49 protein-coding genes (1 of these 49 cut by a window edge) are annotated in these 57,671 nt (G+C 47.2%); 37 read left to right on the top strand and 12 right to left on the bottom strand.

All coding sequences use genetic code 11. The annotated features are described in order from the left end of the window. The 7 genes from FGB90_RS04245 to ablB form a co-directional block, all read left to right on the top strand. Positions 1-627, top strand: partial view of an aspartate aminotransferase family protein gene (locus tag FGB90_RS04245; protein ID WP_138809304.1) — the 3' end only. It extends 735 nt beyond the left edge of the window; only the last 627 of its 1,362 coding nucleotides appear in the window; its start codon lies off the left edge, out of view; the stop codon is at positions 625-627. Between the two features lie 104 nt (positions 628-731). Further along, the gene (locus FGB90_RS04240) at positions 732-1,439 is read left to right on the top strand and encodes a CoA transferase subunit A (protein ID WP_138809303.1); all 708 of its coding nucleotides are present in this window, start codon (positions 732-734) and stop codon (positions 1,437-1,439) included. After that, the gene (locus FGB90_RS04235; protein WP_138809302.1) at positions 1,418-2,092 is read left to right on the top strand and encodes a 3-oxoacid CoA-transferase subunit B; all 675 of its coding nucleotides are present in this window, start codon (positions 1,418-1,420) and stop codon (positions 2,090-2,092) included. Before FGB90_RS04240 ends, FGB90_RS04235 begins: the two co-directional genes overlap by 22 nt. Next, the gene (locus FGB90_RS04230) at positions 2,089-3,372 is read left to right on the top strand and encodes a peptidase (RefSeq protein ID WP_138809301.1); all 1,284 of its coding nucleotides are present in this window, start codon (positions 2,089-2,091) and stop codon (positions 3,370-3,372) included. The genes FGB90_RS04235 and FGB90_RS04230 overlap by 4 nt, the downstream gene beginning before the upstream one ends. After that, positions 3,369-4,721 (top strand): 4-aminobutyrate--2-oxoglutarate transaminase, encoded by a 1,353-nt coding sequence (gene gabT / locus FGB90_RS04225; RefSeq protein WP_138809300.1) that lies wholly within the window; start codon positions 3,369-3,371, stop codon positions 4,719-4,721. The genes FGB90_RS04230 and gabT overlap by 4 nt, the downstream gene beginning before the upstream one ends. 3 nt (positions 4,722-4,724) lie before the next feature. Beyond that, positions 4,725-6,155, top strand: a complete 1,431-nt coding sequence (locus FGB90_RS04220; protein WP_138809299.1) for an aldehyde dehydrogenase family protein — start codon at positions 4,725-4,727, stop codon at positions 6,153-6,155. Between the two features lie 145 nt (positions 6,156-6,300). After that, complete coding sequence (gene ablB, locus FGB90_RS04215) at positions 6,301-7,098, top strand: putative beta-lysine N-acetyltransferase (protein WP_171051694.1); 798 nt, start codon at positions 6,301-6,303, stop codon at positions 7,096-7,098. Between the two features lie 59 nt (positions 7,099-7,157). On the opposite strand, the gene FGB90_RS04210 is transcribed toward ablB, so the two are convergent. From FGB90_RS04210 to FGB90_RS04200, 3 genes are all read right to left on the bottom strand, one after another. Further along, positions 7,158-7,436 (bottom strand): YokU family protein, encoded by a 279-nt coding sequence (locus FGB90_RS04210; RefSeq protein WP_246056048.1) that lies wholly within the window; start codon positions 7,434-7,436, stop codon positions 7,158-7,160. A 16-nt stretch (positions 7,437-7,452) separates the two neighbouring features. Further along, entirely contained in the window at positions 7,453-8,859 is a 1,407-nt protein-coding gene (gene kamA / locus FGB90_RS04205) for a lysine 2,3-aminomutase (RefSeq protein ID WP_138809296.1), read from the bottom strand. 147 nt (positions 8,860-9,006) lie between these two features. Beyond that, the gene (locus FGB90_RS04200; protein WP_138809295.1) at positions 9,007-10,401 is read right to left on the bottom strand and encodes a sigma-54 interaction domain-containing protein; all 1,395 of its coding nucleotides are present in this window, start codon (positions 10,399-10,401) and stop codon (positions 9,007-9,009) included. A gap of 217 nt (positions 10,402-10,618) precedes the next feature. Here FGB90_RS04200 and FGB90_RS04195 point away from each other — a divergent pair, with 217 nt between their 5' ends. Then, on the top strand, positions 10,619-11,203 hold the full coding sequence (locus FGB90_RS04195) for a cell wall hydrolase (RefSeq protein WP_171051693.1): 585 nt from the start codon (positions 10,619-10,621) through the stop codon (positions 11,201-11,203). A gap of 122 nt (positions 11,204-11,325) precedes the next feature. On the opposite strand, the gene acsA is transcribed toward FGB90_RS04195, so the two are convergent. Continuing rightward, complete coding sequence (gene acsA / locus FGB90_RS04190; RefSeq protein WP_246056087.1) at positions 11,326-12,999, bottom strand: acetate--CoA ligase; 1,674 nt, start codon at positions 12,997-12,999, stop codon at positions 11,326-11,328. 247 nt (positions 13,000-13,246) lie between these two features. Here acsA and FGB90_RS19570 point away from each other — a divergent pair, with 247 nt between their 5' ends. The 7 genes from FGB90_RS19570 (at position 13,247) to msrB (ending at position 19,231) form a co-directional block, all read left to right on the top strand. Continuing rightward, positions 13,247-13,411, top strand: coding sequence for a hypothetical protein (locus FGB90_RS19570; RefSeq protein ID WP_171051692.1), 165 nt, complete (start codon positions 13,247-13,249; stop codon positions 13,409-13,411). Between the two features lie 148 nt (positions 13,412-13,559). Beyond that, positions 13,560-14,948 carry a class II fumarate hydratase gene (gene fumC, locus FGB90_RS04185; RefSeq protein ID WP_138809292.1) on the top strand — a complete coding sequence of 463 codons (1,389 nt, stop codon included), beginning with the start codon at positions 13,560-13,562 and terminating at the stop codon, positions 14,946-14,948. Between the two features lie 35 nt (positions 14,949-14,983). After that, entirely contained in the window at positions 14,984-15,910 is a 927-nt protein-coding gene (locus FGB90_RS04180; protein ID WP_438502672.1) for a dipeptidase, read from the top strand. 444 nt (positions 15,911-16,354) lie between these two features. Then, positions 16,355-17,224 carry a fructosamine kinase family protein gene (locus tag FGB90_RS04175; protein ID WP_138809291.1) on the top strand — a complete coding sequence of 290 codons (870 nt, stop codon included), beginning with the start codon at positions 16,355-16,357 and terminating at the stop codon, positions 17,222-17,224. Positions 17,225-17,241: 17 nt separating this feature from the next. Further along, positions 17,242-18,210: a YbgA family protein gene (locus FGB90_RS04170; protein ID WP_138809290.1), complete on the top strand. Its 969-nt coding sequence runs from the start codon at positions 17,242-17,244 to the stop codon at positions 18,208-18,210. 65 nt (positions 18,211-18,275) lie between these two features. After that, on the top strand, positions 18,276-18,803 hold the full coding sequence (gene msrA / locus FGB90_RS04165; RefSeq protein WP_138809289.1) for a peptide-methionine (S)-S-oxide reductase MsrA: 528 nt from the start codon (positions 18,276-18,278) through the stop codon (positions 18,801-18,803). Next, positions 18,800-19,231 carry a peptide-methionine (R)-S-oxide reductase MsrB gene (gene msrB / locus FGB90_RS04160; RefSeq protein ID WP_138809288.1) on the top strand — a complete coding sequence of 144 codons (432 nt, stop codon included), beginning with the start codon at positions 18,800-18,802 and terminating at the stop codon, positions 19,229-19,231. Before msrA ends, msrB begins: the two co-directional genes overlap by 4 nt. A gap of 99 nt (positions 19,232-19,330) precedes the next feature. Here the strand turns inward: msrB and FGB90_RS04155 are convergent, their stop codons facing one another. Continuing rightward, positions 19,331-21,013, bottom strand: a complete 1,683-nt coding sequence (locus tag FGB90_RS04155; protein WP_138809287.1) for an ABC-ATPase domain-containing protein — start codon at positions 21,011-21,013, stop codon at positions 19,331-19,333. Positions 21,014-21,352: 339 nt separating this feature from the next. Here FGB90_RS04155 and FGB90_RS04150 point away from each other — a divergent pair, with 339 nt between their 5' ends. After that, positions 21,353-22,039: a DUF4397 domain-containing protein gene (locus FGB90_RS04150; protein WP_138809286.1), complete on the top strand. Its 687-nt coding sequence runs from the start codon at positions 21,353-21,355 to the stop codon at positions 22,037-22,039. Between the two features lie 296 nt (positions 22,040-22,335). Further along, on the top strand, positions 22,336-23,457 hold the full coding sequence (locus FGB90_RS04145; protein WP_138809285.1) for a D-alanyl-D-alanine carboxypeptidase family protein: 1,122 nt from the start codon (positions 22,336-22,338) through the stop codon (positions 23,455-23,457). A 66-nt stretch (positions 23,458-23,523) separates the two neighbouring features. On the opposite strand, the gene FGB90_RS04140 is transcribed toward FGB90_RS04145, so the two are convergent. Then, the gene (locus FGB90_RS04140) at positions 23,524-23,748 is read right to left on the bottom strand and encodes a hypothetical protein (RefSeq protein ID WP_138809284.1); all 225 of its coding nucleotides are present in this window, start codon (positions 23,746-23,748) and stop codon (positions 23,524-23,526) included. Positions 23,749-23,923: 175 nt separating this feature from the next. On the opposite strand from FGB90_RS04140, the gene FGB90_RS04135 reads away from it, so the two are divergent. The 5 genes from FGB90_RS04135 to FGB90_RS04115 all read left to right on the top strand — a co-directional run bounded on the left by FGB90_RS04135 (position 23,924) and on the right by FGB90_RS04115 (position 28,903). Next, on the top strand, positions 23,924-25,102 hold the full coding sequence (locus FGB90_RS04135) for an alpha/beta hydrolase (RefSeq protein ID WP_138809283.1): 1,179 nt from the start codon (positions 23,924-23,926) through the stop codon (positions 25,100-25,102). Positions 25,103-25,184: 82 nt separating this feature from the next. Further along, positions 25,185-25,691 (top strand): hypothetical protein, encoded by a 507-nt coding sequence (locus FGB90_RS04130; RefSeq protein WP_138809282.1) that lies wholly within the window; start codon positions 25,185-25,187, stop codon positions 25,689-25,691. 465 nt (positions 25,692-26,156) lie between these two features. After that, on the top strand, positions 26,157-27,317 hold the full coding sequence (locus FGB90_RS04125) for an aminotransferase A (RefSeq protein ID WP_138809281.1): 1,161 nt from the start codon (positions 26,157-26,159) through the stop codon (positions 27,315-27,317). A 27-nt stretch (positions 27,318-27,344) separates the two neighbouring features. After that, positions 27,345-28,223 (top strand): gamma-glutamylcyclotransferase, encoded by an 879-nt coding sequence (locus tag FGB90_RS04120; protein WP_138809280.1) that lies wholly within the window; start codon positions 27,345-27,347, stop codon positions 28,221-28,223. 5 nt (positions 28,224-28,228) lie between these two features. Then, positions 28,229-28,903, top strand: a complete 675-nt coding sequence (locus tag FGB90_RS04115; RefSeq protein WP_138809279.1) for an SOS response-associated peptidase — start codon at positions 28,229-28,231, stop codon at positions 28,901-28,903. Here FGB90_RS04115 and ligD read toward each other — a convergent pair. Further along, on the bottom strand, positions 28,900-30,723 hold the full coding sequence (ligD, locus tag FGB90_RS04110; protein ID WP_138809278.1) for a DNA ligase D: 1,824 nt from the start codon (positions 30,721-30,723) through the stop codon (positions 28,900-28,902). The genes FGB90_RS04115 and ligD overlap by 4 nt on opposite strands. Positions 30,724-30,810: 87 nt before the next feature. Between ligD and ku the strand changes: the two genes are divergently transcribed. The 5 genes from ku to FGB90_RS04085 all read left to right on the top strand — a co-directional run bounded on the left by ku (position 30,811) and on the right by FGB90_RS04085 (position 38,572). Beyond that, on the top strand, positions 30,811-31,644 hold the full coding sequence (gene ku / locus FGB90_RS04105; RefSeq protein ID WP_138809277.1) for a non-homologous end joining protein Ku: 834 nt from the start codon (positions 30,811-30,813) through the stop codon (positions 31,642-31,644). Positions 31,645-32,054: 410 nt separating this feature from the next. Further along, the gene (locus FGB90_RS04100) at positions 32,055-34,883 is read left to right on the top strand and encodes a 2-oxoglutarate dehydrogenase E1 component (protein WP_138809276.1); all 2,829 of its coding nucleotides are present in this window, start codon (positions 32,055-32,057) and stop codon (positions 34,881-34,883) included. Continuing rightward, entirely contained in the window at positions 34,880-36,154 is a 1,275-nt protein-coding gene (gene odhB, locus FGB90_RS04095; RefSeq protein ID WP_138809275.1) for a 2-oxoglutarate dehydrogenase complex dihydrolipoyllysine-residue succinyltransferase, read from the top strand. Before FGB90_RS04100 ends, odhB begins: the two co-directional genes overlap by 4 nt. Before the next feature lie 163 nt (positions 36,155-36,317). Beyond that, on the top strand, positions 36,318-37,799 hold the full coding sequence (locus tag FGB90_RS04090) for an FAD-dependent oxidoreductase (RefSeq protein WP_138809274.1): 1,482 nt from the start codon (positions 36,318-36,320) through the stop codon (positions 37,797-37,799). Between the two features lie 86 nt (positions 37,800-37,885). Next, complete coding sequence (locus tag FGB90_RS04085) at positions 37,886-38,572, top strand: type 1 glutamine amidotransferase domain-containing protein (protein WP_171051691.1); 687 nt, start codon at positions 37,886-37,888, stop codon at positions 38,570-38,572. A 701-nt stretch (positions 38,573-39,273) separates the two neighbouring features. Here the strand turns inward: FGB90_RS04085 and FGB90_RS04080 are convergent. Next, positions 39,274-39,510, bottom strand: a complete 237-nt coding sequence (locus FGB90_RS04080; RefSeq protein ID WP_138809273.1) for a DNA alkylation repair protein — start codon at positions 39,508-39,510, stop codon at positions 39,274-39,276. 173 nt (positions 39,511-39,683) lie between these two features. On the opposite strand from FGB90_RS04080, the gene FGB90_RS04075 reads away from it, so the two are divergent. Then, on the top strand, positions 39,684-42,635 hold the full coding sequence (locus tag FGB90_RS04075) for a PD-(D/E)XK nuclease family protein (RefSeq protein WP_138809272.1): 2,952 nt from the start codon (positions 39,684-39,686) through the stop codon (positions 42,633-42,635). After that, complete coding sequence (locus FGB90_RS04070; RefSeq protein ID WP_138809271.1) at positions 42,628-45,801, top strand: UvrD-helicase domain-containing protein; 3,174 nt, start codon at positions 42,628-42,630, stop codon at positions 45,799-45,801. Before FGB90_RS04075 ends, FGB90_RS04070 begins: the two co-directional genes overlap by 8 nt. Before the next feature lie 52 nt (positions 45,802-45,853). Here FGB90_RS04070 and FGB90_RS04065 read toward each other — a convergent pair whose 3' ends face one another. Beyond that, positions 45,854-46,951, bottom strand: a complete 1,098-nt coding sequence (locus FGB90_RS04065) for an SDR family oxidoreductase (protein ID WP_138809270.1) — start codon at positions 46,949-46,951, stop codon at positions 45,854-45,856. Positions 46,952-47,190: 239 nt separating this feature from the next. Between FGB90_RS04065 and FGB90_RS04060 the strand changes: the two genes are divergently transcribed. From FGB90_RS04060 to FGB90_RS04045, 4 genes are all read left to right on the top strand, one after another. Continuing rightward, the gene (locus tag FGB90_RS04060) at positions 47,191-48,465 is read left to right on the top strand and encodes a helix-turn-helix transcriptional regulator (RefSeq protein ID WP_138809269.1); all 1,275 of its coding nucleotides are present in this window, start codon (positions 47,191-47,193) and stop codon (positions 48,463-48,465) included. A 15-nt stretch (positions 48,466-48,480) separates the two neighbouring features. Then, positions 48,481-48,960 carry a hypothetical protein gene (locus FGB90_RS04055; RefSeq protein ID WP_138809268.1) on the top strand — a complete coding sequence of 160 codons (480 nt, stop codon included), beginning with the start codon at positions 48,481-48,483 and terminating at the stop codon, positions 48,958-48,960. Between the two features lie 115 nt (positions 48,961-49,075). Then, complete coding sequence (locus FGB90_RS04050) at positions 49,076-49,804, top strand: ZIP family metal transporter (protein ID WP_138809267.1); 729 nt, start codon at positions 49,076-49,078, stop codon at positions 49,802-49,804. 124 nt (positions 49,805-49,928) lie between these two features. Then, positions 49,929-50,603: a TVP38/TMEM64 family protein gene (locus tag FGB90_RS04045; RefSeq protein ID WP_138809266.1), complete on the top strand. Its 675-nt coding sequence runs from the start codon at positions 49,929-49,931 to the stop codon at positions 50,601-50,603. 77 nt (positions 50,604-50,680) lie between these two features. On the opposite strand, the gene FGB90_RS04040 is transcribed toward FGB90_RS04045, so the two are convergent. After that, entirely contained in the window at positions 50,681-50,866 is a 186-nt protein-coding gene (locus FGB90_RS04040; RefSeq protein WP_138809265.1) for an H-type small acid-soluble spore protein, read from the bottom strand. A gap of 139 nt (positions 50,867-51,005) precedes the next feature. Between FGB90_RS04040 and FGB90_RS04035 the strand changes: the two genes are divergently transcribed. Beyond that, the gene (locus tag FGB90_RS04035) at positions 51,006-52,334 is read left to right on the top strand and encodes an FAD-dependent oxidoreductase (protein ID WP_138809264.1); all 1,329 of its coding nucleotides are present in this window, start codon (positions 51,006-51,008) and stop codon (positions 52,332-52,334) included. A 119-nt stretch (positions 52,335-52,453) separates the two neighbouring features. On the opposite strand, the gene FGB90_RS04030 is transcribed toward FGB90_RS04035, so the two are convergent. Further along, positions 52,454-52,774, bottom strand: a complete 321-nt coding sequence (locus FGB90_RS04030; protein ID WP_138809263.1) for a hypothetical protein — start codon at positions 52,772-52,774, stop codon at positions 52,454-52,456. Positions 52,775-52,987: 213 nt separating this feature from the next. Here FGB90_RS04030 and FGB90_RS04025 point away from each other — a divergent pair, with 213 nt between their 5' ends. After that, entirely contained in the window at positions 52,988-53,677 is a 690-nt protein-coding gene (locus FGB90_RS04025) for a hypothetical protein (protein WP_138809262.1), read from the top strand. After that, positions 53,674-54,546 (top strand): DUF3307 domain-containing protein, encoded by an 873-nt coding sequence (locus FGB90_RS04020; protein WP_171051690.1) that lies wholly within the window; start codon positions 53,674-53,676, stop codon positions 54,544-54,546. The genes FGB90_RS04025 and FGB90_RS04020 overlap by 4 nt, the downstream gene beginning before the upstream one ends. Before the next feature lie 296 nt (positions 54,547-54,842). Here the strand turns inward: FGB90_RS04020 and FGB90_RS04015 are convergent, their stop codons facing one another. Next, positions 54,843-56,441 (bottom strand): ABC-F family ATP-binding cassette domain-containing protein, encoded by a 1,599-nt coding sequence (locus tag FGB90_RS04015; protein ID WP_138809260.1) that lies wholly within the window; start codon positions 56,439-56,441, stop codon positions 54,843-54,845. A gap of 183 nt (positions 56,442-56,624) precedes the next feature. Here FGB90_RS04015 and coaA point away from each other — a divergent pair, with 183 nt between their 5' ends. Next, positions 56,625-57,581 (top strand): type I pantothenate kinase, encoded by a 957-nt coding sequence (coaA, locus tag FGB90_RS04010; RefSeq protein WP_138809259.1) that lies wholly within the window; start codon positions 56,625-56,627, stop codon positions 57,579-57,581. Positions 57,582-57,671 lie beyond the last annotated feature (90 nt).

Raw genomic sequence — 57,671 nt, 5'->3', positions numbered from 1 at the left:
GGGATCGGCAGGTGCGGTTCGAGGTTCGCCATTGAACACTGGGGTGTAACACCGGATATTATCGTTCTGGGAAAAGGCCTTGGTGCAGGTTATGCTCCGATAGCCGCAGCAATGATCAGCGACAGGGTAATGGAGCCGATCTTTAAAGGATCCGGACTTATTATGAGCGGGCACACATACAGTGCCAATCCGCAGTCTGCGGCGGTGGCACTCGAAGTTCTCGAGTACATGGAGGTGCATAAGCTCGTGGAGAAGGCAAAGGAGAATGGCGTGTACATGAAAGAGCGGCTCAGGGAACTTCAGCAGAAATATCCTATTATTGGAGATGTAAGAGGAAGGGGAATGCTTACCGGCGTCGAATTTGTTTCCAATATATTTAATAAACTGCCTTTTTCCAGAGAGGTTCATGTGTCCCGGACGATTATCGACAGAGCTATGAAAAACGGTCTGATCGTATACCCGGCTTCTGCAGGAGCGGACGGTCTTAACGGAGACGCCGTCATAATTGCTCCTCCTCTTGTCATAAAAAAAGAGGAGATTGATAAGCTTGCTGCAATTTTTGAAGCCACTGTAAAGGAAGTTCAGGATGAATTACAGCTTCTCGGTTTTTTCAGTTCAGTAGGGTGAATTCCAGTCACACTAAAGCATCACATCAGCTCTTTGGTTACGTGCGAAGGCCGGTTGAGGCTAATCGCCTCTGCGGCCTATTTTCAGGGCAGGAGGAGTATAACATGGCAAGCAGAGTTAAGCCTGTTGATAAACTGATGACCGTTGACGATGCACTCGATTTGATCGCGGATTGTAAATCAGTGATGTTTGGAGGGTTTGGAGGAGTCGGGAATCCTCCGACCCTCATTGACGGTATGCTGAAACGGGGTATTGCCGATCTGACACTTATCGGAAATGATGCAGGCTTTCCCGAAATCGGTGTAGGAAAGCTGATTACAGCCAGACGTGTTAAAAAGCTGATTGCCTCCCACATCGGTTCGAATCCGGAAGCCGGCCGTCAGATGACAAGCGGGGAGCTTGAAGTTGAATTTTCTCCACAGGGCACGCTTGCCGAAAGAATCAGAGCAGGGGGCGTCGGTCTCGGGGGAGTGCTGGTGGATACGGGACTTGATAACAGTGACGTTACAAAGGGTAAAAAGATAATTTCCTTAAAAGGGCAGTCCTATCTTCTGGAGACAGCACTTACTGCGGATGTTGCCATTGTGTATGCGAAAAAAGCCGATCAGTATGGGAACGCTGTCTACGATACAAGTGCAAGAAATACAAACCCCCTTGTTGCCATGGCAGGCACAATGACGATTATTGAGGCAGAGGAAATCGTGGAAACCGGCGCACTTAACCCTGAAGAAGTGGTTACACCGGGAGTTTTTGTCAATGGTGTTGTTCAAAGTGAAGGGGTGAACTGGAGATGGGTATGGGAAAGGAAATAAGATATCAGATGGCGAGAAGGGCAGCCCGGGAAATAACCCCTGGAATGGTTGTTAATCTGGGAATCGGGATCCCCACACTTGTAGCTGATTACGTACCGGAAACTGTTCCGGTTATGTTCCATGCCGAAAATGGTGTGCTTGGAACGGGGCCAAGCCCGGCAGCAGGAAAGGAAAATCCTCACCTCTGCAATGCCGGCGGTTTTCCCATTACTGTTGCCAGAGGTGCTTCCTATTTTGACAGCGCAACAGCTTTTGCTGTTATCCGCCGTGGAAAGCTTGATATGACAATTATGGGAGCCCTTCAGGTCAGTGAAAGCGGAGATTTGGCAAACTGGATTGTACCGGGCAAAAGAGTACCCGGGATGGGTGGCGCAATTGAGCTGGCCGAAAAGGCCGGGAAAGTTGTGATTCTCATGAACCACACCGACAAGGAGGGGAACCCGAAAATTCTCCGGAATTGTTCACTGCCTCTTACGGCAGCCGGCTGTGTAAATATGGTGATTACGGATATGGCTGTCATAGAAATCAGCCCCCGGGGGCTGATCTTAAAGGAGGTTTTTCCTCCCTTCACAATTGAGGATGTTAGAGAAAAAACGGAGCCCGATCTGATTACGGAATATACAGTCATTGCTCCACAGGAGGGGAAGCTGTGAAACAGAAAAACAAAGAGGTCTGCCGATGGATTGCCGGGGCAAGGGAGGATGCCGTTCGTTTTCTGCAGAGCATGATTCGTGAACCATCGACGCAGATGAATGAGGCAGGCATTCAGGCTATGGTTGCAGGAAAACTGGAGGAACTGGGCTTTGCGGTGGATGTGTGGGAACCGGGTGGAGAGAGCCTGCTTAACCATGCTGATTTTATCAGTCCACGGGCTTCTTTCAGGGGGAGCCCCAATGTTGCAGGAGTGAAAAAAGGAAGAGGAGGGGGGCGTTCTCTCGTTTTAAACGGTCATGTGGATGTTGTACCTGAAGGTGACTTAAAGGACTGGACGTGTGATCCTTACGGCGGTGAGTATAAGAACGGCAAGGTCTATGGCAGAGGAGCAACTGATATGAAAGGCGGCAGTTCGGCTCTGCTTCTCGCAGTCGAGGCTCTGAAGGAATGCGGTGTAGAACTGAAAGGTGATCTGATTTTTCACAGCGTGATTGAAGAAGAAAGTGGCGGAGCGGGCACACTTGCTGCCATCGTAAAAGGTTATACTGGTGATGCAGCGCTGATCCCGGAACCGACCGGAATGAAGATTTTCCCAAAGCAGCAGGGCTCTGTCTGGTTCCGCCTGCACGTAAAAGGAAGGTCAGCTCACGGAGGAACAAGGTACGAAGGAGTCAGTGCCATCGAAAAATCCAAACGAGTTCTGGATGTTCTCAGTCAACTTGAGAGAAAGCGGAATGAACGGATATCAGATCCCCTGTTTGACTCGATTCCGATCCCTGTCCCTATTAATGTAGGAGTAATCGAAGGAGGGGAATGGCCGTCTTCGGTGCCTGATCTCGTCAGGATTGAAGGTCGTTTCGGTATTGCTCCGGATGAAAATATAAATGAAGCAAAAAGAGAATTCGTGGAGGCAGTCGCAGCGCTTGGCATGGAGGACGGGTGGTTTGCAGCCCATCCTGTTGAAGTGGAATGGTTCGGGGCCCGCTGGCTTCCGGGCTCAGTGGACACAGAGCATCCTCTTCTTGGTATCCTTGAAAATCATTTTACGGAAGTTATGGGTGAACGGCCTGCTGTAGAAGCTTCTCCATGGGGGACGGACGGCGGTCTGCTGACAGCAGCCGGTCAGACACCGACTGTCGTTTTTGGTCCGGGTGTTACCAGTATGGCTCACTATGCAGATGAATACATTGAAGTTGATAAAGTGATTTCGTGCGCACAGATCATTGCTTTGACCATCATGGACTGGTGCGGCCGGTCCGAGGAGGAGGACAAAGAGTGAAGAGAAACTATCACCTGCAGACGAGTATACCGGGGCCTAAATCCAGGGAACTGATTGAACGGAGAAACAGGAATATTCCCAAGGGACCATTTAATACAGCCATGTCCTTTGCATCATCTGCTGAAGGGGCCGTCATTACAGACGTTGACGGCAACCGGTTTATTGACTTTGCCGGGGCAATCGGATCATTAAATGCCGGACACTGCCCGCCATCGGTTACAGAAGCCGTGAAAAATCAGCTGGACCGCTATATTCATCCGTGTTTTCACGTTATGATGTATGAGCCGTATGTGGCACTGGCAGAGAAACTGAACGACATTACACCGGGAGAACACCATAAAAAGACTTTTTTTCTGAACAGCGGGGCTGAAGCTGTGGAAAATGCGGTAAAACTTGCCCGGAAGTATACAGGAAGAAAAGCTGTCGTATCTTTTGAACGGGGATTTCACGGCCGGACTTATATGGCCATGAGCCTGACGAGCAAAGTAAAACCCTACAAATATGAATTTGGCCCGTTTGTGGGGGAAACGTATAAACTTCCTTTTCCCTATTATTACAGAAAACCTGACGGCATGACAGACAGGGAGCTGGATCACTGGTGTCTGAACCGCCTGGAGACGTTCTTTCTTTCAGAAGTATCGTGGGATGAAACCGCTGCTGTGATCATGGAGCCGATCCAGGGGGAGGGGGGCTTTGTAAATCCCGGCAGGGAATTTGTAAAAGGTGTGAAGGACATCTGCGAAAAGTATGGAATAGTGTTTATAGCAGACGAAGTCCAGACCGGTTTCGGCAGAACAGGGGAGATGTTTGCCTGTGATTATTTCGGCATCGTACCCGATGTAATGACGATGTCCAAATCAATTGCAGCAGGATTCCCGATCAGTGCCGTCACAGGCAGGGCGGAAATTATGGATTCTGCAGGAGCAGGGGAAATTGGCGGAACCTATGGAGGCAGCCCCCTCGGATGTACAGCGGCACTGGAAGTGATCAGGCTTATGGAAGAATCCCGCCTGCCACAGAGAGCGCGTCAGATCGGTGAAAAGGTAACGAAACGTTTTCTTGAGTGGCAGGATCGTTTTGAGGAAGTGGGAGACGTCCGTGGAATCGGAGCCATGACTGCGATCGAACTGGTCACAGACAGAAACTCCAAAACCCCGGATAAGCCTCTTACACAGCGGATTATCCAGGGATGTATTGAAAACGGTCTGCTAATCATGGGAGCCGGTCTCTACGGCAATGTACTGAGAATTCTTTCTCCTCTCGTAATCACGGACGACGAACTTGAAGAAGGTCTGACGATCATGGAAAATGTCATGACTCAGCACTGCACGTACCGAAAAAAGGAGTGAACTATGTTGCAGAAGAAACTATTTATTGGCGGGGAATGGCAGGAGCCTGAAAAAACTCAGGCTCTCCTGTCCCCTTATGATGGTGAAAAACTGGCTGATATACCACTTGCTACGGAGGAAGAAGCGGACAGGGCGATCGCTGCCGCCTACCATGCCAGGAAAGAAATGCGGAGACTCCCTGCACACCAGCGTGCGGAAATTCTATACAATGTCTCCCGTCTCATTGAAGAAAATCGGGAGGAAGCGGCGCGTCTTATAGCCATGGAAGCGGCTAAACCGCTTCAGACAGCCAGGACGGAAGTAGCAAGAAGCATTATGACGTATAAATTTGCAAGTGAAGAAGCGAGAAGGCTTCCGAGCGAGATGATTAATATGGACGCCGCCCCTGGAGGTGAAGGGCGTATTGCCTATGCGGTAAGGGAACCGGCTGGAGTGGCCGCAGCCATTACCCCGTTCAATTTTCCTATGAATCTTGTTGCACATAAACTCGGGCCGGCAGTGGCCAGCGGTAACCCGGTAGTACTGAAACCTGCCTCACAGACACCTTTAAGTGCATTTTTCGTCGCTGAACAGTTTGAGAAGGCAGGTCTTCCAAAAGGTGCCCTGAACGTAATTACCGGTAAGGGAAGTGTCATCGGGGACAAGCTCGTAACTGACGACCGGATCAGTGTAGTTACTTTCACAGGCAGTCCGGAAGTTGGGATCGGTCTGAAAAACAAAGCCGGCCTTAAGAAAATGACGCTGGAACTCGGTTCAAACAGTGCCGTGATAATTGATAAGGGAACTGATATTAACGCGATTGCAGACCGGCTTGTGCTTGGGGCCTTCGCCTATCAGGGACAGGTCTGTATCAGTCTCCAGCGGATTTACGCACACGAATCCATTAAGGATGAAGTGATTCGTGCCATGAAGGAAAAAGCAGGAAGCCTTGTGTACGGTCACCCTCTCGATGAGGCAACAGACGTATCTGCCCTCATCAGTGAAGATGACTGCGACAGGATCATGGAGTGGATCGGTGAAGCGGAAAGTAAAGGCGCCTCTATTCATCTTGGCGGTGAAAGGAAAGGGAACATTGTCACGCCTACAATCCTTTCCGACGTATCACACGATGCTTCGGTGTCGTGCAGGGAGGTATTCGGTCCGGTTGTACACGTAAACGGGTTCACTGACTGGCAGGAGGCAGTTGACCTCGTTAACGATTCGGATTTCGGACTGCAGGCAGGCGTTTTTACCAACGATATGAACAAGGCGTTTCATGCATCCGAGCAAATTGAGGCAGGCGGTGTTCTGATTAACGACATTCCTACGTTCCGAGTTGATCATATGCCCTATGGCGGAGTGAAAAACAGCGGGTACGGCCGGGAAGGAATTAAATACGCAATCAGTGAAATGACTGAGATGAAGCTCGTTTCCTTCCGAAAAGGAGAGTATTAGGCCTGAAGCGGAATAAAACAAAATTCGTTCCGCAGAGAATTTGAAGAATTCATGTCAACCATCAGGATGGACCGTCATAAAAAACATGCGAATATTCTGTTTTTAAACGATCGTTTAAAAAAGAGTCGGAGGAGGGGAAATGTCAATGAAGAAGAGCTGGGAAGAGGACCGGAAAAACGACCGGCTTGTAGCCTATCTTCCGGACCTTACAGATACGGATCTGAAAAAACTTGAAGATGATCTGAACAGCCATAACAGGGGGAAATGGATTATTTACACAATGAACGCAGACGAACCGGGTCTTTTAAATCTTGGATTCAGGCAGGAAGCGGTTTCGGCAGGTTTTTTTAATGGCAGGAAAGCGTTCATCTACACCATGTATGGTAAAAAGGAGCGTGGTCAGTCCGAAACATCTGATGAAAACAGTGCAGTTCTCAGGAGGGTGGCAGAGGACCGTAAAACCGTTCAGGCGGATCCTGTGCCGCCCTACCCTGTTACGATTGCAGAAACCAGCGACCTGGATTCACTTGCTGCACTGTACAGGAATGTTTTCCCCCGTTACCCCACTGACATTTTCAGCGCGGATGCACTGAAAAAAGCGATCAGCAGCAATTATACGTTTGCTGTAATGAAAAACAATAATGGAGTCGTTATTGGGGCTGCTTCTGCTATGGAGACCGGATATGGGAGTGCAGAAATCACTGACTGTGCGGTGGATCCGGCATACAGAGGGAAAATGCTTCTTCATTTCATTGTGAAGGTGCTGGAAAGAGAGTGTAAACAAAAGGGAATTACAACCGTTTTTTCAATAACAAGGGCAAAGAGCACCGGAATGAACATGACCGTAGGGCGGCTCGGCTATACATACGAGGGGACGCTGATCAATAACTGTATCATTTCGAGCGGGTTTGAGGACATGAACATCTGGACGAAGTCACTGTAAACGGCGAATAGTAAAATAAAGAGCCCTGTGAGTCTGTCTGACTCACGGGGCTCCTGTAGTTACCGGTCAAAATTAAAGTAGTTTCTTTTCAGAAATCGCGGCTGATCCATTAGAGTTTTATATGAAAATACCATACCCAGCTTATTTGTATCGATGAGCATAAACTGGTCCTCAATATCGTTGATTTTTTCTTCTTCAATGTAGATCATCCCACAGTCATGGCATTTGATTGAGGGAACCTGTGTAATTTCCACGGCTCGGCTGCCATCAGGCAGTTCCCAGTATGCTGATTCAAGACTGTTTACTGCTGCATCGGACTTACACCAGTTACATATCACAAGCTGCACCCCCTGATCATGCTTCCTCCTGTTTGCCTTTTTTATCTTCATACATTTTCTGTTCTTTTAAATATTTCCGCTCTTTCATCTGATCCCGCTTTTCCCGCTGATCTTTCAGCGTGCGGTGATCCCCTTTTTCTTCATAGGACTTCCGGCGGTTCAGCCTCTCAAGTCCTTCAGGAACGATCGCACTCTGATCGTCATTCATAAGAGCTGATACTCCGGTACGTTTCCCCGGTTTATTGTAGTGCTGGAAAAAGTATTCTTCGGCGGTGTCCGGCTTGTAGTTCTTCGGTTCCGGATAGGTGGTAATAACGCCCTCAAAGTTTCTCAGTACGACTTTGTCGTGGCTCTGGGAGATCATATAATTTGGCTGAAGGGTGATCTTTCCGCCTCCTCCGGGGGCATCAACTACAAAAGCAGGCACGGCATAACCGGAGGTATGGCCTCTTAGGCCTTCAATGATCTCCAGGCCTTTGGATACAGGAGCCCGGAAATGGCCGATTCCTTCACTCAGGTCACACTGATAAATGTAGTAAGGGCGTACACGGATTTTCACGAGATCGTGCATGAGTTTTTTCATAATACCTACGCTGTCATTGATTCCCGCAAGTATAACCGCCTGGTTACCGACCGGGACTCCTGCGTCTGCAAGCATTTCGCACGCTTTCTTTGACTCCTCTGTAATTTCAAGGCTGGTGTTAAAGTGTGTATTCAGCCATACTGGATGATATTTCTTAAGAATATTACAGAGGTTCTCGGTAATACGCTGCGGAAATACAACCGGTGCCCGTGTACCGATACGGATAATTTCCACATGGTCGATCTCCCGGAGGTTTTTCAGCACGTATTCAAGGATCTGATCATTAATGAGCAGTCCATCTCCGCCTGAAATTAGAACGTCCCTGACAGCAGGGTTTGAAGCAATGTAGGCAATTGCCCCGTCGAGCTGTTTTTTCGGCACTCCCATGCCGATCTGTCCTGAAAAGCGGCGACGTGTACAGTAGCGGCAGTACATGGAGCACTGGTTTGTAACAAGAAACAGAACGCGGTCCGGGTAACGATGGGTAAGACCGGGCACCGGGGAATCATCATCTTCCGACAGAGGATCTTCGAGATCATATTTTGTTTTCTCGATTTCCTTTGAAATCGGTACACTCTGCATTCGGATTGGACATCTCGGATCGTCCGGGTTCATCAGTGACGCATAGTATGGCGTAATGTTCAGGGGGATGGTTTTTGTGGATATTTTCACCCCGGCTTCTTCTTCAGGAGTCAGGTTAATAACTTTTTTCAAGTCATCGAGCGTCCGGATTGTGTTCGTCAGCTGCCAGATCCAGTCGTTCCACTTTTCCTCAGGCACATCTTTCCACAGTTCAATGTCCTGCCAGTGACGTGCCGGTTTGTAAAGGTCCATTTTCATCTCAAATTTCCTCCCGGTAAATAAATTCTCGTGTAATAGTTAATGCAAGGAGCATGCCAAATGTACAGATTTTCAGGAAACGCGCTATTTAAAGGAATAAGGTGGAATTTCAAGTGAGGAAATAAAAAAAGTGCCGGAAAGCCGGCACTACTGAAGGCGGTATTTTGTGATTTTGTACTGGAGGGTCTGACGGGGAACCTGTAGAAGGGCTGCTGCTTTTTTTACGTTATGGTCTGTTTCCCGCAGTGCTTTTTCAATCAGCACCTTTTCATGCTCCGACACTGCTTCCTTAAGGGAACGTGATTGAACGGAAGCAGCTCTCCCGTAGCCGTCCAGGAGGAAGGGAGGGAGGTCGCCGGCTTCAATCAGGTCACCTTCTGCGATGTTCATAGCCGACTCGATAGCATGCTTAAGCTCACGGATATTTCCCGGCCAGTTCCATTGCATTAATGCTTCTTCAGCCTCTTTTGAAGCACCTGTAACAAGTCTGTTGAACCTGTAGTTGAACATGGAGATAAAATGGCGGGCCAGAATAGGGATATCGTTTTTTCTTTCCCGCAGGGAAGGAAGGCGCATTGAGACCACATTAAGCCGGTAGTAAAGGTCGGGTCTGATTTTTTTATCTGCAAGAAGATCCTCGGGATTTTCGTTGGATGCCGTAATAATCCGGACATCGGTCATATAACTTCCGGATGAGCCGACCCTTCGTACGACGCCGTCTTCCAGTACTCTAAGCAGTTTTGCCTGCAGATCAAGGGGGAGAGTATGAATTTCATCCAGGAACAGTGTCCCCCCATGAGCCAGTTCAAAAAAACCTTCACGCTCCACAGCACCGGTAAAACTTCCCCTGGCAGTTCCGAAAAGGATACTTTCAAGGAGAGAAGAGGGGATGGCGGCACAGTTCTGTGAGATGAAAGGCTGATGTCTTCTCGGTGAAGCATTATGGATCGCCTGTACAAGCAGTTCTTTTCCGGTTCCGGTTTCTCCGTAAACAAATACGGGGGATGTCGTGTGTGATATTTTTTCGGCTTTTTGAATCAGATCTTTTACTGAAGCAGATGCCGTGATGATGTGATCAAATGTAAAAAGCCTTTCATTGCCACTGATTTTTCTGGCCTTGGCCGAACGGTCGTCCGCCTTTGCCTGCAGTTCGAGAAGTTTAAGGGAAAGGTCTTTAACACGGCTCAGATCTTTTGCAATTTCAAGTGATCCTATGATGGTATTATCTGCGTAGAGAGGGATTGTCGTGTTCACAGTATCAATGAGTTTACCTTTTACATTACGGTACGACTGGGGCTGGTTGTAAATAGGCTCGCCTTTTTCCATAACCTGAAGGAGTGTGCTCGTATGTGCAGAGAGGGAGGGGAAAACCTCCAGCAGGGGTTTTCCGAGCACCTCGGAAACTTCAAGACCATCGTGCTCTGCGGCAATCCGGTTGTAGTAAACGGTGATGCCTTCCCGGTCCACCGCGTGAATTCCTTCATCTATGCCTTCAAGTATGGCGTTGATCATGTCATCATTATCAAAATGATCCGCAAACATTTTGAAAACTCCTTTTAAGTGCCGAATATTATTGAAGATGCCGAAAATTCAGCATAATATAGTTTAAGTGTAATTGAAGCTTTCAATTAATACAATATCATTTCCATATTGTGTATCTCCTGCTATCATTCGGCTGTTGAAACCCGGCTGCTCCCGGGTTAACATAATGATTGTCCAACTCGGACAGGAATTTTGTTTATTTAAGGAGGAAGGCGTAATGAAAAAATGGATTGCAGCAGGCACATTTGCATTGGCGGCATTTCTTATGCCAAACGATGCCGATGCGTCTTCTCAATATACGGTACAGAGTGGGGACACGCTCTGGTTAATCAGTCAGCAGTATGGAATTACAGTTGACGAATTGAAAGCGAATAATGGTTTGACAGATACAATGATTTATCCTGGTGACGTTTTGAATACAGGTGAAGCTGTCCGTGACGATAAAGTAGACCTTCTTTCAAGGCTCGTTCATTCTGAAGCAAGAGGCGAATCCTACGAAGGTAAAGTAGCGGTAGCTGCAGTTGTGCTGAACCGTATCGAGAGCAGCGATTTTCCTGACACGATGACTGAAGTTATCTATGAGACTCACGGAAACAGCTATGCTTTTGAACCGGTTATGAACGGGACAATCTACAATGAGCCGGGTGCCGAGTCTGTTAAGGCTGCACGTGATGCGCTGAACGGAAATGATCCGTCCAATGGTGCTCTGTTCTTCTTCAACCCGGATACAGCAACGTCTGACTGGGTAGACCGTCTTACGATTGACAGCCGCATCGGTAACCACGTATTTGCATCGAACTAAAGTACAGGAAATACACGAAAAGAGGCATTCCCACTGAGGGATGCCTCTTTTCGTTTTGCCGGTTTATATTTGATGGGGCTTTTACACTGCAGGCGGACGTTTTTTGCGGATATCCTTCAGCTTTAGTCTTCCATAGTGGACAGGTCGCCTGTTGGTTCCCCAAGTTCCCATGCTTTAAGAACACGGCGCATAATTTTACCACTGCGTGTTTTAGGCAGCTTATCTTTAAATTCGATTTCACGCGGCATGGCGTGTGCGGACAGTTCTTTTTTGATAAACTGCTGAATTTCCTCTTTCAGCTCGTCATCCTCCGTGTAGCCATCTCTCAGGGATACAAAGGCCTTAATGATGTGTCCTCTGACGGGATCGGGTTTACCGATTACTCCAGCTTCAGCTACAGCACGGTGCTCAACCAGTTTACTTTCAATTTCAAACGGGCCGACACGTTCACCCGCAGTGTTTATCACGTCATCATTTCGTCCCTGGAACCAGAAATACCCATCTTCATCCCGGTAGGCAGTATCTCCGGAAACGTACCATCCTTCAATGGCGAAGTATTCATTGTATTTGGCTTCGTTATTCCACACTTTCCGCATCATGGACGGCCAGCCGGCCTTAACAGCCAGGTTTCCCATTTCATTTGGAGGGAGCTCTTCGCCTTGATCGTTCAGAATCGCTGCCTCAATACCCGGGAAAGGTTTTCCCATGGAACCGGGCTTGATCGGTTCAGTAGGGTAATTACAGATCACCATGGCTCCTGTTTCAGTCATCCACCAGGTATCGTGTATACGCAGGTCAAATACCTCATTACCCCACCTGACAACTTCAGGATTCAAAGGCTCGCCCACACTTAAAATGTGGCGGAGTGAGCTCAGGTTATACTGCTCCTTGATATTTGGATCTGCAGCCATAAGCATCCGGAACGCTGTAGGAGCACTGTACCAGACACTTACATTGTATTTTTCAATCGTTTCATACCAGTCAGCCGGAGAAAAACGGCCGCCGCGTACGACATTGGTAACGCCATTCAGCCAGGGGCCGAATATACCATAGGAAGTTCCTGTTACCCAGCCCGGGTCGGCTGTACACCAGTATACGTCGTCCTCTTTTAAATCCAGCACCCACCTGGCAGTCTGATAATGCTGAAGCATGGCATTATGAACGTGGTATACACCTTTTGGTTTACCTGTCGATCCTGAAGTGTAGTGAAGGATCATTCCGTCTTCAAGATCAACCCACTTAACAGCGGATTCCTTTGAAGCCGCTTTCATTTTATCGAAGTAAGATACAAATCTCTCTCCTGCCGGTACATCGTCTCCCACAATGACCACTTTTTCCAGGTTAGGCAGTTCATCCAGAGGTACACGGGGGAGAAGATCCGGTGTTGTAACCAGAAATTTGGCCTCACTGTCCTCAAGTCTTGCTTTAACAGCATCTTTCATAAATGCTTCAAAAAGAGGGCCGACAACAGCACCTGCTTTAATCGCACCCAGAAGTGAAAAATACAGTTCCGGTGAGCGGGGCATGAAAATAAATACTCTATCCCCTTTTTCCACGCCAAGATTAATGAACATATTTCCAGCCTGGTTGGAGAAGTCGCGAAGCTGGCGGAAAGTCAGTGTTTCGTCACGTTCTGCGTCTGAATAGAGCAGGGCAGGTTTGTTGCCCAGCCCGTTTTCCACATGGCGGTCCACTGCTTCATAAGCCAGATTTACCTTTCCTGTCTCGTTCCAGGAGAATGCTTCTTTTACCTGATCCCAGTTAAATGATTTTCTTGCTTCTTCATAGTTGTTCATCTGATGTGAATCTTTTGCCGGCTGAAGTACGTTCAAAATCAAGCACCTCCACGTTTTTTTGTTATAACTGCAAAATTCAGAATTTTGAGTATGACTTTACGTTACCGAAAAAAACCAGTGATTGTCAACAAATCTGTGAAAGACGCGGCTAATTTGGGAAAATTGTCATCTAACACCCTGTCTGTCGCACAGGAAGCAGACATCTGGTACGATAGAAAGGAAATGTTCCAAAAGGAGAGAGAGCACAATGGAATGGCTTGGGATTATTATTCTGGTGATTGCAGGAATCATCGTTCTTAGAGTAGTGGGGACAATCTTTAAAATTGTGATCAGTATCGGTCTGGTACTGATGTTCATTTATTTTCTTATGTACTTGATTAATGGTGCAACAGGCAGTGCTGCGTTCTTTTAGAACCGGCACTTTTTTGTATTCCCCTGCAAGGAATGGAAGTGGCGGCAGATTGTTGAAAAATGCCGCCAGGAAGGTTTTAACAGCACTCCGGTCAGGGTAACTTATCAGAAGGGATAAATGAAGTTTTGTAAATAAAGGAGGAATCGAGATGGATTATCGAATTGAAAAAGACACACTCGGAGAAATGAAGGTACCTTCGGACAAATGGTGGGGGGCACAGACCCAGAGAAGCCTCCAGAACTTTAAAATCGGTACGGAAAAAATGCCGGCCGAAGTAGTAAGCGCTTTTACCATTCTTAAAGAAGCATGTGCCAAAGCCAATCAGCGCCTTGGTAAATTGTCTTCCGGTAAGGCCGATGCTATTTCCGAGGTTTGCCGAAAGATCCGGGAAGAGGACCACAGTGACCAGTTTCCTCTTGTCGTCTGGCAGACAGGAAGCGGTACCCAGTCCAACATGAATATGAATGAAGTAGTGGCATTCAAGGCAAATGAAATTCTGAGCAGGAAAGGCTCCAGCGAGCGTATCCATCCGAACGATGATGTGAACCGCTCACAGAGTTCCAACGATACATTTCCGACAGCCATGCATATTGCTGCTGTCCAGGATATTCATAAACGGCTTCTCCCGGCAATTACACATATGAAGGAGACCCTTGAGCAGAAGGCTGCTGAATTCGACGATGTAATCAAAATCGGCCGGACCCACCTTCAGGATGCAACACCGCTGACACTTGGCCAGGAAATCAGCGGGTGGGTCCATATGCTTAAAAAGAGCGGGCAGATGGCAGAAGAAAGCACAGCCCATTTACATGCGCTGGCAATCGGAGGTACAGCAGTAGGAACGGGAATCAACGCCCATCCCGAGTTTGGAAACCTGGTGGCTGAGGAAATCAGCAGCATTACCGGACATAATTTTACGTCTTCGGAGAATAAATTCCATGCGCTTACCAGTCACGATGAGCTTGCCTATGCACATGGGGCCATCAAGGCACTGGCAGCGGATCTTATGAAAATCGCAAATGACGTGCGCTGGCTTGCGAGCGGTCCGAGGTCGGGCATTGGCGAAATTACAATTCCCGCAAATGAACCCGGCAGCTCAATTATGCCGGGGAAAGTAAATCCTACACAGAGTGAAGCACTGACCATGGTTACGTCACAGGTTTTCGGGAACGATGCAGCCATCGGTTTTGCTGCAAGTCAGGGGAATTTCGAACTGAACGTTTTTAAACCTGTGATTATCTATAACTTCCTGCAGTCGGTGCGGCTTCTTTCCGATTCAATGAATTCATTTACGGATAAATGTCTGTCGGGGATCGAGGCAAATAAAGATGTTATTGATAACCATGTGAAAAACTCGCTGATGCTCGTAACGGCCCTTAATCCCCACATTGGTTACGAAAAAGCAGCAGCAATTGCCAAAAAGGCATTTGATGATGGTAAAACGCTGAAAGAGACAGCTGTTGAACTTGAATACTTAACCGAAGAGGAGTTCGAAAACGCTGTCAATCCTGAGAAGATGACAGGACCTTCGGAATAATCACCGGTTCCGGAAATAGAAAAAAGGGGGAGTTTATGATGAAACTGATTGATTTGCACTGCGATGCACTTCTCAGGCTGTGGGAAAATCCCGGGAGAGACTATGAAAATTCCGAGGAAGTAGAAACCAGCCTTGCACGACTGAAAGAGGGGGGAGTGAGTGTCCAGCTTTTTGCAGTTTTTGTGGAACCGGAACTTCCGTCTGATTATAAATTTCAGGCTGCCATGGAACAGATCGATCTTTTTTATACCAGGGTTCTGGCCTCACCGGGCATGGTACACATAAAGCAGTGGTCTGATATTAAAAACCTTAAACCGGATGAAACAGGGGCAGTCCTTACCCTTGAAGGGGCTGATGCATTCGGTAACGACCTTATGAAGCTGAGAACTTTTTACAGACTTGGGGTTAAATCGATCGGTCTGACATGGAATAACGCAAACCTCTGTGCCGATGGTGTCGGCGAACCACGTAATGGCGGACTTACCGAGTTTGGTTTTGAAGTGGTCAGACTGAATAACCAGCACGGCGTCTGGACGGATGTGTCCCACCTTGCAGAACCGGGTTTCTGGGATGTGATAAATACGGCTGACCTCCCTGTGGCTACCCATTCAAATTCAAAAACACTATGCGGTCACCGGAGAAACCTCACAGATGATCAGGCACAGGCACTGTTTAAAAAGGGCGGTATGCTGGGAGTTGTCTTCAATCCGCCGTTTATCGGTGACGGTAAAGAAGAGAGTGAAATTACGGACCTGATCCGCCACATAGATCATTTCTGTTCACTTGGCGGCAAAAGGAACCTGGCTTTTGGATCCGATTTTGATGGAATTGCCTGGTATGTAAAGGAACTTGAGCATGCAGGTAAATATCAGAACCTTATAAACGAACTGCTGAAGCATTACAGCGAAGAGGATGTCCGGGGTTTTGCCTCCGGGAACGTGCTTCGGTTTGCAGCCGGATAAACAGATGAAAAAGGTGCCCTTTAGTCAGCATTGTGACTTAAGGGCACCTTTTGTATGTGATACTGACATATATACCGGTAAAGGGCAGCCAGCCTTCGCTATGCTGCGGAAAGTCTCCGCCTGCAGGGGATTAAAACAATAATCTTAACGAGAACAGCTTCTCATAAAAGGGAGGTGGCTTAACAGATGCCTGCGCTCTAAAATGGTCTTCAGGGACAATAAAGCTTGATCCGTTGACTGTAATTCTGTTCCACTCGGTACCGGGAAGAAAAAAGGATGATTGCCTGAGGCAGGAATCAGGGTATATTTCTAATAGAAGAGACAAATTAGCAGGTGCCGGTCTGACTTCGTCAGGAAACTCAGTTCTCTGCAGCAGGAATCCATAGTGATCACCTCGTAAAGACGTCTATCGTAAATATAATCACGGAAAAAGGCGGGAATCATATGTCTCGGAACTCGGAATTAATACAGCTGGCACAGAAAGTGGGAGTGGGTTCGGCTGACCTCAGCTTTACCCCTGTATCAGGAGGAGATATTAACGAAGCGTACTGTCTCGAGGGGGGAAGCGGTACCTGGTTTATGAAGATAAACCGCCAAATCCCGCCTGATTTTTTTGAACTGGAAGCAGAGTCTCTCAGAAAGCTTGAAGAGGCCGGCGGAAACGTTCCATCCATAAAAGGGACCGCTTATCATAACGGGGTGGGGACGATCGTACTTCACTGGATTAATACTTCTTCCAGCGAAAGGGGAGGGGAAAAACTCGGTGAAATGCTCGCACGTGTACATAAACCTGCAGAGTCGGCTTTTTACGGTTACGAAGGGAAAACATACATAGGTACTTTGGCAATGGAAAACGGCTGGTGGCCTTCCTGGACAGATTTCTACAGGGAAAAGCGTCTCATCCATCAGCTGGAAATTGGAAAGAGGAAAGGAACCATTACCGGAAGAAGGCTGAGCCGGCTCGAAAATCTTATCGAGAGGCTGGATACCTGGATTCCCCCTGAGCCGGGAGTTTCTCTGCTTCATGGTGACTTATGGGGAGGCAACTGGATTTCGGGTAAGGGAGGCGAAGCGTGGCTGATCGATCCTTCTGTTTTTTACGGACACAGAGAGATGGATCTGGCTTTCACCAGGCTTTTTGGCGGTTTTCCCGCTTCATTTTATGAATCCTACGAATACTATTATCCACTGGACAGGGACTTTTCGGAAAGGGAGAGGCTGTATCAGCTGTTTTATCTGCTCGTCCACCTGAATTTCTTTGGAGAAGCCTACGGTACATCGGTGGACAGAATTTTTGACTATTACCTTTCCTGAGATAAAGGAGTGTTTAAATGAGAGATTTTCACCGCCCTCAAATTGTCGTAAGCAAATGCCTGGAGTTTGAAGCCTGCCGGTACGACGGTGCAAAAATGAGAAGTACAGCAGTTGAGAAACTCCGGGAAACAGCTGATCTCATCCCGGTCTGTCCGGAGGTGGAAATCGGTCTTCCTGTTCCGAGGGATACACTTCGCCTCGTGGATAAAGGCGAGGGCGAACGGCTTGTCATGCCCTCCCGGGAAAAGGACTATACTGGTGAAATGATTGCTTTTTCAGATAAATACCTTCGGAATCTCAAAAAGGCAGACGGTTTCATCCTTAAGGGACGTTCTCCCAGCTGCGGGATTTTTGATGCTAAAGTGTATGCAGGCAGTGGAAAATCCCCTGTCAAAGGCAGAACTGCCGGCATGTTTGCAAGGAAGGTAAAGGAGCATTTTCCCCATTCTCTACTTGAGGATGATGGACGGCTCAGGAATTTTGCCATAAGGGAACAGTTCCTGACAGGTGTCTTTACAATGGCTTCATTCAGGCACACCAGGAAGGAAGGGACAGCAGGCGCGCTGTCACGCTTTCATGCTGATAATAAATTTCTGCTTATGTCCTACAGTCCCCGTCTGATGCAGGAGGCAGGCAGAATTGCAGCCAATCCGGGAGGCATGAACAAAAAGGAACTTTTTGCCGCCTACGAGCAGGTACTGAAGATAATTCTGACTAACCGGCAGAAAGATACGGGAAATATCAGTGTATGTGAACATCTCCTGGGCTTCTTTAAAAACAGTCTCTCATCCCGGGAAAAAGAGCATTTCCTGACCCTGCTGGGCCAGTACAGGCAGAAGAGGGTCCCATTAAGCAGTCTTCTCAGCCTGATCCGTTCATGGGTATACCGCTTTGAACAGAAATATCTGACCAGCCAGACTTACTTTGAGCCTTATCCTTCCGAGCTGGTGGAGATTTCGGATTCCGGTAAAGGCCGTGATTATTAAAGCAGAAGGTTGGACGCTGTGAATCCATCCTGCTATACTACAAGGAAAAAAGTGGAGGGATCACGATGAAAAAGGCAACATTTGCAGGGGGGTGCTTCTGGTGCATGGTTTCTCCTTTCGATGAACAGCCCGGTATCGAGGGTGTTGTTTCAGGCTACACTGGAGGAAGCAAAGACAATCCCACCTATGAAGATGTATGCACAAACCGTACAGGACATCTTGAAGCAGTCCAGATCACATACGATCCTGAACTTTTTTCCTATGAAAAACTTCTGGACATTTACTGGGCTCAGATTGATCCGACAGACCCCGGCGGCCAGTTCCATGACCGCGGGGAATCATATACGACCGCTATTTTTTATCACGATGAGGAACAGAAGGACCTTGCTGAAAAATCAAAGAAAGAGCTGGAAGACAGTGGCCGGTTCAAAAAACCGGTCGTCACGGAGATCAGACCTGCTTCCGTTTTTTTCGAAGCCGAGGCATTTCATCAGGATTACTACAGGAAAAATGCGTTTCATTACAGCCTGTACCGAAAAGGCAGCGGAAGGGAAGACTTTCTGAATGCACACTGGGGGGAAAGAAAATCATGAAGAAGCGGACTGGAGTAAAAAAAGAGGAACTGAATGACATTCAGTATAAAGTAACACAGGAAAACGGGACTGAACCTCCCTTCAGAAATGAGTTCTGGGACCATTTTGAGGACGGGATTTATGTGGATATTGTGTCCGGGGAACCTCTATTCAGTTCAAGGGATAAGTACGATGCAGGGTGCGGCTGGCCGAGCTTTACAAAACCGATAGATAAAAAGCAGGTAACCGAGCACTCGGATTTTTCCCACGGTATGAGGAGAACAGAGGTACGAAGCGATGAAGGAGACAGTCATCTGGGTCATGTTTTCACGGATGGTCCTTCTCCCGGCGGACTCAGGTACTGTATTAATTCTTCAGCTCTCCGCTTTATTCCGTTTTCAGCTCTTGAAAAGGAAGGGTACAGCGAATATAAAAAGCTTTTTAATTAAGATTACTGCACAAAGACCCGCGGGCGTGATGCCTGCGGGTCTTTGTGCGGATTGAGTAGAGGGAGACCGGTTCGCCGGGCTTAAGATGTAAAGTACCTGTCAGCTCTCCGACCGCCTGAATCTGTTGAGTGCTGCGGTGAGTTCCTCCCTTCGCGGAAGGGCCAGATCACCGGGGTGCTGGTCTTTAAACGGACTGAGGACATCAAGTCCATCCTGTTCTATTTTTTTGTACAGTTTTTCTGTAAGGTCATTTACAGTTCCGTTTTCTTTTTCGTTCTTTACGAGTATGCTGATCATTCGTGCTATTGCCCGCGTCTGGCTTAAATCAACGAGCTGCTCAAGACTGGAAAGATCTATGGCATTCCTGCCAAAAAGAATTAAGTGAAGTCCTTTCGCATCAACTTTCTGTTTGTGGTCCCACTGTTGTTTGAAACTGCTGCGGTCGAAATGTCTTGCTTCAGGGATATGAAGTGGTGAGCCGGCTAGTTCCCTGCGTCCGGTTATCAGCTCTGCAGCAATTTGTTTTGCTTCATCCGTCCGGTCATAGGGATGGTATTCTTTCATCGTAATGACCTGATCTGCATGTTCGAAATAATCCCCTGAACCGCCCACAGCGAGGATGACAGACACCCCGAGGTCTTTTGTAAGAGCCGCTGCGTGATCAACAAACGGGGTAATTGGTTCGTTTTCCACAAGTCGCTGCATCCGTGCATCCCGAATCATGAAATTGGTTGCAGTCGTGTCTTCGTCCATTAGGAGCAACCGGCTTCCCGCTTCAAGAGCTTCCATTACCGCAGCTGCCTGGGAAGTACTTCCGCTGGCATCGGGGGTTGAAAAGGATTCGGTATTCTTTTTAAACGGAAGGTCGGAAATGAAGGGCGTTATATTTACATTATGGACGCCACGTCCGTCCTCTGCCCGTATTTTAACAGCAGAATCATTGGTGATGGTCAATTCCCGGCCATCGCCTTTTACATGGTTGTATATACCACGTTCAATGGCGTGAAGCAGGGTGCTCTTACCGTGATAGCCGCCACCGGCAATTAGTGTGAGGCCTGCTGGCAGAGCCATTCCGGTTACTGACTTACCGTTCGTAAGAGGAATTGTCTGCTCGAATGCTTCAGGAGACTGAAACGGTACGGCATTTTTCATCGGTCTGCTGCTGACCCCGCTTTCTCTCGGAAGAACAGCTCCATTGGAAACAAAGCTCACATAGTCATGATCGCTTAAATACCGGCGGATAACCTGCTGGTCGTCAGCCAGTTCCAGGTGGTCACTCAGGTCCTGGGGAGAGAGCTCGTCAACTGCGTTTTGGGCCATGCGGGGAATAATTTCTCCTGCGAGCCGCGCAGCGTCATTTCCTCTGATCCTTCTTCCGTTTGCAGGCAGCCCTGCACTGAAACGGATATCAATGTAAGTGCTGCTGAGCTTTACAGCAGTTCTCTGCAATACTTCCTGCCCCGGTGCATCAATATAAACGAGTCCGCCTTTTCCGGTTCCCATTTTTTCAGACTTCCGTTTACGAATCTGTTTCTGAACCTGACGGGCAATGAAGTCTTCTGCAGCAATCTTTCTGTGGCTTGTCTCGAGAATGCTCTCATCCGTTTTAAGACGGCTGAAAGGGATAAGAACTCTCAGTCTGGAAGGGGAGGCAAAGGGGTCCCCCTGCACATAGTCAATTTTAAGTGTGAATCCGTTTCCTCTGTAGGTTCCCTGGATCTGCTTCAATGCTTTATAGCTTTTTCCGTCCAGTGACCGCAGTGTCTGCATTAACTTATCCATAGTCGGGACATCCTTTCACAATGGCAGTCAAAATAATAGGCTGCGTTCGTATAGTTTGTTGCTGTTGACCAAATTACATATGGAAGCGTAAGGCGGCGACTCCAGCGGGAATAGCATCCGCCAGAAGCGTCATAAAACAGCAATCTCTTCGAAAACAGCTAAATAACATTTCCCTTTCACTGATGTTATCAAAACAGTCTGTGTAACGTTTCAGTTCGGTACACCTGCTATTACTATAGCAGGAAGGTCGGATGACATGAAATCCACTCCGAATAAAAGAACAGAAAGCGGGGACATTAGAGTTGTAAAAAAAGGATAATTGGAAAGGGGTAAAACGGAATGAAAAAGTGGATTTTAATCTGCACTCTGATTGCCATTACTGCTGTATGTATGGCAGCAGGGCCGGTATCTGCAGCAGCAGGTGATGGCAGCGATGCCTTTGTAAGAGCGGTTCACGCTTCTCCGGATGCACCGGCTGTTGATATTTATCTCGATAAGGAAAGAGTGCTGGAAAACGTTAATTTCAAGGATATAAGCAGTTATCTGCCACTTAAGGCAGGCAGCTATTCTCTCCGGATATTTGCTGCGGGTGCAAATCCGAAAAAAGAGGACCCGGTAATTGAGAAAAATGTGGAGGTGGCAGCCGGAAGTGCCTACACCCTTGCTGCGGTCGGCCCCTTAAACCAGATTGATCTTGTGGCTGTATCCGACCAGCTGGAGCCTTCAGAAGGAAAAGCAAAACTAAGAGCCGCTCATTTTTCTCCGGATGCACCGGCCGTTGATATTGCGGCAGCACCGGACACGATCCTTTTTGAAAATGTCAGCTTCCCTCAGGTGAGCGATTATCTGGAAGTGGACGGGGAAAGTTATAATATTGAGATTCGCCCGACCGGTTCCCAGGAAGCTGTATTCCAGGTTCCAAACGTAGCTCTCGAGGAAGGCGCAGTATACTCGGCTTTTGCAGTCGGTCTGCTTGAAGGAGAACCGGGATTCGACCTCATACTTGTTAAAGATGAGCTGGAGTAATAGATCAGGACTGATTCACGGGAGCGCCCGAGGATCAGTCTTTTTTTTAGGCTCTCTTCGTAAAGATTGTTGTTTTATTATGCTGCAGGCGGACGCTTTCCGGTGGTATCGCCGCGTTCCGCTCCATCATTTATAACGCAAAAGCAGCAATCTGCCGGAAAACAGTTTTTTAACACCCTTAAACAGTGCGAAGGTGTCATTCGTGTAAAATCGACAAATTGTGATTTTTATTATTGCAATCACCAGGAATTTAAGGTACATATAAAAGTGTTAACTTACACGTTTGGGTGATCAGAATGAAAGTAATTATTGCAGTGATTTTTATATGTGTTTTTGTAATACCTCCCGTTTCAGTGGAAGCAGGGGACAGACCGGGTCAGCTTCACAGTGAAGCGGTGGTTATGGTCGATACTTCCACCGGGGAAGTGCTGTTTGATAAAAATATGCATCGGGAAATGTATCCTGCCAGTATTACCAAGATTGTCACAACTATTATTGCCCTTGAAGAAGCAGGGCAGAGCGAGAAAGTGGAAGTGAGTTCCGAGGCAGTCAGTGTAATAGGTTCGAGTGTTTACCTTCTTGAAGAAGAAATCCTTCCGCTCGGGCAGCTTTTAAGAGGGATCATGGTGAGTTCCGGTAACGATGCTTCCATTGCAGTGGCGGAGCATATTGATGGCAGTACCGAAGCGTTTGCCGGGAGGATGAACGAGTTTGCATCCTCACTCGGGGCTGAAAACACCAACTTTACAAACCCTCATGGACTCTTTCACGATGACCATGTGACAACCGCGTATGATATGGCTCTGCTCAGCTCTTATGCAATGGCAAATAGGGATTTCAGGGATATTGCAGGGACAGAGAGACTGGATTGGAGTGCTGAAGGATGGGAAACGACACTTTTTAACCATCATGATCTTATGAGGCAGAATGAAGAAGTGACAGGAGTAAAAAACGGTTTTGTCAGAAAAGCAGGCTATACCCTCGTTACTTCAGCGGAAAGAGAAGGTACTGAAGTGATTACGGTAACCCTGGGCGCACCATCCAAGGAACATGCCTATGAGGACACAAAGCTTCTGATTGACTACGGGCTGAACAATTACCGAACAGAAACTCTTGATTTTTCAAGTGAGGAACTACTGGCGGATCATATAATCCCCGAATTATTCGCTGTTACTGTGCCAAAGGAAGAAGGCGGGGGCGTGGAATACAGCATATCTGAAGATGGTGTTTTGACCGTAAAAGGGGAGACGGGGGACCTTCTGCACAGCTCAGAGCTTGAGGAACGCTACTTTACAGGTCTCCCCGGGTATATTATTCCTTCAAAAAGTAATGAAATAATAGAGAGAGCTGATTTGAAGCCCCATACCGGGATCCTGTCATGGCTCATCTTTACGGGTTTTCACACTCTGTACGAGTAAAAAGACTTTTTCAGGCAGTTGTTTTTATGATTAATGACCCTGAGCGGGGGGTTCCCCGCTTAAGGGTCATTCTCTGTTTTCCTCAAGCTGAATAAGCATGGTAGTGTATACATCAGGATCGGTAAACATGTCACCGGACCAGTTCTGTTCCAGCCAGCTTTTCAGTTCGTCTGCAGAATTAAAGACTTCTCCGGAAGTGTCGGCTTTGCGGACTGTAAATCTTCCATTATCCTGATCACAGGTTACCTCGCACGGAAAAGCGCATTCGGATGTCTGGAGCTGAAAATCCATTGTATTACTCCTTTCAGTTTTGATAAGTATAGGATCACCTGCTCGTTCCGGAATGCCTCCATGCACTTTTTTCCATCTTGGAACCTTGAAATCAGCATGGAAATAAAAGTGCAGAGGACTTATAATTATAAGGAAAGAAGTCGTATTTTTCCGAATAATCGAAGGAGCTGTTTGTATGAAGTGGGTCAGACAAATATTTCAGAACCTCATTCTTCTCGGCTCTCTTACTTTTGCAGTCGTACTGATTTCGGTTGCTGTTGCGCTGTACCTCTGGCAGTCCACTGATGAAGGCCGGCTTCCGGCGAAAACGGCTGTAGTGCTTCATGCAATAAATAATAACCTGGTTACGCTCGATATAGACATCACTCCGCCGAGAATTGTAACGGGCGGTGGAGGAGGCGGGGGAAATCCACTTCTCCGTGAAGATATGTATGTTTCTGTTATGGGGGATGTTCAGGTGCCGGTGAGGATTTACCGCCCACGGGGAGACGGGCCTTTCCCGATTGTTATGTATTATCATGGAGGAGCGTTTATGGAAGGGTACGGCAATATCGATACCCATGATAATATCGTCCGCTCTCTTGCATCGAGAACAAACAGCGTTGTTATATCAGTAGGGTACCGGGTTGCACCCGAACATATCTTCCCGGCTGCTGTAGAAGACAGTTACGCAGCATTGCTCTGGGCTGAAGAAAACGCCTCTGATTTTAACGGAGACCCCGAAACAATCAGCGTGGCGGGAGACAGCGCCGGCGGAAATATAGCAACCGTCATGACACTTATGAGCAGGGATCGGCAGGGGCCGGATCTGACCAGTCAGGTCCTTTTCTATCCCCTGACCACTTTTCAGGATATTGAGCTGCGTTCGCGGGATCTTTATGACAGTGGTTATTATCTTCTCTCACGGCAGGTAATGTACAGGGCGCGGGATTTATATACACCCGAGGAAAGAATGTGGTCCAATCCGTATACGTCGCCTCTGCATGCCGATGACCTTACAGAACTCCCACCGGCACTCATTATAACTGCGGAATTCGATCCGCTGCGTGATGAGGGGGAGGCGTACGCCCAGAAGCTTTCAGAAGCGGGAAACACCGTCAGAGCAACAAGGTACAGGGGTGTGATGCACGGGTTTGTTTCTTTTTACGAAGTGATGCAGAGCGGCCGGTACGGTCTTCAGGAAGCATCCAGCTTTCTCCGCCAGGCTCACGGCGGGGTGCTGCAGGAAAGTCCCTATCAGCTTCAGGTCCGTCAGCCTCCTCAGGGGATGGACAGGGTCAGGGAACAGGCTGAAGCTTTTGCTATAGCTGCTTATCTCCTTGGCCGTACCGGAGTAGACCTTATTAATCCTTAGTAATACGGTTTTTACGCAGCCGGATAAACTTTTCACAGGAAAATTTGACTGCGTGGGATCAGTCAGGAACGGGGGAAGAGAAATGAAAATATCCACCGGTGCCCGGCTCCTTGGAGCAGGCCAAATAGTCTTTACAGCAATCTACTTCGGCTACCTGCTTTATGTGGGATTCAGCTGGGGGTTTACCCCAAGGCTGATGCAGCTTTTCATTACTGACAGTATTTTTCTGTTTTTCCTTATCAGCTCGGCAGGTTTGTTTATGCTGAAACCATGGGGGTGGTGGGTTACGGCAATTCTCTGGGGCAAACTGCTACTCAGCAGAGTGATCGGAACGGGGACTGAATGGTTTATGATCAGCTCCGGACTCCTCGCCGAACAGCTGGATCTGCTTACAGCAGCTGCGGATCTGGGCATTATTATTTTATTAAGCGGAGTTTTACTGCTTATCTTCACCCGTGCTTTCAGACAGACTTTCCGTATTCATGAAACACGGGGAAGACTGCTCATTATGACAGGAATGGGAGTTATAGTGCTGTACGCAGTCTTTTTTACAGTAACACTGGCGGTTGTTCTTGCAGCCGGCCTGTAGGGACCGCTCTCCGGGATGACAGGATCATTCCGGGGAACGGTCTTTTTTCTCGCTGTTTTCGGATTGATTGTTGCTTATTAAAAAGTAATTACGGAGCGAAGGGCTCGACTCCAGCGGCGAGCGTTTACTCCATGAGTAATCTTCGAGCTGCTTCGACGGAGCCGGATTTGGAGCTTAACGGGCAGAGGAAGAAGCAGGAGTTTGGCCCGGCTGAAGCGATGCCCGCGGCATAGAAGACACCGTGAAGCATGAACGGATGTCGCACTTGTGCCTGTGGTGAAAGCGTAAGCCTGCAGCGGAATAAAAAAATTTCGCGAAAACAGTTCTTTAATGAAGGCTGTCTGGCTTTTCGTGGAACGGTGCGGCGCAGGGGGCCTTTGTCCGCTGCTCCCGCTTTTACGTCAGAGGGCAGCGGTGTTAAAATAAAACAACAAACTGCTGAGATAGACGGAAAGGAAAGAAGTTATGGAACATAAACTGAATTCTAGAGTAAAAGACATACAAATTTCAGGGATTCGTCAGTTTTTCAACCGTGTAAGTGATTACCCGGATGCCGTGCAGCTGACGCTCGGACAACCTGATTTTCACACCCCTGATCACATTAAGGAAGCGGCCAAGCGGGCAATTGATCAGAATGCCACGCGGTATACAAAGAACCCCGGAGAAGATGCCCTTGTTGAAGCAGCTTCTTCATTTATGAAAAAAAAATACAGGCTTGCGTACGATCCCCATTCTGAAGTTATCACAACAACCGGCGCTTCTCAGGCTATTGATACAGCAATGAGAACTATCCTTGAAGAAGGTGACGAAGTGATACTTCCGGGCCCGGTTTACCCTGCATATGAACCTATTATCCGCCTCGCCGGTGCTTTGCCGGTATACGTGGATACGCGCGGGACCGGTTTTAAACTTACTGCAGCTGCTCTTGAGGGGGCGCTTACAGAGCGGACAAAAGCAGTAATTGTTCCCTACCCGTCCAATCCGACAGGGGTTGTCATGACGGAGGAGGAACTTGCAGATATTGCTGCAGTTCTGAGTAAAAGGGACATTTTTACCATTTCCGATGAAATCTATTCGGAACTGACTTTCGGCAGTGGCCATACTTCTATTGCCGCCATGCAGGGAATGAAGGAAAAAACCATCGTCATTAACGGTGTCTCGAAATCACACTCGATGACAGGATGGAGAATCGGATTCATTTTTGCACCCGCAGAAATACGTGCGCACATGCTCAAGGTACATCAGTACAACGTAAGCTGTGCTTCGTCTGTCTCCCAGCGGGCAGCTCTTGAGGCCCTGACAGCAGGTGAGCGGGATGCAGAACCAATGCGGGAAGAGTATAAGAAGAGGCGCGACTACATGTTTAACAGGCTTGAGCAGATGGGGATGCCGGCAGAAAAGCCGGACGGTGCATTTTATATGTTTCCTTCAATCAGTAAATCAGGTCTCGCATCGTTTGAATTCTGTCTCCAGCTCCTCGAGGAAGCCAAGCTGGCCGTAGTGCCGGGGAATGCTTTTTCCTCATACGGAGAAGGGTATATCCGCCTTTCGTTTGCCTACTCCATGGAAAACCTGGAAGAAGCCCTGGACAGGCTTGAAATGTTCTGGACCCGGGTTACTGGATAAATCGTGAAAAGGACAGGAGGAAATCAGTTGCAGTCATTACTATTTGTGTACGGAACACTTAGAAAAGGCGACTCAAACCATTTTTTCCTGAATGGCTTTGAATGTGTGAATGAGCAGGCCTGGATTACCGGGACGCTTTATAATACAGGCCTGGGCTATCCTGCTGCTTCGGTTGAAGGGGAGAGGAGAGTGTACGGTGAACTGTATCGTATTCCCGAAGGTCAGTGGGATGCACTCCACCAGCTTGAAGGGTATGACGGCAGCGGTACATCTCTGTTTGTACCGGAAGAAGTTGAGGTAACAACAGATTCCGGAACGGTTCATGCCTCGGTATACACGGCAGGAAGTGACAGGCTGAAGCAGGGAATAATACCCGGCGGTGACTGGCTTAGGAGTCAGTTTGAAGAAAGTAAGGATGAGACATTTCTTTATTTTGCTTATGGATCCTGTATGGATAAGGAAAGGATGAAAGAAGCAGCAGCAGACGTTTATTTCCATGAAATAAGCGGCTGCCTGCTGAAGGGATATACGCTCCGTTTTACCGTTGCTTCAAAGGCTGACGGCAGAGGCCGTGCAGATGTTGTGGAAGAGGGAGGGTCATGCGAAGGCCTTCTTTACCGCGTTCATCGCGAAGGACTGGATTATCTTTATAAAAGAGAAGGTGTTTTTGCAGGCGTCTACCGTCCTGCGATTGTCTCTGTAACCTCAGCTGATGGTACGGTATTTCAAAACGTTCTGACGTTTATTGTCCGCGACAAACTTAAGGCTGAGATCGCTCCGCCGGAACATTATGCGGGGGAAATTCTGAGGGGAGGAAAAGGGTGGCTCTCGGACGTCTACCTTTCCCGTCTTGAAGAACACATTCTTACGCTTCAGATGACGGATTCCAAAAAGAAAGAGGTGTAGGAAACATGTGCGGCCGCTTTGCTATGATTGCCGAACCATCATTTATTGAGGAAGCACTCGATCCTGAAAATCCCGAAGTATTAAAAGATGTGGATCTCCGTTATAACGTGGCGCCGGGCAGCAGCATTCTGACAGCTGTTCAGGGCCACAGTAAAATCCGCGCCGGTTTTATGAAATGGGGGCTCGTCCCATTCTGGGCAAAAGACACTTCCATTGGATATAAAATGATTAACGCCAGATCGGAAACAGCAGATGAAAAACCAAGCTTCAGAAATTTAATGAGAAAACGGCGGTGCCTTATTCCTGTCAGCGGTTTTTACGAGTGGAAAAAGGAAAACGGCCGTAAACAGCCGTACTATATTCATCCCTCGAGTGAAGATTTATTTGTGTTTGCGGGACTCTGGGACCGCTGGGAAAAGAATGGTCAGACTCTGCATACCTGTACCATTCTGACTACCGGTGCGAACAGTCTTATGGAGGCGGTCCATCACAGAATGCCGGTTATTTTAGGCCGGGAAGGCCGGGAACGGTGGATTAACCCTTCTGTAACGGAGCCTGATGACCTGAAGGACCTTCTGATTCCCTGCACGTCAAATCAGATGCACATGCACAGGGTGTCGACTGTCGTGAACAATGCAGCGAATGAAGGGCCTGAATGCATAGTAAAAGCTGACGGCTAACGCTCTTTTTGAAGTTTACTGATCAGGACACGGAGTATTTCCGTGTTTTTTTCAGTATCTGCATCCGAAACCGGTCTGTATGGCAGCGTAAACCGTTCGGATACGTAATCCAGTGTGCTGCTTTCCGGTTTAAAAGAGCCTTTTAATTGATCCCAGGATACAGGTGAAGCCACAGTCCCTTCCTCCACAGCACGCATGGAAAACGGAGCAATGATAGTCTTCCCTTTACCATGCTGGAGATAGTCAATATACAGGCGTCCCTGCCTTTTTGATATCATACGCTCGGTTGTACGGTTTCCCGGTTTTTTCTCTTCAAGGTACCTCGCACAGAAAGAGAGAAAAAGACGGCATTCACTGTAGTTTAACTGACCGGGTGTAACTGGAATATATACCTGCAGCCCCTTTCTTCCAGATGTTTTTACAAAGGTTTTAAGGCTGAATCGGGTGCACAGATCATTCAGATCAAGAGCCGCTTCACGGGCGAGATCAAAATTTGCCCGGTCAGGGGGATCCAGATCAAGAAACAGTTCACAGATTTCCCCGGAGGTATTCTCCGGAGGAACATGAAGTTCCAGGCCGGCCTGGTTTCCAAGCCAGAGAAGGGTGCTGAGTGAATCTGCCACTACAGCATTCTGTCCTTCCCAGTTTACGGTTTTCACAAACGAAGGGGTGTGATCAGGGGCGTTTTTCTGGTAAAAGGACTTTCCGTGTATGCCATCTGGATAGCGGATTACGGTCAGAGGCCTGTCATAAATCCACGAAAGGAGTGCGGGCCCTGTTTTCTGCAGAAAAAGAAGACAGTCTCTTTTAGTCAGCCCTTCCTCCGGATACATCATTTTATCAAGGTTACTGAAGGAAATATGATCCGGCAGCGGGTTCAGATCATAGTGAAGCTGCTTCAGCGTATAAAGGTCAGGCCCTCTGTCCCCACTGAGGTGAAAAGAGGAAAACCTCGGTTCCCGCAGTTCATTCTTCTCAAATCCTATAACAGAGAGGGAAACGGGGAGGGGGTCCGGAAGTACTGTTCCCTTACGGTCTTTCCTGCCGTTTCTGCGAAAGATTTCGGTAAGGGCTTCTTTCTCCTCTGTGGCCAGGCCGTGCAGGAATGAACCGGCCCTGATCATGGCATCACCATTTGTAACAGCTGCCGTGTAATATCCGTTTGGCTGCCTGTCTGTTACGAGCACGTTGACTGACCGGTAGTTTTTTACTTTTATCCACTGGTCTGTACGTCCTTCTTTCCATAAACTGTTTACCTCTTTGGCTATGACTCCTTCACCGCCGGCAGTTACGACTCTTGACCAGAGTGCATCACCATCATGGGAAGGAGGAATCAGCTGAACCGGACTGGAATGAAACGGGTCCGGCTCCACAGGCAGGTTCAGCTGGCTGAAAACACCGGTGAGTTTCTCTTTTCTGCTTTTGTAAGGCTCCTTTTTAATACTTTTCCCCTCCAGACTGAGGAGATCAAACGCAGCAAACACAGCACCGGCCTGTGAGATATGTTCCTCGATAGATGCCCTGCTCCGCATTCTTCCTCTTTTCTGGCATACTGAGAAATCAGAAGACCATGGCGTTTTTAAAAAAGCGACCTCTCCGTCCATCTCAAAGGGAATAAACGGTGAGAGCTGGTCACGGATGTCACTGAGAAATGTCAGAATCTCCGGGAACTGAAGACTCAGATCTTTTCCTCTTCTGCTTGTGAGCGTCATCTTTTCGTTTGTACATGACAGCAATGCCCTGAATCCATCCAGTTTTACCTCGTATGCCCAGCGGCCGGGGCCTTCCGGCAGGCTGTCACGCCGTTCAGGCTGCATCATGGCAAGTCACCTCCGTTGTCCATCTGTACATAATGTGCCTTAAACAGTCCACAATTAATAATGGACATTGATAAGGAGGAAAGTGCCGTGCATACAATCTGGAAGGGAAGTATCAGTTTCGGGCTCGTTAACATTCCGATTAAGCTTCATGCTGCAACAGAGAACAAGGACGTTTCCCTGCGCCAGCTTCACAAGGAGTGCCATACGCCGATCCGGTATGATAAGGTGTGTCCCCACTGCGAAAAATCAGTGGAGAATGATGACATTGTAAAAGGCTACGAACAGGCAAAGGATCAGTTTGTGATTATTGAAAACGATGAGCTGAAGGAAATACAGAAGGTACAGGCGGACCGGGCCGTGGAGATCATCGATTTTGTAGAGCTCACTGAAATTGATCCGATTTATTTTAACAGGAGCTATTACCTGTCCCCGGGTGAGGGAGGGACGAAGGCTTATACTCTTCTCCGGCAGGCTCTTGAAGACAGCGGAAAAATAGGAGTGGCAAAGATCATGCTTCGGGCAAAGGAACATCTGGCAGTCCTGAGAGTGTACAAAAACACCCTACTCATGGAAACCATTCATTTTCCCGATGAAGTACGTGCCGCCGATCAGGTGCCGGGTGTACCTGAAGAGAGTGAACTTACGAAAAAAGAGCTCAGCTCGGCGAAAATGCTGATCGATAACCTGACGACAGCATTTGACCCTGATAAATACACCGATGAATACAGGGAAGAACTGCAGAAGCTGATCGCCGCCAAACGGGAAGGAAATGAAACGGTAAAGGTGGAGCAGCCGGAGCTTGATACATCAAATGTAACGAATCTGATGGACGCGCTCCAGGAATCGATTGAAAAGACAAAAAAGAAGAAAAAAGCCACCGGGGGAAGAAAAAAGACAGCTTCAAAAAAGAAAAATGCCTGAAGGGGAAATCTCCGTGTGGAGATTTCCCTTTTAGGGATTCACCTTTCCGGTTTCAGGGTATGCCATTTACAGTAACCGTGAACATTTTTCGGCCCGGCTCCGGAATTGTGATGTTTGTGAAATTCAGACGGTAAACTCACTATTTCACAAATGCAGAAGACAGGATTTTTTCCCATGGATTCCAACCTGTGTGAAAAAATGGAGAATTCCCTTGCGAAGAATGATGAAAAAAGGAAATTCAGTGAGAAAAATTCTAAAAAATCGAGAATTTCTTTTGAGGATTATTTCCTATAGTGATAAAATAAACGATGTAAGCGTTTCACAACGCTTTTCTATTAATCTTATTTTTCTGCATTTACATATTAAAGTGCGAAAGCGTTCCATTCGTGCGAATTGGAGGTACCGGAATCATGAGTACAAAGCATGTTCAACTGGACGAGGGGTGGTCCCAGTTTCACGGACCGAACCTCGGTTATGTTCTGGAAATGTATGACCTCTACACAGAAGACCCTGAATCTGTGGAAGAGGAACTGAAGCTTTTTTTTGAAAAATGGGGAGCCCCGTCCCGTGAGGACAGCAAAGAAAAAACAGGCCAGGGGGCAGGGGATGTATTTGCAGCTGTACAGGCCGCAAAACTGGCAGACGATATCCGCCGCAACGGTCATCTGATCGCTGATATTTCACCGGTTGAAGACCGTAATTCCGAAGAGCTGTTCAAACTTGAGAATTATCAGCTCTCTGAAGAGGCACTAAAAGCAATTCCGGCAGAACTGCTCACACCGGATGCACCTGATTCCGTCAGAAACGGGCTTGAAGCTGTGAATCACCTGAAAAAAGTATACAGTTCTGCCCTTGCGTTTGAATTTAATCAGGTTCATGACCTTGAGGAACGTAACTGGCTTTTTAAAATGGTTGAATCCGAATCGTATCGTCCGAAGTTCACCGAGGAAATGCGCAGGGAACTTCTTGACCGCCTGAATCACGTTGAAGGGTTCGAGCATTTCCTCCATAAAACTTTTGTCGGCCAGAAGCGCTTCTCAATTGAAGGGCTGGATTCCATGGTGCCGATGCTTGACGATGCTGTTAAGGAGTCGGTTCAGGACGGTGCAAGTAATGTCATGATCGGTATGGCCCACCGCGGCCGTCTTAACGTGCTTGCCCACGTTCTGGGTAAGCCGTACGACATTATCTTTTCCGAGTTTGTGGATGCGCCGAACAAGGATCTCGTACCCTCGGAAGGGTCTGTCGGTATCAACTACGGCTGGACAGGCGATGTGAAATATCACCTCGGCGCAGACCGGGAAATTGAAGAAAAAGAAGACACGGCAACGGTTACACTGGCGAACAACCCAAGTCACCTCGAATTTGTGAACCCTGTTGTAGAGGGGTTTGCCCGTGCTGTTCAGGATGACCGCAGCTCCGCCGGTTACCCTGACTATGATCCGAAAAAAGCAATGGCCATTCTGGTTCATGGTGATGCGGCGTTCCCGGGACAGGGAATTGTGGCGGAAACACTGAATCTTTCACAGCTTACCGGCTACGCTACAGGCGGTACAATTCATGTGATTGCCAATAACAAAATCGGATTTACTACATCGAGTCACGATTCCAGGTCCACTAATTATGCAAGTGATCTTGCCAAAGGATTTGAAGTACCTGTCATTCACGTGAACGCTGACCATCCGGAAGCGTGCGTAGCAGCCATGCATTTCGCCTATGAGTACCGGAAGCGATTCGAAAAGGACGTTCTGATCGATCTGATCGGTTACCGCCGTTACGGTCACAATGAAATGGACGAACCTGCTGCCACTCAGCCTAAACTCTATAAAAACGTCCGGTCCCATAAAACTGTTTATGACCTTTACAGTGAGCGTCTTCAGGAAAAAGGGATCATCGGAGAAAACGAAAGCAAAAACATGCGTGAGGAACTCCTTGATAACCTTCAGAGCATGTATGAGGAAATCAAGTCCAACAAGCGGGAGTCAATCGGTGAAATGAACCCGCCGGACCAGGTGGTTAAAAGACTTGATGACATTGAAACCGGGGTGGACAGAGAGCTGCTAAGCCGCATTAATGACGAATTGCTCAAGTTTCCGGAGGAGTTCAACGTCTTTCCTAAGCTGAAAAAGATTCTTCAGCGCCGTGAGCAGGCATTTGAAGGTGACGGAGTCATCGACTGGGCTCTTGGTGAAACACTGGCTTTTGCCTCAATTCTTCATGACGGTAAACCAATCCGGCTTACCGGCCAGGATTCCGAGCGCGGCACATTCTCGCAGCGCCATCTCGTCCTGCACGACCATGAGACAAACGAAAAGTATTCGCCTCTTCATACAATGCATCATGCCAATGCGTCCTTTGCGATCCACAACAGTCCTCTTTCCGAGGCAGCGGTCGTAGGTTTTGAATACGGGTACACTGTACAGGCACCGGAGACGCTTACAATCTGGGAAGCGCAGTACGGAGACTTCTCCAACGGTGCGCAGGTCATCTTTGACCAGTTTGTTTCTGCAGGCCGTGCAAAATGGGGACAGAAATCCGGTCTGGTTCTTCTGCTTCCTCACGGCTATGAAGGCCAGGGGCCGGAGCATTCCAGCGGCCGGGTTGAACGGTTCCTTCAGCTGGCTGCGGAAAACAACTGGCATGTAACGAATGTCACAAGTGCAGCCCAGTATTTCCATCTTCTGCGCCGCCAGGCATCCATACTCGGCAAAGACGAAGTACGGCCGCTTGTAGTGATGACGCCAAAAAGTCTTCTTAGAAACAGCAGAGTTATTTCAAAGGCTGATGAACTGGCGAGCGGATCATTCCAGCCGATCCTGGAGCAGCCTGGGCTGGCGGAAAATCCAGAGAATGTAAAGCGAATCGTCTTTACCACCGGAAAGCTGGCCATTGATCTGGCTGAAGCAGCGGAGGATCTTGAAGATAAAGATACCGTTCATGTAGTAAGAGTAGAGGAAATTTACCCGTTCCCCGAAAAAGCGGTTGAGGCCCTTAAAGAGAAGTATCCGAATGTTTCCGAATGGGTATGGGCCCAGGAGGAGCCGAGCAATATGGGAGCATGGCATTATGCCCTGCCTCATCTGAAGAAGCTTGCAGGAGACGGGATTGATATTCTCTATATCGGAAGAAGAAGACGATCTGCTCCTGCTGAAGGGGATCCGAAAGCACATAAAAAAGATCAGCAGAAAATTGTTGAAGATGCGTTGTCTGTAAACAGCGAAGGGAGAGAAGAAGAATGATCGAAATAAAAGTTCCTGAACTAGCAGAATCCGTAACAGAAGGTACAGTAGCCCAGTGGCTGAAACAGCCTGGTGACAAGGTGAACAAGGGAGACGACCTTGTTGAGCTGGAGACAGACAAAGTAAACGTTGAAATTTCAGCCGATGAAGCAGGAACTCTTCTTGAAGCGCTATTTGAAGAAGGAGACACCGTAAAAGTAGGCGACATCATTGCGAAGCTGGATGAATCAGGATCAGGCGATTCATCTGCCGGTGATAAGCAGGAGGAGCAGGCCAAGGACACAAAAGAAGAGCCAAAAGCAAAAGAGGAACAGCCGAAGCCAGCCTCAGAGAAATCTTCTGACGAAGGCTCCGAGGATGCTGGCGGTCCTGATCGTCCGATTGCAACGCCATCTGCAAGAAAATATGCCCGCGAAAAGGGAATTGAACTGAGTGAAGTATCCGCACGTGATCCTCTCGGCCGGATCCGTAAGGAAGATATAGAAGAGCACGAAACCAAATCGACGAAAAAGCAGGAGTCCAGCCCTTCTCCCAAGAAGCAGAAGGAAGAGCCTAAAGACAATCCTGCAAAACCGGTTGAACGGGTTAAAATGTCCCGCCGCCGCCAGACGATCGCAAAGCGCCTTGTGGAAGCCCAGCAGAATGCTGCCATGCTTACAACTTTCAATGAAATCGACATGACCAATATCATGGAACTCCGTAAGCGCCGCAAGGATAAGTTTCTCGATGACAACGGAGTAAAACTCGGTTTTATGTCATTCTTTACAAAAGCGGTTATCGGTGCCCTGAAGAAATACCCTCTCCTGAATGCGGAAATTCAGGATGATGAAGTTGTCATGAAGAAGTTTTATGATATCGGAATGGCAGTTTCCACCGATGAAGGCCTTGTCGTGCCGGTCGTACGCGATGCCGATCGACTTGATTTCGCAGGAATCGAAAAGGAAATCGGAAATCTTGCGGAAAAAGCGAAAAACAGAAAGCTTACACTCGGCGACCTTCAGGGAGGAAGCTTCACCATTACAAACGGAGGAGTCTTCGGATCTCTATGGTCAACCCCAATCCTTAATGCACCACAGGTTGGAATCCTCGGGATGCACAAGATTCAGATGCGTCCGGTTGCTGTGGATGATAATAAATTTGAGAACCGCCCAATGATGTACATTGCCCTGTCTTATGATCACCGAATTGTGGATGGAAAAGAAGCAGTCGGCTTCCTGGTAAAAGTTAAGGAACTGATTGAAGATCCTGAATCCCTTCTTCTCGAAGGATAAGGATAATTTATGAAAGAGGCGCTGCTCCGTGCAGCGCTTCTTTTTCTTGCGGCAGGAAAACCTGAAGCAGATTTTGACCGCTGTTTTCAAACAGCTTTAACGTGGTAAAAGATAAAAAGGTGAAAATAAATTCATTTTAATTACGGGAAAGAGATGATGCAGCTTGGATAAACCGGATGTCTGTGTAGTGGGAGGCGGTTTTGGGGGGCTTACAGCTGCGGCTGTTCTGGCACGTTCAGGAAAAGTTAATGTGTCCCTTCTGGAAGCTTCCGGAGAATGGGGAGGATGCGCCGGGAAGTTTTCAAGAGGGAGGTTCACCTTCCCTGCAGGAGCTACGCTCGGGCTCGGTTTTCAGACCGGCGGCATTCACGACACTGTAAACAGAATGCTCGGGATCGAGGTGGAAAAGACCTTCCCTGATACTGTAATGACGATCCTCACCGAAGAGGGCACGATTCACTATTACCGTGACAGAGAGAGGTTTTTATCCGAAATGGACCGTCACTTTCCGGAAGTAAAGATGAGCATCAGGAAATTCTTCTACCGGTGCTGGAGAATGGCTGTACCAATGGACAGACTGTCTTCAGGTATGCCTGCTCATCCATTTGCTTCGCCTGCGGACTTCCTGCACACGTTAAAACAGGTTCGCCCTCTGGACATGAAGCTGGGGTATTACCTGCGAAAACCACTGGTGTACCTGCTGAAAAAGTACGGACTGGACCGCCACCGAAGTTTTATCCATTTTATAGACGGACTTCTGATCGACAGCCTGCAGACTTCCTCTTCGAAAGCCTCCTGCCTCCTTGCTGCCTATGCTCTCGATATTTACCACCGGGGAGCCTGCTATCTTTACGGTGGGCTGTACAGAAACGCTGAAGCTCTTGCTCATAAAACAGCTGAAGCCGGAGGAACTGCGCTGAAACGGCGGAAAGTTGAAAAGGTCTGGAAAAGCGAAAATAAATGGATTGTTCAGGATCAAAAAGGGAACCGGAGAATCTTTGACCATGTTGTATTCAATCTCCCTCTTGAAAACCTGAGTAAACTTCTGTTTCCGGAAACATACAGACGTCTGCCGGAAAAGTCCAGGAAAGCCCCTGGGGGGCAGTGGGGAGCTTTTACATTGTATCTTGCTTTGACAGAAGAAGTCATACCTGAGAATATGCCCCTTTTTCAGCAGGTGGTTTCCGGAGTGAACGAACCTCTCTCGGAGGGTCATCACATTTTCGTATCCGCCTCGGATAAAAACGACCGCCACAGGGCTCCAGCCGGGTTCAGAACCCTGACAGCAAGTACCCACACAAATCTGGAGAACTGGAATGATGCTGACACTTATGATGTGAGAAGAAGCCAAATGACTGCTTTCATGATCGATCAGTTAAAAACCGCCATCCCCCGGCTTGAAACAGGGATCGTTCACCTGGTTCCGGGTGCTCCCAAAGCGTGGGAGCGTTTTACGGGGAGAATAAACGGCAGTGTGGGAGGATATCCTCAGACAGCGGCCGGGAGCCTCCTCGGTGATCATTCACACACTCTTGGGATGAGAGGATTGTGGGTATGCGGTGATACTGTCTTTCCCGGGGCAGGTACAATGGCCGTATCCAGCTCCGGTTTTCATGCGGCAAGGGCTGTGTTAAGAGAGGTCTGAATTCCGGCAATGCAGCCGCCATGTTTAAAATAATGACTTAACGGAAAAAGAAAAGGGTGTACGAATCAAGATAAGGAGTGGTCTTTGTGGCAAAAAAAATGCTGATGATCGTAACCGGAACAGATAAGATTAATTCCGATAACAAAACCGGCATCTGGGTATCTGAATTCACAGAACCGTATCTCGTCTTCACTGAAGCAGGTTATGAGGTTACAGTAGCGAGTCCAAAAGGAGGAAAGGCTCCTCTTGATCCGAACAGTATGGAGGAGGACATTTCTCCGGAGTGGGAGGAAGCATTAAAGAGGCTCAAAGAAACAGCTCCATTAAAGGAAGTGTCAGCGGAATCCTATGAAGGTGTATTCCTTCCCGGAGGGCACGGGACAATGTTTGATTTCCCTGACGACCCGAATATTAAGTCCATTCTTCAGCACTTTGCTGATTATAATCTCCCGATCGGAGCCGTATGCCACGGACCGGCAGGCTTCGTAAATGCCGTTAAATCGGACGGGACTTCGATAGTTGAAGGAAAAAAAATAACGGCATTTACTAACGAGGAAGAAGAATCCACGGAACTGGATAAATATATGCCGTTTATGCTCGAGACATCCCTCAGAGACAAAGGAGCCCAGGTGGAAATTGGTGATCCGTGGAGTGACTATGCGGTAATTGACGGAAACTTTGTTACAGGACAGAATCCCCAGTCAAGCCTCACTGCAGCAAAAGCGTTTATAGAAGTTGTGGAAGGGCAGAGAAAGGAAAAGTTCGGCTCATAAAAAAAGGCTGTTCGTATAGATTGTTGCTAATGATTAAATTAACTATAGAGCGAAAGGCGGCGACTCCGGCGGGAAGAGCAAATAGCGTTTACTTCGTGAATATGCTGAATTCTGCTTCGACACAGCCAACTTCGGAGCATTACTGGCAGAGGAAGAAGCAGGAGCAGAAGACCCCGCAGGGACGAGCGATAACATCGTGAGTTCGCTTCGAGCTGCTTCGACGCAGAGGCTTCGGAGCGATTCGGGCAGAGGAAGAAGCATGATAACTACTCTGCCGGCTGAGGCCCTGCCCGCGGAAAGCGTCCGCCTGCGGCGGAATAAAACAACAATCTTTCCGAAAACAGGAAAAAAAACGCTTAACAGCCGGAGCAGCAGTAAAAAGAAGCAGAGTCCAACTCTGCTTCTTTTTTATGTTAAATGAGTATACCTCTTAGTCAGCAAATCGCTCTTTTGCGTAGCTGACGCCAGCAGCGAGACTCCTGCGGCAGTGGCGAGCATCCGCATCATGCTCTAACTTCGAGGTGCTTCAACGTATTTTGCTTCAGAGCTACACCTGCAGAGGAAGAAGCAGGGAGTCTTTTCGCCAGGCGAGACCCCACAGGGTGAAGCTCGCGGAGGCTCGCCGGCACCGTCGCGGAAAGGGAGCGGATGGCGTTCAGTGGAGCTACACGAAACTGACGGAAGGGGATACTTATTTTATGTTATCTTCCGGCATTTTCAGCCATTTTAATAAACCTGATTTCATCTTCAACAAGTCCGCAGCTGCCGCACTGAACCCTTTTGTCAGGTCCGTTGTATGCCAGGTGAAACGGTGCCGTTTCCTCCGCTGCTTCGTATTCCCCTTCGTTACTGTTCCACATAACAGGCGTGACAACCTGCTCAATAACATTAAACCTTGTTTTAGCCCGGCATGATGGACACATATACGTTTGATTCATTTACTCACAGCTCCTTATTCAGAGGTCCGGATCCTGATATTTTTCTATAGTATTGCCTGACTCCATGAATCTACTCATTTTCATTTTCCCGACTCTCCCGAACATGGTATGATACAAAAAGAACGTATGATCGTGCGAAAATTAATGTAAATCACGGACTGGGGGAAACGGACATGTCACCGGAGTTTCTAAAAGACATTGAAGCAATTATTAAAGAGAATCCCTTCGGGGAAAAAGTATTTATCGTCCCATCCGGAAGGGACGGAAGGCTGGCTGTACAGGCGCTTGCAAAAAGAGGGATCCCGGTTATTAATGTGCACAGCCTGACAGCGGATGACCTTATTAACCGTCACCCTGACTGTGACCAGGCAGTCCGCGGGAAGCAGGAATGTTCCCAGGAAGCCGGAAGACAGTTTATTTATACCTGCATGAAGACGTTGAAATCACAGGATGCGTTCCGCTATTTTTCACAGGTGAAGCTTTCTCCGTCCCTGAGTGAAGGGGTATACAGGGCATTACTTGATATCAGACTTGCAGGTCGAAGACACAGTGATCTAAATGGGGAGATCTTTATAAATGAGGATAAAGGGGCGGATGTGGCTCTTTTATTCCGGTCATATGAAACGTACCTCGAAGAAAATAACCTGTATGACAGAGCGGATTTATACCTCGGAGCTATAGAGGCTGAACTTCGCGGTCTGCCGGGTACAGCTTATATCTATTTCCCTCATGATGCGTATCATCCCCTGCAGGCACGTTTTCTGGAGAATTATACTGCTGACGGTATATTACATATACCGGAATGGACCAGGGTTGAAAATACCGATCAGAACAGACAGCTTCTGGAATTGGATTATTCCGTAAAGCCGGAGAGATCACTGCAGGAGCTGATCAAAGACAGAAAGGAAAAGATCCGCCTTTCTGTTAAATTCAGTCCTGAAGAGGAATTGTATGATATCCTCGCCTATCTCAAAGAGAATAGGATTCCTTTTGACCAGGCAGCGGTTTTGTACCCTTCAAATGGGTCATACAGAAATCTGCTCCGGCAGATTCGCGACAAAGAAGGAATCCCCATTACTTTCTCAGAGGGAATGCCTCTTTCCACGATGCCGTCCGGGAAAGCTGCTCTCGCCTATCTGCACTGGCTGAAATCGGACTTTGATCTCGCAGCTCTCGACCGGCTCCTTAATGAGCGTCTGATTAAAACGCCTGAGGGAATCGAGATCTTCCATGAGCTTGGCAAATTAAAAAAAAGAGAAGGTGCGGTAAAAGGTTATACCCCTCTTATGCGAGCTGTAAATGAGCTGGAAAAGAAGGGGGGCGCTGCCGAAATGACAGCGTGGCTCCGGCGCCTTCTGAACATATCACCGTTTCATAATACAATGGAGAAAGTTTCAGGTGCCGAGTGTCTTAAGGCGGTTTGTGAATTTCTTAAAGAGTGGGCACGGCCAGTCAGCCCGGAGGATGAATCGGCCAAGATGCATGCTGTATCCATGATTGAACAGGAGTCTCCGCAGCTCACATTCGAGTTAAAAGCCGGAGATGCGGTTTCCCAATGTGATTACTGGCTCTCGTCCATGCAGGTCATCTCTTCCATGCCTGAGCCGGGGCACCTGCATGCAGCCCCTTTGAGATCGGCATTAATGCTCGACTCAGTTTATACATTTATGGTCGGTATGACGAATCAGAACATTCCCGGTTCCCAGAAAGAAGATCCGGTTCTGCTGGATGAAGAGCGAACCCGGATCCATCCCCGCATGATGACATCAAAAGAGCAGGCTAAGCGGGAAGTGTGGAAAACTTCATCACTGGCTGTTGCACATGAGGGGTTTACATCCTACTCCTATCCGGTGATGGATCTCACCGGCAACAGAAAATCAGCTCCTGCCTACACCTTTATTCAGCTCTTCCGTTTCATCAATGACCGTCCTGATGCAACCGGGGAAGAAACAGAAAAGGCAATGACAGGAAGTCTGGCATTTGTGAGCAGGGAAACTTCCTCCGTCAGCAGAAACGGATGGTGGCTCGACAAGCTGTGGAGAAAAGCAAGTGTTACTGATTCCGATCTAATAAATGAACGCTTTAGGCACCTGCTGGAAGGCATAAAAGCAGAACAGGCAAGAAGAGAGCCTTATTTAACACCGTTTGAGGGTCTTGTAGAAGGGCTGACGGAAGATCTCGATCCATTATCGAGTACAGGGGGAATTATGAGTTCAAGCAGACTTGAAACACTTGCGGCCTGCCCGTACCGGTATTTTCTGAGAGAAATTCTGAAAGTTGAACCTGAAGAGGAAGAAGAAGAGGACCGGTATAAATGGCTTGATCCTGCAACACGGGGAACCCTCCTGCATACCGTTTTCGAACGCTTCTACCAGGAGCTTTACGATGAAGGTAAAACACCTGAACTTGATGGAACTGCAGAATGGCTGAAGGGAATAGCCAATGAGGAAATTGCAAAGGTAAGGAAAATCCTTCCCCCTCCCAATGAAGTCATTGCAGAGCTGGAAACAAGAGAAATTCTCGATGCATGCTTTATCTTCCTGAAGGTTGAAGAGTCATTTACAGCAGGTCGTAAACCGGTTCATTTTGAACTGGCGTTCGGTTTCAGAAATGAGGAACCGGTCACGATCCCTGTGGATGATTCCCGTTCTTTAACAGTACGCGGGAAAATTGACAGAGTTGACCTGCTTGAAGACGGGACGTATGGTACCGTGGATTATAAAAGCGGAAAGCCGTACGGATATGATGACGACCTGTACTTTAATGGAGGCAGAAAGCTTCAGCATGCCTTATATGCTCTTGCATTTGAAATGCTTCACGAATCCGGGGAAAAGCGGGTTACCCAGTCACACTACCTTTTTCCTACCGAGAAAGGTAACGGCCACCAGGCTTCCAGACCATACAATGAGGAAAAAAAGCAGGACCTTCTCCGTATAGTTGAAACGCTGTCCACGTTTATACGCTCAGGCCAGTTTCCCTATACAGAAGACCCGTCTGACTGTACCTTCTGTGAAGTAAAGGAAGTGTGCATGCGCCATCGGTATGATGAGGATACAATTCAGGAAAAACTTTCGGAAGCTTCTGCTCCGGGACGGCTGTTGAAGGAGGTGCGCAGTTATGACTGAACTGATTGATCAGAAACAGCGTCATTTAATCGATCACGATCTTGACCGGAATTTTCTGGTGGAAGCTGGAGCAGGATCGGGAAAAACGAGGAGCCTCGTTACGAGAATGACAAATCTCATCGTGACAGGAAAATTTCACATTCATGAAATCGTAGCTATCACGTTTACACGTAAGGCCGCAGATGAGCTGAAAGAACGTTTTCAGGCGGCCCTTGAAAAACTGGCTGTGGAAACAGGACATTCAGTCGAAAAGGATCGGATCTCAAATGCTCTGGAGAATTTTGATCAGTGTTTTCTCGGAACTGTTCACTCATTCTGTTCAAAGATTCTGAGGGAAAGACCCGTGGAAGCGGGACTTGATTTTGATTTCCGTGAACTTGATGACATGGAAGATGAAGCCCTTCTCGATCAGGCATGGGAAATGTATCTGACGGAAGTCAGAGCAAAGAATCCTGAAAAGCTCAAGCTGTTTGAAGAAGCTGCCATTGATGTTACAGAGCTCCGGAGTGCTCTGAAAACCGTAAAGGAATATGAAGATGTTACATGGTTTACTGAGGAAACTCCAGTCCCCGATCTCAATAAAGCGTTTGACAGCCTTTTGACATTTATCAATGAAGCCTGGCGTTCAATGCCTGAAACAAAACCGGTGAAAGGGTATGACAAGCTTCAGGAAAAACTGCTTATTGCAAAGCGGAGACTGCAGTATTTTGATCTTGAGCAGAGCAGAAACCGTCTGAACCTGCTCAGGCTTTTTGAAGCTAAACCGGGAGTTACGCTCAACCGCTGGGATTCAAAGGAAGATGCAAAGTACCTGAAGGAACAGGCAGCAGTCATTCATGAACATGTAAAAGAATTTATGACAGAGTGGCAGGAATACTGTCACTCGATCATTGTGCCATTCCTGCGCCCGGCTCTTACTGCCTATACGAATCTCAAAAAGGAATTGTCGATGCTTAACTTTCAGGATATGCTCCTGCTCACGGCAAAGATGCTGAGAGAACAGCCGTCCACCAGGCATTATTTCCGCCGGAAATATAAGTGCCTTCTGGTGGATGAATTCCAGGATACCGACCCGGTTCAGGCCGAGATCATGCTTCTTTTGACAGGCGAACTCGATAATCAGGATGATTGGACAAGGCAGGTTCCCAAACCCGGCTCGCTGTTTGTTGTAGGGGATCCTAAGCAGTCAATCTACCGTTTCAGGCGTGCTGATATCGACATCTATCAGAAGGTCAAGCAGATGATCGCAAAAACAGGCGGGGAGACGCTCGACCTTATCATGAATTTCAGGACAACAAGCCGGATTACCTCCCGGATCAATCCTGTTTTTGAAGGGGTTATGCCCAGCGGGGAAAACGCCTACCAGGCAGCCTACCGGCCGCTGGTCTCATATAAAGAGGATGCAGAAGACAGTGAAAACCGGGGTATTTTTACACTCACCGTTCCTGATGGAAAAAAGGACGAAGTAGTGGCAGAGGATGCAGGGCGTGTAGCCGGTATAATAAGCCGGAGAATCAGAGAGGGGACGGCAGTACCTGCTGATTTCATGGTGCTGACACGGTACAACGACGGGGTTCTTGAGTATACAAAGGCCCTGCAGGAATTGGGGATCCCGGTAATGACATCCGGGGAATCAGCGTTCGACCGGGATGAGATGCTCCGGAGTCTGGCTCATTTGTACATGTATCTTGCAAATCCTTCGAGCAGCTTTTATTTTACCGCTGTATTAAGAGGGCCCTTTTTTGGAATCAGTGACTCCCTGCTACTCAAGTACCGCCGGGCAGGGGGAGAACTCCATGCCTATTCTTCCATGCCCGAACGTCTTGACATGAAAGAGAGGAATGTTCTTTCAGTCTGTTTTGAGAAGATCCGCCGTTATCTGAAATGGTGCAGACAGCATGCCCCTGCGACGGTCATGGAAATGGCCGCGGAGGACCTGGGGCTGTTCACAGCTTCGATTAAAGCCGGTAAAACACCTCGTGATGCTGTACATTATTATCAGGTAATCGCTGGAGTCAGGGATGAAGAAAGCCGTGGTAAAACCCTTTTTGGCGACTGTGCGAAGTTTTTCTACGAGCAGGTAACAGAACGAGTGCACGAAGAACTTCTTCTTCCGGAGGATCACCAGGCAGTACGTGTCATGAACGTACATAAATCAAAAGGCCTTGAGGCTCCGTATGTTTTTCTTGTACATCCTAAAAAAATCACAGATACAGCTAAGTTTGTGGACCGTCATATTGAACGCACAGAAGACGATTCAACCGGATACTTTACGTTCCAGAAAACTGCGGGTATGTACCAGCGGGAAACCATTGCCAGACCTCCCGGGTGGGATGAGAGGAAGAAAGAAGAGACGGCATACCTTTCAGCCGAAGAGATCCGTCTCCTCTATGTCGCAGCCACCCGAGCGGAGGAAATGCTGATCATAAGCCGCACTGACAGCGAGGCAGATAATAAAAATCCATGGAGATCACTTGTAAAGGAGATTCCCGGTCTTGAGGAAATCCCTGTTCCCGAAAACGAGCAGGGTCGTGAATCCGGAGTGCCGGAACCCGTCGATATTCCGGCTTACGATGCATTTCTTTCGGAACTGGACACCTGGACTGGTAAGGCCTCTGAAGAATCCTATAAAATCGAGACACCTTCCGGCATTGAAACCAAAGAAGAATCATTCATGCTGGAACGTGAAGAAGGAGGGGGGCCTGAATGGGGAACATTCGTCCACGAACTCTTCGAGAATCAGATCCGCTATGGGGATATGGGCAGAAGTAAGATCAGGCAGATGCTTATTAACCATAGGCTGGATGAACTTCGGGCAGATGAAGCAGAAGGGGTGCTGAATTCGTTTATCCATTCGGACCTGTGGAAACGAATGGAGCAGTCAGACCAGGTTCTGACTGAAGTTCCTTTTATGTACAGGGAAACGGAGCAGACAGGCAGCATCCCAGCTCGGTATCTGAATGGTATTATTGACCTGATTTTCAGGGAAGAAGGAGAATGGGTTGTAGTGGATTTTAAAACCGACCGTCTCAAAAATGAAAGTGATCTGAAAGAACTTAAAACCTATTATCAGAGCCAGCTTCACGCTTATACCGGTGCATGGGAAAAAATGACCGGCCAGAAAGTAAAAGAGTCATTTCTTTACTTCGTTAATCATCGAGAATAAACGTTCCTGACCGGGACGAGGGTTCATCCGCTTCCGGTCAGGAACATGTACATTAATTGATTTTCACTTTCTTCTCAGGGTCTTTCCGGTGATTTTTATAAAACGATACCATTGCCGGCAGTGTTTCCTGGAATGAGGAAAAACGGATACCCGAATTTTCCAGAGCCCTTTCGGTATTTGAGGTATCGTAATTTGTTCTGCATATCAGGTAGTCAAGTGCTTCACGTTCTATACCAAGCCACTGCCTGAGCGGGCGGAAGTGAAGAAATGCCGTTGCTGATTTAAAAGGAATTGTGCCGGCTGGTTTTTTGCCAAGGTACTCTTCCATAAGAAGTCTGTAAATTTCCCGCATCCGGAGAGGAGAGGGATCGGTGAGATGAAAGGTGTTCCCGGATGCCTGAGGCAGCGTACTCAGGTAAACGGAAGCCTGGATGACGTAATCCACCGGTACAAAATTGCCGTCCGCCTCACCTGCACCAAGGTAGGGCAGTGCCGGGAGAAATGAAAGACGATCGAACATGTTCAGAATAAAATAGGGCCCGTCAAATTTGATTGTCTCCCCGGTCACCGAGTGGCCTCTAACGATTCCCGGGCGTATGATTGTAATCGGAATGGAACCTTTATGAGCCTCCACTATTTTTTCTGCTTCAAACTTGGTCTGCTCGTAGTGATTTTTGAAAGACTGACCCGCGTCAAGCTCGGTTTCCAAAACGAGCCCTTCCCGTTTGCCAGATACATAGGCTGTGCTAAAATAAACGTACCGGATCAGAGCCGTGCATTTTGATGTCCATCGTGTGACATTCTCTGTACCGGTCACATTAACTTTCCGGGCAGCTTTAGCATCTGCCGCCAGATCATAGAGAGCAGCAAGATGAAATATAAAGTTTACGGATGAAGCAAGGTATTCTGAAATATTTTTCTCAAGTCCAAGATGGGGGTCGGTTATATCCCCGGTTACCAGGTGAAGGCGGCCCGCAGTTTCCGGGTATATATTTTCAATGGCAGTTACTTCAGCTTCGGCATGTTCTTTCTGCGACGGCAGAACCAGAAGGTAAACAGCCTCCACTTGATGGCGCGGGCTTTCAATGATTCCCTTTACCAGATTTCGTGCAATAAAGCCGGGGAACCCCGTAAACAAGTATGTATGCAAGGTACTGACACCTCCCTTTTAATAAGAGAATACCATACGTGCTTGCAGGCATTCCCGGAAAACTGATTAAAAATTCTAGTAAAATAGTATCAGATTTATTACCGAAAACATGAATTTCATACGTGAATGGAAAAGATTCTAGGTATATCCTATCTAATTCGATAGACAGGCATAATTGCCTTTATTTTATCGTGTATAATGTTCATAACAGTCGAAACATTAAAAAATCAGGTGGTACTATGATCGGAGACAGAATAAGAGAATTCAGAATTGAAAAGGGACTTACTGTTGAAGAGCTCGCAGAGGGTATCCTGTCACCGAAATACATACAGGATATTGAAAACAATACCCGGCATCTGCCTGATGATATTCTTCCGGAGATAGCATCCCGGCTGGGAACATCGGTCGATTTTCTTCTGGGAATTGAGGAAGAGACAAATATTCGTAAGGCCAATGAGCTGCTGGATTCGGCACTTAGATATACTTATAGGGATCTAGTGGATCTGGCAAAGGAAAATGTAATTCAAGTTAATAATTTAGGAATGAGCTTTACAGAAGAACTTAAAATTAAATTTAGAATTGTAGAATGTCAAATACTTATTAAAGACGAAAATATTGATGAAGCAAATAAACTTTTTGACACAATTGAAGAAAAAAATGTTAGTGAATATGATGCCTTACACTTTATGTACCAAAGGGTAAAAGGAGTATTACATTTTTTTAAAGACGAATTTTGGAAGGCGATCAAATGCTTCATGGGAGCAATTGATAGTAAGATTAATTTTGAGAAAAATGCATTCGAGGTTGCTCTTTGTTACTTCAACCTTGGGGTAACGTATGGTCACATTGGGAATTACAGCCTAGGTGAACAGCATTTTAAAGATGCAGAACAAATTCTTCAGGATATAGGCGAGATCAAACTATTAACTGACTGTTTAATAAACCTTGGAAATATTTACAGTGGACAAAATAAATATGAAGATGCATTAGACACATACAAAAAAGCACAAAACCTGTTAGTTTACAATAGTGATTTAAGAAAATCTTCATTTATTTTTAATAACATAGGTGTTCTTTATCACAAGCTTAAAAACTATAAAAAGGGAATTGAATATGGTAACAGAGCTTTAGCACTAAAAAGAAAAGTTGTTGAATATCCACATGAAATTATTAACAGTCTGGACCTCCTGGCAAACTGCTATCTTAATCTCGGAGAATTTGAAATGGCTGATATCTATGTACAGGAAATAGAATCACTTCTCCCTAAGATTCAGAGAGGAAAGGTACTAGGGGGTATTTGTGAAACATTAGGACTGTTTTTCAAAGATAGAGGAAACAATGAGAGGTATATTAAATATTTTAAGCTTTCGATTGATGCATATAAAAAAGCTGAACTTTGGTACAAAGCGGCAGACGTCTCATATAAGTTGGGAAAGGAATTGAATGATTTTAAGTACATTGAAAATGCTGCAGATCTGTTTTACAAGTATCACACCATATTAAATAATGATTAAGAGGAGGAAACAAGTATGAAAAAGACAATCAGTTTTATTATATTTACGGGAATAGTTTTCTTCAGCGCTATTAGTATTGATAATCCAGTTTTTAAGCTGGCAGATAATGCTGACTACTCTCCTGTAAATGAAGTAGCCGGTCCCAACAAGGACTGGGTGCTGCCATCATCAGGCGGAACTGAAGTAGCCGGTCCCAACAAAGACTGGGTGCTGCCATCATCAGGCGGAACTGAAGTAGCCGGCCCTAATAAAGACTGGGTGCTGCCATCATCAGGTGGAACCGAAGTAGCGGGTCCCAACAAAGACTGGGTGCTGCCATCATCAGGTGGAACTGAAGTAGCTGGCCCTAACGAAGACTGGGTACTGCCGTTCTCAGGCGGAACTGAAGTAGCCGGCCCTAACGAAGATTGGGTTTTGCCATTCTCAGGCGGAACTGAAGTAGCCGGCCCTAACAAGGACTGGGTGCTCCCATCTTCCTTTACCAATGTAATCTAAGCATCCAAGATAGGATGAGCCATAGGCTCATCCTTTTTTATATGGAATGAATCACCTTATCAGTCTGTATACTTTTTTACCGGTGGATTTTTTGTACAGGCAGGTGATTCGGGTTATGCCGGAGTTTCTTATTGGAAGTGTTCTTGCTGCAGCTGCGACGGGACTCGGTGCTGTTCCGGCTCTGATTTTCAGAAAAGGGACGCACCAGTTCAAAGATATTCTTCTTGGATTTTGTGCTGGTGTCATGATGGCAGCGGCAGTTTTTGAACTGATCCCGCGTTCTCTTCAGATGTCTGATTTCATTATGGTTGCCCTTGGTGTATTTGCCGGCGTGCTGTTTCTGAGCTTACTGGAAACAACGGTGCCCCATCAGCATATGGAGCATGACAGGGGAAAGGCATCTGGTGACCGAAAGGCTTTTCTGATTGTTGCAGCGATCGCTCTCCATAACCTTCCGGAAGGTTTATCGGTGGGAGTGAGCTACGGAAGCGGTGTGGAAGGTCTTGGACCTTTAATTGCCTTAGCCATCGGTCTTCAGAATATGCCTGAAGGATTCCTCGTTGCCATCTACCTGATTCACCAGCGGGTCAGGGCGGGAATTGCTTTTCTGATTGCGTTACTGACAGGCATGGTTGAATTCATCGCTGCAGTATGCGGTTATTTACTGACTGGAATAATAGAATCGGTCATTCCCTTTGGTCTGGCTTTTGCTGCGGGGTCCATGCTTTATATCATCTATAAAGAGCTGATTCCCGAAAGTCATGGAGACGGGCATGCTCTCCTGGCCACGTACTCATTTATTACAGGACTGATCGGCATGCTCTGGCTGATCAGCTGGTTTTAGGCTGAGTGATGACTACTCGTTTGTTTGCACCTCCTCATCGTTTGTTCTATTATGGATAAATAGAGAGGCTTTCAAAAGCTTCAGGGACGATGATTTTGATGCAGGTTGCAGGGGTGGTTTAGTTGTGTGGCTTAAGATACTGATCAGAGTGGGCGTTCTGCTCCTCATTATTTATGGTGTTTTCTCATTAAATCAGACTTTCTTTCAGATAGATCCAGACAGAATAAGGAGCTGGATTTTATCGTTCGGTATCCTTGCTCCGCTGTTTTATCTGATGATTTTCGCTCTCAGGCCGCTGACATTGTTTCCGGCATCAATTCTTGCTGTTGCCGGCGGACTTTCCTTCGGGCCCCTTTTCGGCCCCCTTTTGACCTACGCAGGTTCACTGATGGGGGCGGCGTTTTCTTTCTGGATTGCTAGAACTCTGGGCAAAAGGGTCGTCAACAGGCAGTGGAAGGGAAGAGCGGAAGCCTTGCAGGAAAAAGTGGAACAGCACGGTTTTTTTTACGTTCTCGTTCTCCGGATTCTGCCGGTGGTTAATTTTGATCTTGTCAGTTACCTTTCCGGGATCTCAAGAATTCCTTTTAAAACGTATATCGGTGCCACTATGTGCGGGATTATTCCGGGATCCCTCGCTTTCACCTTTCTTGGGGCAAGCTTCGTGGACGGAGACTGGAGAATGATTGCCGCTACTGTACTGCTTTTTGCTGCAGCATTTACGATTCCGCTGTATGTTCGTCACAGACTCGGCAAGAAAAATATTGATCTGGATCCCGATCTTGGAGCAGTAAAAGATTAACGTTAAAAAAACAGAGCCCCTGCGGGTTCTGTTTTTTTTTAACTGAGTGTTTTAGAGGGGTGACCTGGGCTTGTTAATTATGCATGATCTTCCATTAAATCCGTTACAGGGACGGTCATCTCCTCATTAGGGTCTGTTGCAGGAAATATCTGGGCTGTCTTGTTTTCGTTATCCACATTCTGTATCCAGATTCTTTTACCCTGAAAGTACACATCGTGTTCCCTTGGTGATTCCAGTATTTCCTTGGCTCTGTGATAGTCCACCTTATTTCACCTCACTTTAGCGTTACTATCCATTATCTGATTGTATGAGTGTGAATATACAGTAGGGTTTACCGGACTGACTTAGAGGGAAGGGGTTAAAAGCCGGAAATACGGTTTTCGATGGTGAGGTGGTGAACATATGGATTACGATGTCATAATCATCGGCGGAGGCGTGGGTGGTTTAACGCTCGCCCTCAGCCTTTCCAGCAGAGGAGTAAGGACACTGGTTGTGGAAAAGGATCCAAAGGGAGGGCACGTCTATAAAGGCGAACTGCTTCAGCCGAAAAGCATGATGATTCTGGATAAGCTGGACGTTCTTGATCCGCTGCTTCCAAACAGCTACCAGCTTGATACCATTCATACGTATGAAGTTGAACTGAGGCCTGGAGACCGCCCCGAAACACTTTGCCACAGCAGACTGGACTACAGCATGCTGCCTGTAAAATACAATTATGCAAGAATGGCACCCCATGAAAAGATAAGGGAACTGTTAACTGCAAGAGCGGAGGAGTTTTCCGCATTCCACCTTTGGAAACCGGCTGTTTTTGAAAAGATGGAAACAAAAGACGGAGTCCAGAAAGCTTTTATTAAAAAGGGAAAAGAAGTGTATGAGATAACTGCCCGTGTCATTATCGGGGCAGAAGGACGTCTGTCGAAAGTAAGAAAAACGATGGACGTATCCCTGCATTCAATGCAGTATAATCATCACTTTCTCACTGTAACTTTTCCAAGACCTCCTGAACTGAAGGAAGCAACTATCTTTGCGTCGAGAAATCATTTCGTCGGCCTTTTTCCTCTTCCTGAAGGTCAGGTACGCTCAGTGTACATGATTGAGCCGGGGCGGTATAAGGCAATGAGAAAAGAGGGGCTTGAACCGGTTTTTAAAGCTTACCGTGATTTCATGCCTGAAATGGAAGGGTACGTGGACGAGATAAAAAAGTGGAAGGAAATACAGCTTATGATTCCCATTCGCCATAATACATCCCGTTATGTGACTGACAGCAGTGCCATTCTGGGAGATGCGGCCCACAGTGTGCACCCGATGGCCGGGGAGGGGATGAATATGGCGATTCAGGATGCTGATATTCTTGGCGAACTTCTTGTCTGGATGCATGAACATAACAGATGGGGAAAAGAATACCTCAGCTGGTTCGAGTATGTAAGGAAACCCCGCTCTGAATTTGTATCAGGACTGAGTCATCAGTCCGCACTTGTTTATTCTTTCTCAAGCCGTCCGTGGCAGAAAATCAGGATGCGTGCCCTGCGCTATCTGGAGAGTCATCCCCGCCTTCATTTCAAACATCTTCTCAATATATCGGGGCTGGGTATGTGGAAAATGAACATGATGGACTGGCCCCGGCACATGGGCTTTCCTCCCGGTGAATCCCGACGATATGTCCTGCAGGAAGAGGAGATGAGGAAGAGGTTCTTTACTGAAAAAGATGACTATCCCTGGAAATCAGAATAAATGACCAAACCCCTGGCCGGATCCGGCCAGGGGTTATTTCAGGAAATAGTCTTAGGCAAATCAGTGACCAAAGACGCTGGCGCCTCTGTGTTTATGAGTATAAAATAGAACATACGTTCTCATTTTCTGCCGGTAAGGGAAAACGGCAGATAGGCTGCAGCAATAATGGAGCCGTACAGTACGGAAACCCAGAGCCAGGCCGATCCTTCTTCAAGGATCGGCATTAACGTAAGGACAGTTCCGTTGACAACAGCAAGACGAATATACCAGGTAAGAGTCATGTCAGGCAGATACAGAAAGAACAGAACCAGTGATACTGCAAAAACGATGGTAGCGGTGATGAAGTAGGGATAAGCTGATGCATCGGGAATGAGTATAATCAGTACTGCAAGGGCTGCAGCGAAAACAGTTCCGATTACAAGACGATCGAGTGTTTCCATAGTCGCTCCTTTCTGTCGCGGTTACCTGAAAATCAGGACGGGATAACACTTAGTAAACATTAAAAATCAAACAAAAGGTGGTTGTCAACTTGGCTGCTTCGTTTTATAGTTGATGTAATAGCAACAACATTGTATTTGTTGATAATTTAATATCAACTTTATTCAGGTTGATGTTTTTTTGAAATACTCAGTAAAGGTAAGGGGGGAACCAGCATGGACGTTCGTGTTCCGGCTGTATGTATTGCAGTCGATATTAAAAACTCTTCGCTGCTCAATAAGACGGAACTGCTTGAGTCCCTGAATCTGTGCCGTTCTGCAGTAAACAAGGAATTTGCTTCAACGCTGCTTGTTAAGGCGGAATTGCGCGGAGGAGATGAACTGGTCGCTGTATCTGAAAATATTGGGGATACCCGTCATCTGATGGAGACCGTGCGTCTCATACTTGGAAAAAACGATCTTCCTTTTTATATGGGGGTGGGCATCGGTTTTATTGAGAACGCGGAAACCTCGATTCACACTGTAAATGGAAGTGCGGTTTTAAATGCCATGCGGGCCAGAGATGATGAATTAAAAAGCAGCAGACAATCGAAGAAAGAAAGCAGTTTTTATATTCTTTCCGAAGAAGTACCTGACAGTTCGTTAAACAGTATGTACCTGACAATTCTGGAGAAGAAAAAACAGTGGACAGCGAAACAGCAGGATGTCATTGATATTATTGAGAAGCACCCGGAATGGACATTTGAACAGGCAGGGAAAAAACTGGGGTACAAGTCCCCGAAATCAGCCGTAAGCTATCTTCTGGCAAGATCCCAGTATGCCCGGGTTAAAGGAATGGAAGAAGCTTATGACGAACTTACCCGGTTTTATCAAGATTACCTTCAGCAAAAAGCGGGATGCCGATGATCTGGCTCTGGATTATTGCGGGACACCTGGCTGCTGATTTTATTTTTCAGTCTGACCGGCTGATTCGTCTAAAGGAGTTAAACCTGCTTAAAGGTCTTGCCATTCATGCTCTTATACATGCTTCTGTCTACTTCACTGTTTTAACAGTTGCCTGGATGTTTTTCGGAGGTTCGGTGCTGTCTCTGCTGTTCATTATTATAACTGTATCTGTATTACACTTTGCTGTGGATTATATAAAAATTCATCTCAACTACTCCTTTCGTTCCACCGCTGGTCAGACTGTCCTGTTTTTATCTGATCAGGCGATTCATATAGCAATTATCCTTGGGGCTGTCTTTTATTTCATTCCCGGAGGTGCAGATGCTTTCACACAGCAGGCTGCTGCGATCATGAACGGCACCTATAACTGGCATCCGGCAGACAGAGCAGTCGCCATCATCAGCCTTCTGATCACAGGTACCTGGGCCGCAGGATATTTTCTCGGCATTCTGCTCCAGAATATTACACCAAAGGATGATATTCAGAAGAACCATTACACCATTGAGAATGAAAGGACAGAGGTGAGAACCAGAATGCTTCCGAATGGTGAGAGGGAGTCGGAGATGGTGACTGTGAAAACAGAACAGCTTTATCGCGATTCCCCTCAGAAAACCGGAAGATACATCGGAATGCTGGAGCGTCTCCTTATTATTGTGCTGCTGGTACTTCAGCTCCCGCACGGCCTGGCTTTTCTCGCTGCACTCAAATCACTCACTCGGTTTAAGCAGTTTGATAATAAACAGTTTGCCGAATACTATCTAATTGGTACAATTGCCAGTTCCCTTATTGGTCTGTGCATCGGCATGGTCGCACTGGCTGTAATCAGGTAAATAACTGCCTGAAATGCTGGTCTGTACTGAGTATAAGGGAGTATATTGTTGCAGCAGAGACTATTTCTGAACGAAGAGCTGGGACATAAGTAAAGTGTCTATTGATTGGAAGGTGGCGGGCCCGGCCGAACAGGCTGAGGCTTGCCGGTATGTTTTGAGTGACAGAAAGAGAGGGGGGCTGTTACTTCAGAAGTCTGATTTTAAGGGTTATCTCTGTTTACATAATGTTCCCTTAGTAAACCTCATATGTTACGGACAAAAGAAAACCCCGGATTAATTAATCCGGGGCAGGGCAGTTACTTTACAGCTGCTTTTAATTCTACATATTCATCGAAAGTAATCTCTTTATCGAAGACACCTTCTTCTCTGATCTCAATGACCCGGTTTGCAATGGACTGATTGAACTGATGGTCATGGGAGGCAAAAATCATAGCTCCCTTGAAGTTAATAAGACCGTTGTTCAGGGCAGTAATCGACTCCAGATCCAGGTGGTTTGTCGGTTCATCAAGAAGAAGAACGTTGGCACTGCTGAGCATCATTTTTGAGAGCATACAGCGGACTTTTTCCCCTCCGGAGAGAACGCTCGCCTTTTTCTTTGCTTCCTCGCCGGAAAACAGCATTCTGCCCAGGAAACCGCGGATAAATGTTTCCGTCTGATCTTCAGGGGAGTACTGACGAAGCCAGTTGACAAGGTCCGTGTCGTTTCCTTCGAAATAGGCGGAGTTATCCTTCGGGAAGTAGGACTGACTTGTTGTAATACCCCACTTATACGAGCCGCTGTCCGGCTCCATTTCGCCCATGAGAATTTTCATAAGAGTGGTCTTGGCAATTTCGTTTTCACCTACAAGGGCAATCTTATCTTCGCGGTTCATGATAAAGCTTACGTTGTTTAGAACTTTCTCACCGTCGATCGTTTTCGTAAGTCCTTTAACTTCAAGTACGTCATTCCCGATTTCACGTTCCGGTTTAAAAGCGATGTAGGGATATTTACGGGAGGACGGTCTTATATCGTCGAGCTCAATTTTGTCAAGAAGCTTTTTACGTGATGTCGCCTGTTTGGACTTGGAGGCGTTGGCACTGAACCTGGCTACGAAGTTCTGGAGCTCCTTGATTTTTTCTTCCTTTTTCTTGTTCTGTTCCTGCTGCATTTTAAGGGCAAGTTGACTGGATTCGTACCAGAAGTCATAGTTCCCTACATAAACCTGGATTTTTCCGAAGTCAAGATCAGCGATGTGTGTACACACTTTATTAAGGAAATAACGGTCGTGGGAAACGACAATCACTGTATTCTCAAAGTTAATCAGGAATTCCTCAAGCCACTTAATTGCTTTGAGATCCAGGTGGTTGGTTGGCTCGTCAAGCAGAAGGACGTCCGGATTACCAAACAGTGCCTGGGAGAGGAGAACTTTTACTTTATCTCCCCCGGTAAGTTCTTCCATTTTTTTGGAGTGAAGCTCCTCCGGAACACCAAGACCGCTCAGAAGAACAGCAGCATCTGATTCCGCTTCCCATCCGTTAAGCTCGGCAAATTCACCCTCAAGCTCTGCAGCTTTAATACCGTCTTCATCAGTAAAGTCTTCTTTCATATAGATCGCGTCTTTTTCCTGCATCACTTCGTGAAGACGTTTATGTCCCATGATTACAACATCAAGAACGTTAAACTCCTCATATTCAAAATGGTTCTGCTTGAGTACAGCCATACGGGAATTTGGAGCCATGCTTACTTCGCCTGACTGTGATTCCACTTCGCCGGACAGAATTTTCAGGAAAGTGGATTTTCCTGCTCCGTTTGCACCAATCAGGCCGTAGCAGTTACCAGGTGTGAACTTTATGTTTACATCTTCAAAAAGCTTGCGGTCACCAAAGCGCAAACTTACGTTGGATACATTAATCATTTGCCTCATCCTTCTCAAATCAAAGTCTGGAAAGAGTATAACATTTTCAGAGGATAAAAGCGATTTTATATTACTCCTTACTGTATAAATAAGGTCTTGAAGAAGCATAACCGGATAATGTATGGTAAGATGAAGAATGTCGAAATATAAAACGCTTACAGTACACAGGCAAGGAGTACATATATGCTTTCATACTACTCAGCTCATAAACCGTATTCTCCTTATGTAACTCTTAATAAACAGGAATGGTCCCAATTAAGCCCCGGATCCGTTCAGCCTCTTTCGGGAGAGGAGATCAGGAATCTGCAGGGGATTAACGAAAACATATCAATCGAGGAAGTATCGAGTATTTATCTTCCACTCTCAAGACTGCTGAACCTCTATACAACAGCTTCACAGGACCTTCATTCTGTTACGAACCTCTTTCTCCACAGAAAGACCAGTAAAGTCCCCTATATTATCGGAATGGCGGGGAGTGTGGCGGTGGGTAAAAGCACAACAGCACGACTGATCCAGGCCCTGCTCTCAAGATGGCCGAACCACCCTAAGGTGGAGCTGCTTACAACGGACGGATTCCTCTACCCAAACAGAGTGCTTGAGGAAAAAGGCATTATGAACCGGAAGGGGTTTCCGGAAAGTTATGATACAGCCAAGCTCATCCGGTTTCTCGCTGATCTTAAATCAGGCGTAAACGAAGTGAGTGCTCCTGTTTATTCCCACCTGGTTTACGACATCGTAGATGGCGAGCGTCAGGTGATCTCCAGTCCGGATATTGTAATCGTTGAGGGAATCAACGTTCTTCAGGTTGCTAATGACGGGAGGGAAATCCCGGAAGTATTTGTTTCGGATTTCTTCGATTTTTCCATTTATGTTGATGCAAAAGAAGAAGATATTTTTACCTGGTATATTGAGAGGTTTAAAACGCTTCGTTCCACTGCATTTAAAGATCCCAACTCCTATTTCAGAAAATACGCTGAACTGACTGATGAAGAAGCCGAACAGGTCGCAGCGAAAATCTGGAAAGAAATAAATGAAGTTAACCTTTACAAAAATATACTTCCTACCAAACACCGGGCAGACCTTATACTGCATAAGGGGAAAAAACATGGTGTGGAAAGTCTCCATCTGCGAAAAAAATAACAATTCCTGCAAAAGCTTCCCTCAAAAAGGAAGCTTTTTTGGGTTGAATAAATGTAAAGAGGGTATTAATTAAACAAATCTGGAGTAAGT

The sequence above is a fragment of the Alteribacter natronophilus genome, from assembly GCF_006007885.1.
In the GTDB taxonomy this organism is placed as follows: Bacteria; Bacillota; Bacilli; order Bacillales; family Salisediminibacteriaceae; genus Alteribacter; species Alteribacter natronophilus.
The sequence above is the reverse complement of the archived record's forward strand: the minus strand, read 5'-3'. Positions and strand labels throughout refer to the sequence as shown.

Bases quoted from the DNA above. Each gene is read 5' to 3' on its own strand.
- FGB90_RS04135 (WP_138809283.1), top strand. From the start codon at position 23,924: ATGAAGTGGGTCAGACAAATATTTCAGAACCTCATTCTTCTCGGCTCT.
- FGB90_RS04180 (WP_438502672.1), top strand. From the start codon at position 14,984: ATGATGAAACTGATTGATTTGCACTGCGATGCACTTCTCAGGCTGTGG.
- FGB90_RS04155 (WP_138809287.1), bottom strand. From the start codon at position 21,013: ATGGATAAGTTAATGCAGACACTGCGGTCACTGGACGGAAAAAGCTAT.
- ablB (WP_171051694.1), top strand. From the start codon at position 6,301: ATGAAGAAGAGCTGGGAAGAGGACCGGAAAAACGACCGGCTTGTAGCC.
- FGB90_RS04030 (WP_138809263.1), bottom strand. From the start codon at position 52,774: ATGGAAACACTCGATCGTCTTGTAATCGGAACTGTTTTCGCTGCAGCC.
- FGB90_RS04025 (WP_138809262.1), top strand. From the start codon at position 52,988: ATGGACGTTCGTGTTCCGGCTGTATGTATTGCAGTCGATATTAAAAAC.
- FGB90_RS04130 (WP_138809282.1), top strand. From the start codon at position 25,185: ATGAAAATATCCACCGGTGCCCGGCTCCTTGGAGCAGGCCAAATAGTC.
- FGB90_RS04140 (WP_138809284.1), bottom strand. From the start codon at position 23,748: ATGGATTTTCAGCTCCAGACATCCGAATGCGCTTTTCCGTGCGAGGTA.
- FGB90_RS04060 (WP_138809269.1), top strand. From the start codon at position 47,191: ATGATCGGAGACAGAATAAGAGAATTCAGAATTGAAAAGGGACTTACT.
- FGB90_RS04050 (WP_138809267.1), top strand. From the start codon at position 49,076: ATGCCGGAGTTTCTTATTGGAAGTGTTCTTGCTGCAGCTGCGACGGGA.
- FGB90_RS04240 (WP_138809303.1), top strand. From the start codon at position 732: ATGGCAAGCAGAGTTAAGCCTGTTGATAAACTGATGACCGTTGACGAT.
- FGB90_RS04195 (WP_171051693.1), top strand. From the start codon at position 10,619: ATGAAAAAATGGATTGCAGCAGGCACATTTGCATTGGCGGCATTTCTT.
- FGB90_RS04125 (WP_138809281.1), top strand. From the start codon at position 26,157: ATGGAACATAAACTGAATTCTAGAGTAAAAGACATACAAATTTCAGGG.
- msrB (WP_138809288.1), top strand. From the start codon at position 18,800: ATGAAGAAGCGGACTGGAGTAAAAAAAGAGGAACTGAATGACATTCAG.
- acsA (WP_246056087.1), bottom strand. From the start codon at position 12,999: ATGAACAACTATGAAGAAGCAAGAAAATCATTTAACTGGGATCAGGTA.
- coaA (WP_138809259.1), top strand. From the start codon at position 56,625: ATGCTTTCATACTACTCAGCTCATAAACCGTATTCTCCTTATGTAACT.
- FGB90_RS04075 (WP_138809272.1), top strand. From the start codon at position 39,684: ATGTCACCGGAGTTTCTAAAAGACATTGAAGCAATTATTAAAGAGAAT.
- odhB (WP_138809275.1), top strand. From the start codon at position 34,880: ATGATCGAAATAAAAGTTCCTGAACTAGCAGAATCCGTAACAGAAGGT.
- FGB90_RS04055 (WP_138809268.1), top strand. From the start codon at position 48,481: ATGAAAAAGACAATCAGTTTTATTATATTTACGGGAATAGTTTTCTTC.
- FGB90_RS19570 (WP_171051692.1), top strand. From the start codon at position 13,247: ATGGAATGGCTTGGGATTATTATTCTGGTGATTGCAGGAATCATCGTT.
- FGB90_RS04170 (WP_138809290.1), top strand. From the start codon at position 17,242: ATGAGAGATTTTCACCGCCCTCAAATTGTCGTAAGCAAATGCCTGGAG.
- FGB90_RS04020 (WP_171051690.1), top strand. From the start codon at position 53,674: ATGATCTGGCTCTGGATTATTGCGGGACACCTGGCTGCTGATTTTATT.
- FGB90_RS04015 (WP_138809260.1), bottom strand. From the start codon at position 56,441: ATGATTAATGTATCCAACGTAAGTTTGCGCTTTGGTGACCGCAAGCTT.
- FGB90_RS04100 (WP_138809276.1), top strand. From the start codon at position 32,055: ATGAGTACAAAGCATGTTCAACTGGACGAGGGGTGGTCCCAGTTTCAC.
- FGB90_RS04145 (WP_138809285.1), top strand. From the start codon at position 22,336: ATGAAAGTAATTATTGCAGTGATTTTTATATGTGTTTTTGTAATACCT.
- FGB90_RS04200 (WP_138809295.1), bottom strand. From the start codon at position 10,401: ATGTTTGCGGATCATTTTGATAATGATGACATGATCAACGCCATACTT.
- FGB90_RS04035 (WP_138809264.1), top strand. From the start codon at position 51,006: ATGGATTACGATGTCATAATCATCGGCGGAGGCGTGGGTGGTTTAACG.
- FGB90_RS04235 (WP_138809302.1), top strand. From the start codon at position 1,418: ATGGGTATGGGAAAGGAAATAAGATATCAGATGGCGAGAAGGGCAGCC.
- kamA (WP_138809296.1), bottom strand. From the start codon at position 8,859: ATGAAAATGGACCTTTACAAACCGGCACGTCACTGGCAGGACATTGAA.
- FGB90_RS04175 (WP_138809291.1), top strand. From the start codon at position 16,355: ATGTCTCGGAACTCGGAATTAATACAGCTGGCACAGAAAGTGGGAGTG.
- FGB90_RS04220 (WP_138809299.1), top strand. From the start codon at position 4,725: ATGTTGCAGAAGAAACTATTTATTGGCGGGGAATGGCAGGAGCCTGAA.
- FGB90_RS04080 (WP_138809273.1), bottom strand. From the start codon at position 39,510: ATGAATCAAACGTATATGTGTCCATCATGCCGGGCTAAAACAAGGTTT.
- fumC (WP_138809292.1), top strand. From the start codon at position 13,560: ATGGATTATCGAATTGAAAAAGACACACTCGGAGAAATGAAGGTACCT.
- FGB90_RS04115 (WP_138809279.1), top strand. From the start codon at position 28,229: ATGTGCGGCCGCTTTGCTATGATTGCCGAACCATCATTTATTGAGGAA.
- msrA (WP_138809289.1), top strand. From the start codon at position 18,276: ATGAAAAAGGCAACATTTGCAGGGGGGTGCTTCTGGTGCATGGTTTCT.
- FGB90_RS04070 (WP_138809271.1), top strand. From the start codon at position 42,628: ATGACTGAACTGATTGATCAGAAACAGCGTCATTTAATCGATCACGAT.
- FGB90_RS04150 (WP_138809286.1), top strand. From the start codon at position 21,353: ATGAAAAAGTGGATTTTAATCTGCACTCTGATTGCCATTACTGCTGTA.
- ligD (WP_138809278.1), bottom strand. From the start codon at position 30,723: ATGATGCAGCCTGAACGGCGTGACAGCCTGCCGGAAGGCCCCGGCCGC.